This is a genomic window from Pseudomonas sp. AC532, from assembly GCF_979258965.1.
Genome location: NZ_OZ409888.1, coordinates 2,586,466 through 2,643,175, shown reverse-complemented (window position 1 = coordinate 2,643,175; position 56,710 = coordinate 2,586,466). Strand labels below are relative to the sequence as shown.

The window sequence follows — 56,710 nt, the reverse complement described above, 5'->3', positions numbered from 1 at the left end:
CGTGGGGCGGCTACCGTGCAGGTTTTGAAGGCAACACCACGCTGAAGCTGAAAGACTTCAACATCGAAAAGGATCTGGGCCCGGCTTCGCAGGAAGTCGAGCTGATCATCTCCGTGGAAGGCGTACGCAAGTAAGCCCGAGCACGGTATGAAAAACGCCGACCCCAGGGTCGGCGTTTTTTTGCCCATGATTCAGCGTCCTGAGTCTTGCGACACCGAGCCAACACGAAAATGCCGGCACTCGGCCGGCGTTTTCAGGGAGCCACTGCTCAGCTGTCGCGGTTGCGCGTCAGCAGGGCCGGCTTCTCGCCGCGTGGGCGATTGCTCGGCAGTTGGTCGAGTTGCTCGGGGGTCGGCAGGCGATCACTGCGTGAGGGTTTGTGCACGATGAGCGGCTGCTTGTCAGGGCTGCTACGGGCAGCTGATTCCTGACGCGGCAGCTCGTCCCGGTTCAGCGAGGTGGTGGTATCGCGCTGCTGGCCGCGGCCACGGTTGCTCGAACCGCTCCGGCCCTTGCCGGCACCTTGTCCCTGGCCTTGACCCGGACGCTTGCCGGCACCCGTGCCGCTACCACCGCTGCGCGGACCCTTGCCCTGGCCGCGGGGGCCCTGGCCGACGCCGTTGCTGGCGCTCGGACCGCTACCAGCAGCGCCGGGGCGGCGACCGCGGCCCTGACCATTGTTCTGGTTCGGGCTCACGTAGTCGGCACGGTTGCCGAAGTTGTCGATTTCATCATCGCGGAACTCGTCCGGCGCGCGGTCCGGAGGCAGTGCGGGCACGGCAGGCGCTGCAGCGCGGGCGGTGCCGCGTGGTTGCTGCTCACGGGCCGGGCGGGCCTTGCTCTGGGTCTTGGCTTTGCCGGCGTCCTTGCCTTTGTCCTTGCGGCCGCCGCCTTCCGGCTTGGCGCCGCGCGGTGGGCGTGGTTTCTGCGGTTCACGCACTTCAGGGCGCTCGGCCTCTACCTTGCTGGCATCGAAGCCCATCAGATCGCCATCCGCGATCTTCTGCTTGGTCATCCGCTCGATGCCCTTGAGCAGCTTCTCCTCGTCCGGAGCGACCAGGGAGATCGCCTCGCCGCTACGCCCGGCACGGCCAGTACGGCCGATACGGTGCACGTAGTCTTCCTCGACGTTGGGCAGCTCGAAGTTGACCACGTGGGGCAACTGATCGATGTCCAGGCCGCGGGCGGCGATGTCGGTGGCGACCAGGATGCGTACCTTGTTCGCCTTGAAGTCGGCCAGGGCCTTGGTGCGGGCATTCTGGCTCTTGTTGCCATGAATCGCCACGGCAGGCAGGCCGTGCTTGTCCAGGTACTCGGCCAGGCGGTTTGCGCCGTGCTTGGTACGCGTGAACACCAGCACCTGTTCCCAGGCGCCAGCGGTGATCAGGTGAGCGAGCAGGGCGCGCTTGTGGCTGGCCTGCAGGCGGAAGACGCGCTGTTCGATACGCTCGACCGTGGTATTGGGCGGCGTGACCTCGATGCGCTCCGGGTTGTGCAGGAGCTTGCCGGCCAGGTCGGTGATGTCCTTCGAGAAGGTTGCCGAGAACAGCAGGTTCTGGCGCTTGGTCGGCAGGCGGGCAAGGACCTTCTTGACGTCGTGGATGAAGCCCATGTCGAGCATGCGGTCGGCTTCGTCCAGCACGAGGATTTCCACGTGGGACAGGTCGACACTGCCTTGCCCGGCGAGGTCGAGCAGGCGACCCGGGCAGGCAACCAGGACATCGACGCCCTTGGCCAGTGCCTGAACCTGCGGGTTCATGCCGACGCCACCGAAAATGCAGGTGCTGACGAATTTGAGGTCGCGGGCATACAGCTTGAAGCTGTCATGCACCTGAGCGGCCAGCTCGCGGGTGGGCGTGAGTACCAGGACGCGCGGCTGTTTCGGGCCATGGCGCTGTTCTCGATCCGGGTGACCGTTGGGAAACAGTCGCTCCAGAATCGGCAGGGCGAAACCGCCAGTCTTACCTGTACCCGTCTGGGCCGCCACCATCAGGTCGCGACCTTGCAACGCGGCGGGGATGGCCCGCTGTTGCACCGGAGTGGGCTGAGTGTAGCCGGCGGCTTCGACCGCACGGACTAAAGCCTCGGAGAGACCGAGGGAGGCAAAGGACATGTGCAATCCTGTCTGGTGAGGGCGTGGCCCTATAGGTGTAGAGCCTGGCTTGAATCGCACGTGGGGCGCGCAATCCCGTCCGGTACTGCTGGCCTCTGGGGTCAGCATCCGGGCGCAAGCCTGGCAGGAAGGCCCGAGTGTAACAGGATTGCAGCGGATCGGCACAACTTGCCGCCGATCGGCTTCATCGCACCCTGGCGTGGTGGCTCGCGAGCGGTGTGCCCGGGATCAATCTCCGGCTACATCGGCATCTTCGCGCTTGGCGAGCTTGTGCTGGTCTTCGCTGCTGCCGAGCTTCCAGTAGCTGGAAATGTACAGGCTGCGGCGGTCGACCTGGCGTTCTTCGCGGAAGTAGCGACGCAGTGCGCGCATGCCGCTGAATTCGCAGGCCGCCCAGATGCTCGGCTGGCCCGGCAGCCACTCCAGTTGGCGCACCCGGTTGACCAGCACCTCGCTGTCTTCGCCGGGGTGCGGGTTGACCAGCCAGTGCACGTGGACGCCCGGTGGGTGGCGCAGCGGCTGGATGTCTCGCTCGTCGACGATCTCGATCACCGTATGGCCGCGGGCATCGGCCGGCAGTTGCTCCAGGTTGACGCTGATGGCCGGCAGCGCAGTCATGTCGCCAACGATGAGAAACCAGTCGGCGCCATTGTCCACCAGCTTCTTGGGGCCGGGGCCGCCCACCACGATGTGATCGCCGGGCTTGGCGCGTTTCGCCCACTCGGCGGCAGGACCGGCGTCGTGGTGCAGCACGAAGTCGACGTCGAACTCATCGGCGCGCTGCTGGCGCACGGTGTAGGTGCGCACCAGGTCCTTGTCACTGCCGGGGGTCGCGAACATCAGCTTGATGTAGGCGCTTTCCTGATCGGCGGGGAAGCTGGCGATCTCGGCGCCACCCAGGGTTACGCGCAGCATGTGCGGGGTGATGAACGTCGAGGAGATCACCTGCAGGGTACGGGGAGCGGGGCGTGCCATCGTTGACTCCTGAACATGCGGATAGTGAGGTCGCCAGGGTACGGCGAGGGACGTTCGCCCCTCGCGCTGGCTGGCTTAGCTGACTACTCGGTAGCACGGCTCGTAGGCGGTACCGCCGGGCAGCTTCATGCGGTGCTGCTCGACGAAGGCCTGCAGCAGGCGATCGAGCGGTTGCATGATGGTTTTGTCGCCGCGCAGCTCATAGGGGCCGTGCTCTTCGATCAACTGGATGCCGTGGGCTTTGACGTTGCCGGCGACGATGCCGGAGAACGCGCGGCGCAGGTTGGCGGCCAGTTCGTGAACCGGCTGTTCGCGGGTCAGGTTGAGGCTCGCCATTGCTGCGTGGGTGGGTTCGAAAGGGTGTTGGAAGCTCTCGTCGATCTTCAGCAGCCAGTTGAAGTGGAAGGCGTCGTTGCGCTCGCGGCGGAACTGCTTGACCGCCTTGATGCCGGCCGCCATGTGGCGCGCCACTTCGGCCGGGTCGTTGGGAATCAGCACGTAGCGTTGCTGCGCTTCGCGGCCCAGGGTGGCACCGATGAAATCATGCAGCTGTTGCAGGTAGGGTTCGGCGCTTTTCGGGCCGGTCAGCACGAGCGGGAAAGGCAGCTCGGCATTGTCCGGGTGCATGAGAATGCCCAGCAGATAGAGAAACTCTTCGGCGGTGCCCGCGCCGCCCGGGAAGATGATGATGCCATGGCCGATGCGCACGAAGGCTTCCAGGCGCTTTTCGATATCCGGCAGGATCACCAGCTCGTTGACGATCGGATTCGGCGCCTCGGCGGCGATGATGCCCGGCTCGGTCAGGCCCAGGTAGCGGGCGCCGAGGATGCGCTGCTTGGCATGGGAAATGGTCGCGCCCTTCATCGGCCCCTTCATCACGCCCGGGCCGCAGCCGGTGCACACGTCCAGGGCACGCAGGCCCAGCTCGTGGCCGACTTTCTTGGTGTATTTGTATTCTTCGGTGCTGATCGAGTGGCCGCCCCAGCACACCACCATTTTCGGCTCGGCGCCGGCGCGCAGGGTGCGGGCATTGCGCAGTAGGTGGAACACGTAGTCGGTCAGGCCGCTGGAGCTGTCCACGTCGACGCGCTTGTTCTCCAGCTCGCTCTGCGTGTAGACGATGTCGCGCAGGGCGCTGAACAGCATCTCGCGGGTGCTGGCGATCATCTCGCCGTCGACGAAGGCATCGGCGGGGGCGTTGATCAGTTCCAGGCGTATGCCGCGATCCTGCTGGTGAATCTTCACCTCGAAGTCCGGGTAGGCTTCAAGAATGGTCTTGGCGTTGTCGCTGTGCGAGCCGGTGTTGAGGATCGCCAGGGCGCATTGGCGGAACAGCGCGTAGACGCTGCCGGAGCCGGTTTCACGCAACTGCTGGACTTCACGTTGGGAAAGGGTTTCCAGGCTGCCTTTGGGGGAGACCGAGGCGTTGATTTTCTGGCGAGTGAGCATGCAGGCATCCCGTGGTAACGCGACAACTCGAGCCGATCCTGGCCGATCGCGCGGTAAAAAATTCAGTCCCGGCAATCGTGACCCACAATGGGGCGTCCGGGTAATGGCGCTGTACTGTCGACGAGTCGGGCTTCCGGGTCAACGGGTACGCAGGTTGTCGAACACCACTTCGGCGCTGGCACGCCGGATGGTTTCACTACCCGTATCCAGGCGCTTGAGCACCGAGGCTGCCTACCTGAGCATGGCGTAGTCAGGTACGGATGTACCCTGTGTGCCTCTGTCATTGGCAGGGCATCGGCCGCCGCGGCGAGCTTTCGACCCCTGTTAGGAAACAGCAGTGCCGCGAAAGTTCTGACTTTCGCGGCACTGGAGCCTGCCCGGCCCTGACGCGGGCGGCAATCGAACGCACGGCAGGCCGGGTGACGCCAATCAGCCTTGCAGGTTCTTCCACACGGCCAGGCTCGGAGCGGCCTGGTTGAGTGTGTAGAAATGCAGGCCGGGTGCGCCGCCTGCGACCAGGCGTTCGCACATGGCGGTGATCATTTCTTCCCCGAAGCGCTGGATGCTCTGGGTGTCATCCCCGTAGGCTTCCAGCTGCTTGCGCACCCAGCGCGGCAGCTCTGCGCCGCAGGCATCGGAGAAGCGCGCCAGCTTGCTGTAGTTGGTGATCGGCATGATGCCGGGGATCACCGGGATGTCGACGCCCAGCTTGCGTACCCGCTCGACGAAGTAGAAATAGCAGTCGGGATTGAAGAAGTACTGGGTGATCGCGCTGTTCGCGCCGGCTTTGGCCTTGCGCACGAAGTTGGCGACATCATCTTCGAAATTGCGCGCCTGGGGATGCATCTCCGGGTAGGCTGCCACTTCGATATGAAAATGGTCGCCGGTCTCGGCGCGGATCAGCTCGACCAGGTCATTGGCGTGGCGCAGCTCGCCGCTGGACATCCCCATGCCTGAAGGCAGGTCGCCGCGCAGGGCGACGATACGGGTGATGCCCTTGCTCTTGTACAGCTTGAGCAACTCGACCAATTCGGCCTTGCTGTCGCCCACACAGGACAAGTGCGGTGCGGTTGGCACCTTCACTTCGCCATCGAGCTGCAGCACGGTGTTGAGGGTCCGATCACGGGTGGAGCCACCGGCGCCATAGGTGCAGGAGAAGAAGTCCGGGTTGTAGCCGGCCAGCTCTCGCGCGGTATTCAGCAGTTTTTCGTGTCCGGCATCGGTCTTCGTCGGGAAGAACTCGAAACTGACGTTCGCACGTTTCTGAGACATGAGGGTTCCTTGAGGCTGCAAACCGCAGGCAGGGCCTGCGGTTTGCCCTACCAATCAGTAGCGGTAGCTGTCCGGTTTGAACGGACCTTCGACCGGAACGCCGATGTAATCGGCCTGAGGCTTGGTCAGCTGGGTCACCACACCGCCAAAGCCCCTCACCATTTCCAGGGCGACTTCTTCGTCCAGTTTCTTCGGCAGCACTTCGACGGTCAGGCGTTCGGCCTTCTTCTCGGCCGAGAGCTGGGCGAACTTCTGCTCGAACAGGAAAATCTGCGCCAGCACCTGGTTGGCGAACGAGCCGTCCATGATGCGGCTCGGGTGGCCGGTGGCGTTACCCAGGTTCACCAGACGGCCTTCGGCCAGCAGGATCAGGTAATCGTCGTTACGCGGATCGAACTGGCCGGCGCCGGTGCGGTGGATCTTGTGCACCTGCGGTTTGACCTCTTCCCACGCCCAGTTCTTGCGCATGAAGGCGGTGTCGATCTCGTTGTCGAAGTGGCCGATGTTGCAGACCACGGCACGAGCTTTCAGCGCCTTGAGCATGCCGGCGTCACAGACATTGGCGTTGCCGGTGGTGGTGACGATCAGGTCGATCTTGCCCAGCAGGGCCTTGTCGATGCAGGCATCGGTGCCGTCATTGCGGCCGTCGATGTACGGCGAAACCAATTCGTAACCGTCCATGCAGGCCTGCATCGCACAGATCGGGTCGATTTCGGAGACCTTGACGATCATGCCTTCCTGGCGCAGCGAAGCCGCCGAGCCCTTGCCCACGTCACCGTAGCCGATGACCAGTGCCTGCTTGCCCGACAGCAAGTGGTCGGTGCCGCGCTTGATGGCGTCGTTGAGGCTGTGACGGCAGCCGTACTTGTTGTCGTTCTTGCTCTTGGTGACCGCGTCGTTGACGTTGATCGCCGGGACTTTAAGGGTACCCGCCTTGAGCATGTCGAGCAGGCGGTGCACGCCGGTGGTGGTTTCCTCGGTCACGCCGTGGACGTTTTCCAGCACCTGCGGGTACTTGTCATGCAGGATCTGCGTCAGGTCGCCGCCGTCGTCGAGCACCATGTTGGCGTCCCACGGCTGGCCGTCCTTGAGGATGGTCTGCTCGATGCACCACTCGTATTCGGCTTCGGTCTCGCCCTTCCAGGCGAACACCGGAATACCGGCGGCGGCGATGGCGGCAGCGGCCTGATCCTGGGTGGAGAAGATGTTGCACGACGACCAGCGCACTTCAGCGCCCAGCGCGGTCAGCGTCTCGATCAGCACGCCGGTCTGGATGGTCATGTGGATGCAGCCGAGGATTTTCGCGCCTTGCAGCGGCTGGCTGGCCGCGTACTTGCGGCGCAGGCCCATCAGTGCCGGCATCTCGGATTCGGCGATGATCAGCTCGCGGCGGCCCCAGTCGGCCAGGGTAATGTCAGCGACCTTGTAGTCGTTAAAAGCGCTCATGCAAAAGCTCTCCAATCGTTGATCTGTGATCAGATGCTGAAAACTGCTGCGCAGGGCCTGCAGGCCGTGGCTCGTCACGTTTTCACGCAGTCCGATTGGGCGCCGTTGATGCGTTTTGGGTAACGCCCCATCCGAGCCTGACAAGCCTTGGCTTGCTGCAGCGCCCCTCGGACAGGTGGCGGGAACGCTCAGGCGGTGCCGAGCGGTTGAAGCGCAGCGATTATAGCCGCGCTGGCGCGCGAGCCCAAGGCTTTCCGTCGTCCCGGCCGGCTGATGGCGGCGCTGATGCCGAGGCTTTATCGAGGCCATTGAAAACCCGGCCGCGACAAGCGCAGCCGGCCTTTGCGATGATGACCCGCGAACGATAGCGATGGATAAGGAGCGCGCATGAACTTCCACACACGCAAATGGGTGAAGCCCGAAGACCTCAACCCCAACGGCACCCTGTTCGGCGGTAGCCTGTTGAAGTGGATCGACGAGGAGGCGGCGATCTACGCCATCATCCAGCTCGGCAGCCAGCGCGTGGTGACCAAGCTGATCTCGGAGATCAACTTCGTGGCATCGGCCCGGCAGAGCGACATCATCGAGCTGGGCATCACCGCCAGCGAGTTTGGCCGTACCTCGATCACCCTGCGCTGCGAAGTGCGCAACAAGATTACGCGCAAGAGCATCCTGACCATCGACAGAATGGTCTTCGTCAACCTTGGCGAGGACGGCCAGCCGGCACCCCACGGCAAGACCGAAATCACCTATATCAAGGACCAGTTCAAGGACTGAGCCGCGGCCGGGCCGCTGCCATGGCCGCGGAGTCAGAAACCGTCGACGCCTGCTGCGCGCAGGCGTGCAGCCAGGGCAGCGATTTCCTCGTGCTGAAAGAAATCCTGCAGCTGGGAGGCGCGGCCGGGACCGATGCCTGGCAGCTGTTGCCACTCGGCCAGGCTACGTTGCTGCAACTGCTGCCAGTCAGTAGCAGCCAGGCCGGTCGGGTTCACCGGTATACCGAGTGCCCGTAACCAGTCGTGGAACGGACGTTGGCGGGCTTCTGCGAAGCGCGTTGCCAGGGTTGCGGCACTCTGCGTGCCGATGCCTGGTACCTCGAGCAGCTGTTGCTCGCCGAGCGCCAGCCAGTCGAGCAGGCCGTCGACCTGTTGCGCTTCCAGCAGCCGTTGCCAGGTGCCGGCACCAACGCCGGGCAGGTTCAGCGCCTGCTTGCCGCTGAGCCAGGCCAGGCGGGCCTGGAACTGGCTGGCGCAGCCGGGTGCAGCCCGCAGGCAGCTCAGGGCGTGATAATCCTCGCCGCGAGGCACCTGCAGGTGTGGTCGGTCAGTTGCGTGCACCACCACGCTGTCCAGTTGCGGGATGGTCTGCCCGGCAAGGCGGATCGCGACCTGATCGCCCGGGCGAATGTCCAGGTGTTGCCAGCGCTGCAGCGAGCCGACGCTGACCACGCGAATGGTGCGGTCGTCGAGCTTCACGGGGTCGAGGCGTAGTAGCGGGGTGATGCGCCCGGTACGGCCGATGCTGAACTCCACGCCATGGACCCGCGCCAGTGCCTCGCTGACCGGGTACTTCCAGGCGGCGGCCCAGTGCGGCGGTTCTGCCCGCCAGCGCTCCCCGGCGGGGCGCAGCCCCTGGCGCAATACCACGCCATCGGTGGCGAACGGCAGCGGATTGCGGTACCAGTGTTCGCGCCACTGGCTGGCTTCGGCGGGGCTGTCGACTGGCTGGCTGAGCCGGCGGCTGTCAGCGAACCCCAGCTTTTCCAGGCGGTCTAGGCGATCCTGCATCGCCTCCGGGCCGTTGGGCCAGTCCCAGACGAACAGGCCGATGTGCTGTGCGTTGGCTTCGGGCAGGTCGTGGCGCGCCATCAGCCCGGCGACCGTGCTGCGGGCTGCGGCGCCACCGTGGGTGGCCTGGATGTGCGCCGGCCGCTTCAGGTACAGCTCGCCCTGCAGCACGATATCGCTGTAATCGCTCAGCGCGGCGGGAATGGCGTCTATCCGCCTGGCTTGCGCGGTCCAGTCCTGGCCGCTGTTGCCGTCTCCGCGGCTGATCACCTGCTGCAGATATCCGCCCCTGTAAACCAGGGTGACCGCGACACCGTCGACCTTGGGCTGAATCCATACGTCCTGGCGCGACGCCAGCCAGCGGGTCACCGCGCGTTCATTGGCGAGTTTGCGCAGCCCGGTCTGGCTGACCGGGTGCTGCAAGGGGCCGCCAGCGCCCAGCAGAGGATCGATCGCCGGGGTGTCGCCGAGGCAGTCCCGCCAGTGCTGCAGCCGGACGCGGGCCTGATCGTAAAGGTCGTCGCTGACCAGCGAGCGGCCCTGGCGATGGTAGGCGTCGTCCCACTTCGCGACCTGAGCCGCGAGTTCGTCGAGTTGGCGCTTATGGGCGGTGCTGGGTTGCGGGCACTCTTCGGCGAGGGCGACGAGCGGGAAGAACAGCGCGGCAGCGATCCAGGCTTTCATGGTGGAGCATCCTTGCTCGGGTATCGAGTTGTCAGGCTAGCTGCTGATCAGGCAAAAGTGGGGTGTGGCCGACATTTCCGGGCAGTGGATGTTTGTTACCGTAAATGTCCGGTGCTAAAGTCCGCGCCCCCGCACACCAAATGGATTTGCCCGGCGGCGGGGTGTATTGCCGGGCCTCATATTTGCAGGTCTAGAGTCTCATGCGTATTTCTGTTCTGTTGTGCTCCGCTGCCCTGGCCGTCGCCAGCTCTTTCGCTCACGCTGCTGAAGACACTCAGCTCAAGTGCCAGCAGAAGATGTCGGCCAATGCCGAGAAAATTGCCCAGGTCAAACAGCTGGCCGGCTTGCTCGGCAATCAGCAGGCCGACGATGCCATCGCCCAGGTCGAGGGTGGTTGTGATCAGTTGGGTGCCAATGCGGCCACCGCCGATGAAAGCGTTGCGCAGTCGACAGGCGACAGCAAGGCCGAAAATATCGCTGCTGCGGCAGAAACCCTGAAAGGTCTGGGTTCGCTGTTCGGCAAGCAACAGTAAGACGCCTGCCTGGCAGATGTGAAAAAGCCTCCGTGGGCGCTGAGCCCGGGGAGGCTTTTTTGTGGCCCGCCATTGCGGCGGGCCGTGCTGGGTTCAGAGGCCAGCCGCGGCGCGCAGGTCGGCGGCCTTGTCGGTTTTTTCCCAGGTGAAGCTGGTGAAGGTGTCGTCGCCGACGGTCAGTTGCTGCGGCTCGCGGCCGAAGTGGCCGTAGGCAGCGGTCGGCTGGTACATCGGGTGCAGCAGGTCGAGCATCTTGGTGATGGCGTACGGACGCAGGTCGAACACCTCGCGCACCAGCTTGATGATGGTCTCGTCGGCTACCTTGTTGGTGCCGAAGGTGTTGATCGAGATGGAGGTCGGCTGGGCCACGCCGATGGCGTAGGACACCTGGATCTCACAGCGCTCGGCCAGACCGGCGGCGACGATGTTCTTGGCCACGTAACGGCCGGCATAAGCTGCGCTACGGTCGACCTTGGACGGGTCCTTGCCGGAGAACGCGCCGCCACCATGGCGAGCCATGCCGCCGTAGCTGTCGACGATGATTTTGCGGCCAGTCAAACCGCAGTCGCCCACCGGGCCGCCGATCACGAAGTTGCCGGTCGGGTTGATGTGGTACTGGGTGTCCTTGTGCAGCAGCTCGGCAGGCAGGCTGTGCTTGATCACCAGCTCCATCACCGCTTCACGCAGGTCGCTGAGGCTGACATCGGGGTTGTGCTGGGTGGACAGCACCACGGCGTCGATACCGACCACTTTACCGTTCTCGTAGCGACAGGTGACCTGGCTCTTGGCGTCCGGGCGCAGCCACGGCAGCAGACCCGACTTGCGGGCCTCGGCCTGGCGCTCGACCAGCGCGTGGGAGAAGCGGATCGGTGCAGGCATCAGCACGTCGGTTTCGTTGCTGGCGTAGCCGAACATCAGGCCCTGGTCGCCAGCGCCCTGGTCTTCCGGCTTGGCGCGGTCGACGCCCTGGTTGATGTCCGGGGACTGCTTGCCAATGATGTTCATCACGCCGCAGGTGGCGCCGTCGAAGCCGACATCGGAGCTGGTGTAGCCGATGTTGCAGATCACGTCGCGCACGATCTGCTCCAGGTCGACCCAGGCGCTGGTGGTGACTTCGCCGGCGATGATCGCCACGCCGGTCTTGACCAGCGTCTCGACAGCTACGCGGGCGTGCTTGTCTTCGCTGATGATGGCGTCGAGGACGGCATCGGAAATCTGGTCGGCGATCTTGTCCGGATGACCTTCGGACACGGACTCGGAGGTAAACAGGGAGTATTCGCTCATCGATTGATTGTCCTGGCGAGTGAGGGCCTGTCGGCCACATGCGTGAGTGGAGGCGTGCGCTGGAAGTGGCGCACCTGAATCTGAAATCCATTGCGCAGGCCGACGTACAGGCTTTCGCCCGCCGTCAGCCCGGCGGCGACGGCCCAGTGGGCCAGGTCGTCCTGTTCGAAGCCCAGCCACAGATCGCCGCAGGTATCGCGTGCCCAGCTCTGGTCGTGGCTGCACAGTTCTGTGATCAACAGGCTGCCGCCGTCGTTCACACGGCTTGCCAGGGTCTGCAGGGCCTGGGCGGGCGCGGCGAAATGGTGCAGCACCATGTTCAGTACCACGCAGTCGGCGCTGGGGTAATCGTCGAGCAAGGCGTCGGCGAGCTGCAGGTGAACGTTGCCCAGGCCATCCTGCTCACAGCGCAGGCGCGCCAGTTCGAGCATGGCCGGGCTGTTGTCGAGGGCGGTGACCTGGGCAAAGCGGCGCGCCAGTTCGGGCAGGAAGCCGCCATCGCCGGGGCCGATTTCCAGCGCGCTGGCGCTGCTGGTGAACTCCAGCGAGTCGAGCAGCGCCAGCACGCTGTCGCGATACTGCGGCAGCCCGGCAATCAGGTCCTGCTGGGCCTGGAAGCGTTCGGCGCTGCGGGCGAAGAAATCGCGGCTGGCGCTGGCGCGCTGCTGATGCACCTGGTCAATGCGTGCGCGTACGTCGGCGGGCAGGGTCAGCCGCTCGACTTCCTGGAGCAGCGCACCATGCAGGGTGCCGCCAAGGGCGTCCGCGTGAGCCAGGGCGCGGCGGTAGAAGATCGCATTGCCTTCCCGGCGCGTCGCCACCAGGCCGGCCTGGGCCAGCACCTTGAGGTGGTGGCTGATACCGGATTGGCCGATGGCGAAGATCTGCGCCAGCTCCAGCACGCCAAACGAGTCGTTGGCTAGCACGCGCAGAACCTTCAGGCGCAACGGATCGCCCGCGGCCTTGCACAGGGCGGAGAGGGCATCAGCGGGCTCGAAATCGAGTTGAGGGGCGCGCAACGTCATAGTGGGCGCAGTCTAGTCGCTCACTTTTCGTCCAGCAAGACCAATATCAAAAAGTTTTGATATTGGTTGTGCCGGTTGCTCTCAGGCGACTGAGTTCGAGCCTGGACGCCTTGCCAGACCGGTTTTATCCAGTAAATCCGCGGGAATCGTCCGGCCAGCGACCATCTGTGATTGCCCCGCAGGGGGTGGCTGGGCGAAAATGGCCGCCTTTTTCCGACCTAGCTGCCTCGGCAGCCACCCCGCAGGAGATTCAGCGATGCCCAGCCGTCGTGAGCGTGCCAATGCCATTCGTGCCCTCAGCATGGATGCTGTGCAAAAAGCCAACAGCGGCCACCCGGGTGCCCCGATGGGCATGGCGGACATCGCCGAAGTGCTGTGGCGCGACTACCTGAAGCACAACCCGGCCAACCCGAAGTTCGCCGACCGTGACCGCTTCGTGCTGTCCAACGGCCACGGCTCGATGCTGATTTATTCGTTGCTGCACCTGACCGGCTACGACCTGTCCATCGACGACCTGAAGAACTTCCGCCAGCTGCACAGCCGCACCCCGGGCCACCCGGAATATGGCTACGCACCCGGCGTCGAAACCACCACCGGCCCGCTCGGCCAGGGCATCGCCAACGCCGTGGGTTTCGCCCTGGCGGAAAAGATCATGGCGGCGCAGTTCAACCGCGACGGCCACGCCATCGTCGACCATTACACCTACGCCTTCCTGGGCGACGGTTGCATGATGGAAGGCATCAGCCATGAAGTCTGCTCGCTGGCCGGCACCCTGGGCCTGGGCAAACTGATCGCCTTCTACGATGACAACGGCATCTCCATCGATGGCGAAGTGCACGGCTGGTTCACCGACGACACCCCGGCGCGCTTCGAAGCCTACGGCTGGCAGGTGATTCGCAATGTCGACGGCCACGATGCCGAAGAAATCAAGATGGCCATCGACACCGCGCGCAAATCCAGCGACCGTCCGACGCTGATCTGCTGCAAGACCATCATCGGCTTCGGTTCGCCGAACAAGCAGGGCAAGGAAGAATCCCACGGCGCCGCGCTGGGCCATGATGAAATCGCCCTGACCCGTGCCGCGCTGAACTGGAACCATGCGCCGTTCGAAGTGCCTGCCGACATCTATGCCGAGTGGGACGCCAAGGAAGCCGGTCTGGCTGCCGAAGCCGAGTGGGATCAGCGTTTCGCCGCCTATTCCGCCGCTTACCCTGAGCTGGCCAACGAGTTCATCCGCCGCATGGCCGGCGAGCTGCCCGCTGACTTCTCCGCCAAGGCCAGCGAGTTCATCCGCGCCGTGGCCGAGAAGGGCGAAACCATCGCCAGCCGTAAAGCCAGCCAGAACTGCCTGAATGCCTTCGGCCCGCTGCTGCCGGAACTGCTCGGTGGTTCGGCTGACCTGGCCGGCTCCAACCTGACGCTGTGGAAAGGCTGCAAGCCGGTGGTCGCCGAAGACGCTTCAGGCAACTACATGTACTACGGCGTGCGCGAGTTCGGCATGAGCGCGATCATGAACGGCGTTGCCCTGCACGGCGGCCTGGTGCCTTACGGCGCGACCTTCCTGATGTTCATGGAATACGCCCGCAATGCCGTGCGCATGTCCGCGCTGATGAAGCTGCGCGTGCTCTACGTGTTCACCCACGACTCCATCGGCCTGGGCGAAGACGGCCCGACGCACCAGCCGGTCGAGCAACTGACCAGCCTGCGCACCACACCGAACCTGGACACCTGGCGCCCGGCGGACACCGTCGAAGCTGCAGTGGCCTGGAAGCATTCGGTCGAGCGCAAGGACGGCCCGAGCGCGCTGATCTTCTCGCGCCAGAACCTGCCGCATAACCTGCGCGACCATGAAACCGAAGCGGCCATCAGTCGTGGCGGTTACGTGTTGAAAGATTGCGCCGGCGAGCCGGAACTGATCCTGATCTCCACCGGTTCGGAAGTCGGCCTGGCCATTCAGGCGGCCGACAAGCTGACCGAGCAGGGCCGCAAGGTCCGCGTGGTGTCGATGCCGTCGACCAACGTCTTCGACCAGCAGGACGCCGGCTACAAGCAGTCGGTGCTGCCGTTGCAGGTCACTGCGCGGATCGCCATCGAAGCCGCCCATGCTGACTTCTGGTACAAGTACGTCGGCCTCGAAGGTCGTGTCATCGGCATGGAAACCTATGGTGAGTCGGCCCCGGCCGGCGAGCTGTTCGAGCATTTCGGTTTCACCGTCGAGAACATCATCGGCACTGCCGAAGAGCTGCTCGACGCCTGAGTGAGAACGACGCTGTAGGGTGGGTCGGGGCGCGCAGCTGACGCTTTCGATCCACCGTTACAGCGCCCGGTGGATCGATAAAGCGCGATCCACCCTACGGGTTCATCCGAGATCTGCGATGTCCTATCGTCCCTACCGCGTTGCTCTGAACGGCTACGGCCGCATCGGCCGTTGTGTGCTGCGTGCCCTGCACGAACGTGCAGGTGACGCGCGGCTGGAAATCGTCGCGCTCAATGATCTGGCCGATCAGGCCAGCGTCGAATACCTGACCCGCTTCGACTCTACCCACGGGCGCTTTCCCGGCGAGGTGAAGGTGGTCGGCGATTGCTTGCATATCAACGGTGATTCGGTGCGCGTGTTACGTCAGCGCGAACCGGAAGGCGTGGATTGGGCTGCGCTGGATATCGACCTGCTGCTCGAATGCTCCGGGCAATACACCACGCGCGAGCAGGCAGAGCGCTTTCTGCAGGCGGGTGCGCCACGGCTGTTGTTGTCGCAGCCGATGGCCAGCGAGAGCGATGTCGACGCCACGGTGGTGTACGGGGTCAACCAGCAGTGCCTGAGTGGCGCCGAGCGCCTGGTATCGAACGCTTCCTGCACGACCAATTGCGGCGTGCCACTGCTCAAGTTGCTCAATGAGGCGATCGGGCTGGAGTACATCTCGATCACCACCATTCACTCGGCGATGAACGACCAGCCGGTGATCGACGCCTACCACGACGAAGACCTGCGGCGCACGCGCTCGGCCTTCCAGTCGGTGATTCCGGTGTCCACCGGCCTGGCCCGCGGCATCGAACGCCTGCTGCCGGAACTTGCCGGGCGAATTCAGGCCAAAGCCATTCGGGTGCCGACGGTCAACGTGTCCTGCCTGGATATCACCTTGCAGACCGCCCGCGACACCAGTGCCGAAGAGATCAACCGGATCTTGCGGCAGGCTGCCGAACAGGGGCCGCTGCAGGGTCTGCTGGCGTACACCGAGTTGCCGCACGCCAGTTGCGATTTCAACCATGATCCCCACTCGGCCATCGTCGACGGTAGCCAGACACGGGTTTCCGGGCCGCGCCTGGTCAACCTGCTGGCGTGGTTCGACAACGAGTGGGGTTTTGCCAATCGCATGCTCGACATGGCCGTGCATTACCTCGATGCCGCCGCTTCCCTTTCACCAGCCCCTGTTAAGGACTGACTCAATGACTGCAGCTGCCGTAAACATCACGAAAATGGCCGACCTCGACCTGCAAGGTAAGCGCGTGCTGATCCGCGAAGACCTCAACGTGCCGGTCAAGGACGGCGTGGTGAAGAGCGATGCGCGCATCCTGGCCGCATTGCCGACCATCAAGCTGGCCCTGGAAAAAGGCGCTGCGGTGATGGTCTGCTCGCACCTGGGCCGCCCGACCGAAGGCGAATTCAGCGAAGAGAACAGCCTGGCACCGGTAGCTGCTTACCTGAGCAAGGCCTTGGGCCGTGATGTGCCGCTGATCAAGGACTACCTGGGCGGCGTCGAGCTGAATGCCGGTGATTTGGTGCTGTTCGAAAACGTGCGCTTCAACAAGGGTGAGAAGAAGAACGCCGACGAGCTGGCCCAGCAATACGCCGGCCTGTGCGACGTGTTCGTGATGGACGCTTTCGGCACCGCTCACCGCGCCGAGGGCTCGACCCACGGCGTGGCCAAGTTCGCCAAGGTTGCCGCTGCCGGCCCGCTGCTGGCGGCTGAGCTTGATGCACTGGGCAAGGCCCTGGGCGCCCCGGCTCAGCCAATGGCGGCGATCGTCGCCGGTTCCAAGGTGTCGACCAAACTGGACGTGCTGAACAGCCTGAGCAGCATCTGTGATCAGTTGATCGTCGGCGGTGGCATTGCCAACACCTTCCTCGCCGCTGCCGGTTATCCGGTCGGCAAATCGCTGTACGAAACTGATTTGGTCGACACTGCCAAAGCCATCGCCGCCAAGGTCAGCGTGCCGCTGCCGGTGGATGTGGTAGTCGCCAAAGAGTTTTCCGAATCGGCGACTGCGACCGTCAAGGCGGTGGCCGATGTGGCCGACGACGACATGATCCTCGACATCGGCCCGCAGACCGCGGCGCAGTTCGCCGAGCTGCTCAAGGCCTCGAAGACCATCCTGTGGAATGGCCCGGTCGGCGTTTTCGAGTTCGATCAGTTCGGTGAAGGCACCAAGACGTTGGCCCTGGCCATCGCCGAAAGCCCGGCGTTTTCGATTGCAGGCGGTGGCGACACCCTGGCTGCCATCGACAAGTACGATGTGGCTTCGCGTATTTCTTACATTTCTACCGGTGGCGGCGCGTTCCTGGAGTTCGTCGAGGGCAAGGTGTTGCCGGCTGTGGAAGTCCTGCAGCAACGCGCAAAGGGCTAAACCTCTGCGCCTCGCCACGGTCATTACTTGTACGGAAATTAACCAGCAAGGAGTGACCGATGCGTAATGTGGCCGTTGTGTTGACCTTATGTGCTGCCTTGGGCGGTTGTGCCGGGGGCGGTTCACCGCGTGATGAGGCGTGCAGTGTGTTGAGTCCGGCGGCCATCGACCTGCCGACCACGCGCGAAGAACCGCGCATTGAAGGGCAGACGAGCGGCGACCCCGCGGCGCCGGCCAGTGAGCAGAACTGTTAAGTGACAAGGAGAGTGCGATGAACCGTTATACAGGCGCCGCCGCGTTACTCGGTCTGGTCATGCTCGCCGGCTGCGCGGGCAAGGATTACGCCGACAGTCAGGAATGGAACCGCTGGGTGTGCGACAGCCAGGCCGAAGTGTTCTGGCGCTACGGCGACAGCGCCCATGAAAAAGTCGATGTGCGCATGGGCGGCAGTGATGTCGTTCATCGTCTGAGCCTGGAACCCGCCGGTTCCGGCGAGTTGTACAGCGACGGTACGTTGTCCTTTCACACCAAGGGTGAGGAAGGCCTGATCTACCGCACCGCCAATGATGATCTACTCGGGCGTGGCTGCAAGGCGCCTTGAGCGACACGCGCTTTCACGCGCAGAACTTGAATAGCGCCTGCCACTGCGGCAGGCTTGCACGATTAACGAGCCCTATCGGGAGATAGCAAAACATGGCACTTATCAGCATGCGCCAGATGCTCGACCACGCCGCCGAATTCGGCTACGGCGTGCCGGCCTTCAACGTCAACAACCTCGAGCAGATGCGCGCCATCATGGAAGCCGCCGACAAGACCGATTCGCCGGTCATCGTCCAGGCTTCTGCGGGTGCCCGCAAATACGCCGGTGCGCCCTTTCTGCGTCACCTGATCCTCGCTGCTATCGAAGAATTCCCGCATATTCCGGTGTGCATGCACCAGGACCACGGCACCAGCCCGGACATCTGCCAGCGCTCGATCCAGCTGGGCTTCAGCTCGGTGATGATGGATGGCTCGCTGAAAGAAGACGGCAAGACGCCGGCTGACTACGACTACAACGTGCGTGTCACTCAGCAAACCGTTGCCTTCGCCCACGCCTGCGGCGTATCGGTTGAAGGTGAGCTGGGTTGCCTGGGCAGCCTGGAAACCGGCATGGCCGGTGAAGAAGACGGCGTGGGTGCAGAAGGCGTGCTCGATCACAGCCAACTGCTGACCGACCCGGAAGAAGCGGCCGACTTCGTCAAGAAGACTCAGGTCGATGCCCTGGCCATCGCCATCGGTACCAGCCACGGCGCTTACAAGTTCACCAAGCCGCCTACCGGCGACGTGCTGTCGATCGAGCGCATCAAGGAAATCCACAAACGCATCCCCAACACCCACCTGGTGATGCACGGCTCCAGCTCGGTGCCGCAGGATTGGCTGGCGATCATCAACGAGCACGGTGGCGAGATCAAGGAAACCTACGGCGTGCCGGTCGAAGAGATCGTCGAAGGCATCAAGTACGGCGTGCGCAAGGTCAACATCGACACTGACCTGCGCCTGGCCTCGACCGGTGCCATCCGCCGCTTCCTGGCCGAGCACCCGAGCGAGTTCGATCCGCGCAAGTATTTCGCCCACACCATCACCGCCATGCGCGACATCTGCATCGCCCGCTACGAAGCCTTCGGCACCGCCGGCAATGCCTCGAAGATCAAGCCGATCTCTCTCGAAGGCATGTTCCAGCGCTACGCCAAGGGTGAGCTGGCCGCCAAGATCAACTGATCGAGCGCGTTCCTGCTGTCCACAAGCCGCTTGCCCCCCGGCAAGCGGCTTTTTTGTGGCTGTCGTTCGCGGCGGGCACGGCATTCTGCCCTGGCGCAGGGGCTGCAAACCGGACGAGCGCGTGACACCGTGCCCAGGCGTGAGCGGCTGGCACCCCAGGTTTTCCCCGATGAAACGGGTTGATGTAAAACTATGTAAAAAAGCTGCGCCATCCTCGTGCCTGCACTACGCCATACTGCCGCCACCTGTTTCAGGATGTTGGCACCCATGCCTCACAATCCCCGTCTCTGGATGCCGTTCTGCGTGGCCGTGCTGGTTGCCACGCTGCTCGGCAGTGTGGTCCAGACCCAGTTCAATCTCGCCGCTTTGCAACAGCTCGGCGCCACCATTCCCAATGGCGTGCGCGTGCAGGCCACCCTGCATGACTTGCTCAGCTTCAGCCCCACTTTCGCGGCCCTGGTCGTCGCCGCTTTCGTCGTTGCGCTGCCGTTGGCGATGTGGCTGTCTGGCGCGTTGGGTACGCTGCGCTGGCTGGTGTTCGCGCTGGCAGGCGCATTGTCCGTCTGGCTGGCATTGATGGTGGCCAACGCCCTGGCGCCCATGCCGACCCTGATCGGCGCCAACCGTGGCCTGGCCGGAACCCTGGCGCTGATGGCCTGCGGCAGCGTTGGCGGCCTGGCCTTCGCGCGTATCAGTGGCGGCCGTCGCTGATGATCCTCTCTCCAATCAAGGATGTGACCTTGAAGGCTGCCCTGCTGGTTTTGGGTCTTTGCGTCGGTGCCCTGTCTCACGCCGATTACCGTATCGAAACGGTCACCACCGGCCTGTCGCATCCCTGGTCGATGGCCTTCCTGCCCGACGGTCGTATGCTGGTCACCGAGCGCACCGGGCAATTGCGGCTGATCGATGCCCAGGGCAAATTGCAGAGCAAGCCGGTTGGCGGCCTGCCGACACCCTTCATCGCCACCCAGGCAGGGCTGATGGACGTGGTGCTGGACCCAGCCTTCAGCCGCGACCCGTGGATCTACCTGAGTTACGCCCATGGCAGCCTTGACGCCAACAACACCCGGCTGGCGCGAGCACGCCTGATCGATGGCGAGCTGCGTGACGTCGAGGTGCTGTTCACGGCCCAGCCCGCCAAGGCGGGGGCGTCCCACTACGGTGGGCGGATTGCCTTCCTGCCCGACCAGACGCTGGTGCTGACCCTCGGTGATGGCTTCGACTGGCGCGAGGAGGCCCAGAACCCTGGCAATCACCTCGGCAAGACGGTACGACTGAACCGCGATGGCAGCATCCCCGAGGACAACCCGCTACGCGGTCAGCCGGGCGCTGCCCCGGAGATCTACACCCTGGGCCATCGCAACGTGCAGGGCATCGTCTATGACCGCAGGCGCGAGCGGCTGTACAGCCACGAACATGGCCCCAAGGGCGGTGACGAGCTGAACCTGCTGCAGCCCGGCGGCAATTACGGGTGGCCGCTGGCGTCCTTTGGCGTCGACTACACCGGCGCGCTGGTTACGCCATTCACCGAGCTGCCGGGGTACCTGCCGCCGCAATTGCACTGGACTCCTTCCGTGGCGCCGTCCGGGCTGGCGCTGTATACCGGTGATCGCTTCCCGCACTGGAAAGGCGATCTGTTCGTTTCCACCCTGGCGGAAAAGAGCGTGCGTCGGGTGCGGGTCGACAATGGGCGGCTGGCCGGCGAGGACGTGCTGTTCCATGAGCTCGAAGAGCGCATTCGCGGCGTGTACGACGGGCCGGATGGCGCCCTTTACCTGCTCACCGACAGCGCCGAGGGCAAGTTGCTGCGCGTGGTGCCGCTGTAGGTTCAGGCATAATCACCTGTCACTGCCACGGCCACTGTCATGACGCCACTGAAATACCTCCAGGGTTACCCCACCGCGCTGCTGGATCAGGTGCGCCAGATGATTGCCGGCGAACGCCTGGGCGACTATCTGGCGCAGCGCTACGGCGGGCGCCATGCGATCCAGAGCGACAAGGCGCTTTACGCCTACGTGATGGCGCTCAAGCAGGAGCATCTCAGGAACGCGCCGGCCATCGACAAGGTGCTGTTCGACAATCGCCTCGACCTGACCCATCGCGCGCTCGGCCTGCATACCAGCATCTCGCGGGTGCAGGGTGGCAAGCTCAAGGCCAAGAAAGAGATTCGCGTCGCCTCGCTGTTTCGCGAGGCTGCGCCGCAGTTCCTGCAGATGATCGTTGTGCACGAGCTCGCGCACCTGAAGGAAAGCGACCACAACAAGGCGTTCTACAAGCTCTGCGAGTACATGTTGCCGGGCTACGGGCAGCTGGAGTTCGACCTGCGCCTGTACCTGACCTGGCGCGACCTGCAAGCTGCCACGCCAGGCTGAGCTCAGTACGCCTCGATGATCTCGTGGTGGTGCAGCCGACCAGCGATCCTCAGTTCGATTTCATCGCCCGGGCGGCGGCCCAGCAGCCGTTGGCCCAGAGGGGCATGGGGGCTGAGCACGAGGATCTCGCGCTGCTCGAGGGTCATTTTCAGGGCCGCGCCCTCGGGGCCGAGAAACAGCCATTGCGTCTGACCCACGTCATCGCCCAGCAACACCAGGGCGGCGAGGCGAACGCCCAGTGCGTCATCGTAAGGGCGCACCTGCAACTGTCGCCAGGCGCGCAGGCTCAGGCCGATCTCCTCCACGCGCCGGGCCTGCCCTGCGGCCAGATAAGCCGCCTCCAGCCCCAGGGTGTCGTATTTGTTCTCGGCGATGTTTTCCTCGTGGGTCGCCGTTTCGTGGGCGACCCGCGCGGCCTGCTCGGCTGCCAGCAGGTCGGCGCCGAGCTGGGCGATGACCTGCCGGACTATCTGCTGTTTGTCCACGGGCGTTGGGGTCATGCGGGGCGCGCCGCTGCGCTGCGGTTCTTCAGCAGATGCGCAGCCAGGGTGCGCAGCGGGCCGAGTTGCCGGGCGATCAGCGACAACTGGGTCTGCACCAGGCGCTGGGGATCTTCCAGCTCCTCCGGTATCTGCTCGAGGGCGGCCGCCAGGTGCTCCTCGCTGTCGCTCTGAATGGCGATCTGGGTCTGCTCGACCAGGCCGCGGGCGATCTCGTCGAGGCTCTTGGCGATGCGTTCCGCGCTGGCGAGCAAGCCGCTCTGGTCGTCCGCCAACAGGGCTTCACCACGGTGCGCACCAAGGCCGGAGAGGTAGCTGAGCAGGGTGTGGGACAGCACCAGGAAGCGGAAACCGACGTCCGCCTGCTTACGAAAGTGCCCGGGCTCCATGAGCATGTTGCCCAGGGTGGTGGACAACGCCGCATCGGCGTTGTGGGCATTGCGGCGCGCCAGCCGGTAGGCGAGGTCGTCGCGCTTGCCCTCGGCGTACTGGCGGATGATCTGCTGCAGATAGGTGCTGTTGCAGCTCAGGGTGTTGGCCACCACGCGGTTCAGGCGCCGACCCTGCCAATCCGGGAGGATCAGGAACACCGCGAGCCCGGCGATGAGGCTGCCGAGCAGGGTATCGAACAGGCGGGGCAGGATCAGCCCGTAGCCGTCGCCCACCTGGTTGAAGCAGAACAGCACCAGCAGGGTGATCGCTGCGGTTGCCACGGTATAGCGGCTGGAGCGGGTGGCGAAGAACACCACGCCGGCCGCCACGGCGAAGAATGCCTGGATCAGTGGCGCCGGGAACAGGTCGATCAGGGCCCAGCCGAGCAGCAGGCCGAGCACCGTGCCGATGATGCGCTGCACCAGTTTCATGCGCGTGGCGCCGTAATTCGGCTGGCAGACGAACAGGGTGGTGAGCAGGATCCAGTAGCCCTGGGTCGGGTGGATCCAGTGCAGCACGCCATAGCCGGCGGCCAGGGCGATGGACAGACGCAGGGCGTGGCGGAATAACAGCGAGGTTGGGGTGAGCTGCAGGCGGATGCGCTCCCAGACGTCACGCAGCGATTGCGGCTCGCGGTCGAGCAGTGAGCTGTCCTGCTCTTCCGCCAGGGCGTCCGGGTTGCTGGCGCTGCCCAGCAGGCGGTCGAGCGTTCCGAGGTTGCGAGCCAGCGCGCCGAGTGAACGCAGCAGGTGGCGCCAGGCCGGGTTGCTCTGGATGCGCAGGTGCTCCAGGGAGGCCTGCAGGTCGGTGAGCGCCTGGCCGTAGTGCTCGCCATATTCGAATGGCTGGCGCAGCTCGATGGCCTGGGCCAGTGCGTGGCAGGCCTTGCCATGCAGGCGCAACAGGCGCTGGCAGCGGAACATCACGTCGCTGTGGAAGAACGCCTCGGCCAGGTCGTTGTAGGGATAGTGCGAGGAGCTGGCGCGCTCGTGGATGTCCTGGGCAAGAAAATACAGTTTCAGATAGCGGCTGACTTTCGGCCCCGGGCGGCCGTTGCCGACCCGGTGCAGAATGATTTCCTTGGTGGCGTTGAGAGCGGCCACCACGCGCCCGTTCTGCTTGGCCAGGGCCAGGCGACGCGCTTCCACGTCCAGGTGGCGCAGCGGCTCGAACAGCGCGGCCTTGAGCTTGAGGTACAGGCCCAGCTCGCGAAACAGGCGCGCCAGGCTGTGTTGCACCGGTTGATGGGCAAACAGCGCGTGCCACAGTACCGACAGGGCGCCGTACCAGGCGGCGCCCGCCACCAACAGCAAGGGCTCCAGCCACAGCCCGGCGATACCGCCACGTTGCTCCACGCCAATCATGCTGTACACCGCCAGGATCAGCGTGGCTGAACCCAGGGTGGCAAAGCGCTCGCCCAGCGCACCGAGCATGGTCAGGGCAAAGGTCGACAGGGCCAGGGCGCTGACGAACAGCCACGGGTAGGGAAACAGCCATTCGACGGCGTAGGCGGCGGCAGTGAAACAGCCCAGGGTGACCAGCAATGCAGTGAGCCGGCCCTGCCAGCTGTCATCGGTTTCAGCCAGGGCGCTGGCGATCACCCCGAGAAACAGCGGGATCAGGCCGTGCATCCAGCCCTGGTACCAGCACAGCGCCAGGCTTCCACCGAGGGCGATGAACACCCGCAGGCTATAGCTGAACTTGTCCAGCGCCCAGAGACGACGCAGGGAATGGCGCAGGGAGGGGGATGACATCCGGATCGGCAACCTTCTCGGTAAATGGCGGAGCCGCAGCCATGGGCGCGCGGCGCTTCGATTGTGCCTCGCTTGTGACCAGCAGCGCGAGAGGGGGTTTGCGCCAGATGCGGAAAAAAGCGCTCTGCTGCTCCTGGCTCTGGCGAGCACACCGGCCTGAACTCTGCGCCCCCGGCTTCGCTCCAACCTTGTACTCATCGCCAACCGAAAGCCGCAAGCCGGCTGTGCCCGACCGACAGGAGCGCCCCATGATCGACCTCCATTACTGGACGACCCCCAACGGCCACAAGGTCAGCATCTTTCTCGAGGAGAGCGGGCTGGATTACAGCGTCCACCCGGTGAATATCGGCACTGGCCAGCAGTTCGAGCCGGCATTCCTGAAAATCGCGCCGAACAATCGGATCCCCGCCATCGTCGACCACAACCCCAGTGACGGCGGCGAGCCGATTTCCGTGTTCGAATCCGGCGCGATTCTCGAGTACCTGGCCGACAAGGTCGGGCGCTTCCTGCCCCTGCAGCCGCGCCTGCGGGTCGAGGTTCAGCAATGGCTGCACTGGCAGATGGGCGGGCTGGGGCCGATGGCCGGGCAGAACCACCACTTCGTGCGCTTCGCACCGGAGCAGATTCCCTACGCCATCGAGCGCTATGTGAATGAAACCGCGCGCCTTTATGGCGTGCTGGATCGGCGGCTGGAAGGTCGCGAATATGTGGCGGGTGACTATTCGATCGCGGATATCGCCATCTACCCCTGGGCCAAGGGCTGGGAGCTGCAGCGCCAGCGTCTGGAGGACTTCCCCAACATGGCCGCCTGGCTGGCCCGTATGGGCAACCGGCCGGCGGTGCAGCGCGCTTACCAGGTCGCCGAAGCAGTTGCCCAGCGCCCCGAAGAAGTGCTCGGTAGCGAGGCTCGCAAGGCATTGTTCTGATTCACGGGCCGTCCGACAGCGAGCCCGGCTATTGCCGTCGGGCTCGACCGGTACCGAGCGGCTAGTCCAGCTTCAGTGCATCGGCGGGCACTGGCCGGCCGATAAAGTAGCCCTGGGCATAGTCGCAGCCGAGCTCGCGCAGGTAGGTTTGCTGTTCGGCACGCTCCACCCCTTCGGCCAGCACGGTCATTTCCATGCTGTGCGCCAGGGCCATAACTGCTCGAGTGATTGCCCGGTCGTCCTTGTCCGCGGGCAGGCCGGCGACAAAACTCTGGTCCAGCTTGAGCTTCTGCACCGGCAGGCGCTTGAGTCGGGCGAGGGAGCTGTAGCCGGTACCGAAGTCATCGATGGCCAGGCGCACGCCCAGGGCACGTAAGCGTTCGAGCAGCGCCTGGGCCTGATCCGGGTCATCCATCACCGCGCTTTCGGTCACTTCCAGCTCCAGGCACTCAGCTGGCAAGCCGGTGTCGGCCAGCACCCGGGCGACTCGCTGGTCGAGTTCGCCGCGGCTGAACAACCGACTGGAAATGTTCACCGCCACGAATTGCAGCCGGCGGCCGGCCGCACGCCAGGCGACCATCTGCCGGCAGGCGTGTTCGAGCACCCAGGCGTCGATGCCATCGATCATGCCGCTGTCTTCGGCCACCGGAATGAATTCACCGGGCGGCACCAGGCCACGCTGCGGGTGCTGCCAGCGCACCAGCGCCTCGACGCCCACCACCTGACCATCGTCGAGGCGGCACAGCGGCTGGTAGTGCACGCGCAGCTCTTCGTGGTCGAGGGCGTGGCGCATGCCGGCGATCAGTTCCACCCTGTGCCGCGCCTGCTCGGTCTGTGCCTGATCGTAGAAGGCGAATCCTTCGCGGCCGCTGCTTTTGGCCTTGGACAGGGCCGAGTCGACGTTGCGCAATACCTGTTCGACGGTCCGCGCCTCCTGCGGATAGAGGCTGATGCCGATGCTGGCGGACACGAACAGCTCGTGGCCGTCGAGCTCGAACGGCTCCGCCAGGCTATCGAGCAACTGCTGGGCCAGTTGGCCGGCCTGTTCGGCCTGGCCGCAGTCTTCGCAGAGCAGGCCGAACTCGTCGCCGCCCAACCGCGCCAGGGTCATGCCCTTGCCCAACCGGCTGACGAACCGCTCGCCGGCGGCCTTGAGCAGCAGGTCGCCGATGTTGTGGCCGAGGCTTTCGTTGATGTGTTTGAAATGGTCCAGGTCGATGACCATCACCGCGCCGCGATACGCTTCATTCTGCGCGCGTCCCAAGGCATGCTCGACACGCTCGGTGAACAGCAGGCGGTTGGGCAGGTTGCTCAGTGGGTCGTGGTGGGCGAGGTGGTCAAGCTCATCCTGTGAATGCTTGAGGACGCTGATGTCGGAGAGCACCGCCACATAATGGCTGAGCAGGCCGTTGTCGTCGTGAATGGCGCGAATGCATTGCCACTGTGGATAGATTTCACCGTTCTTGCGGCGGTTCCATATCTCGCCGCTCCAGATGCCCTCGGTCTGCAGGGTCTGCCAAAGGTGCTGGTAAAAGGCCGCGTCGTGACGCCCCGACTTGAGCAACGCAGGGTGCTGGCCGAGGATTTCCGCTGCGCTGTAACCGGTAATCCGGCTGAACGCCGGGTTGATGTGCACGATGGTCTGCTGCGCATCGGTGACCAGGACGCCCTCCTGCGTAGCCTCGAATACCGCCGCGGCCTGACGCAGGCTGTCGGCATCGGCGCGATGCTGGGTGATGTCCTTGACCGTACCGATGAAGCGCGCCGGCCGTCCCTCGGGGTTTACCTGTACGCGGCCCCGCGAAAGTACCCAGCGGTAAGAGCCATCCTGATGGCGCAGGCGAAAGGTGTTTTCATAGGGCGTATGGCGGTCGGCCTGGAGAATTTCGGCCAGGGCGCGCTGATAGCGGGGCGCGTCGTCCGGGTGCAGCAGCTGCTCCCACTGCGTGCGGTCATTGCTCAGCGCGCCATCAGGCAGGCCCAGCAGGGCATGGTAGCCGCCCGAATAGAAGACCTTCTGGCGCTGCAGGTCCCAATCCCACAATCCGTCTTCGGTGGCCGACAGGGCAAGGCTGAGGCGCTCCTCACTGGCTGCCAGTGCGCTTCCGGTTCGCGCCTGCCGCCGAAGGTGCCAGCTTATGGTCAGGTACAGCAGCGCGCTGGTCAGGAGAACGAAGGCCAGCCCTTTCCAGATATGAATCTGTTCCGTCTGTCGGACGGACAGGCCCAGCGAAGCCAGCAGCGAATCGCTGCAGAAAACCCACAGGCTGGCGACCACCAGGTAGTTCAAAGTCAGGCGCAATGCGCCCTGGCGAGTGTTCATAACGGACGATCCGGTTCCGTGTGGCGATGCAAGGGCATCGTTGTGGTTACCGTTGTAACATCCTTAGCCAAAAGTCCACGTGGTTTTCCAACGAGTGTCGTTGATAATGGCTTGTCGGCCTCTCGGCCGCCGCTGCGTCTTTCTCTGCAAGAGGTACCCCTGCCCATGTGGTACAACGGCTTTCTCGACCTGCCGGTCTGGCAACTCATCGTCGTCACCCTGTTGATGACCCACGTGACCATCGTTGCCGTCACGGTCTATCTGCATCGTTACTCCGCTCACCGCTCGCTGGAGCTGCACCCTGCGCTCAAGCACTTTTTCCGTTTCTGGCTGTGGTTGACCACGGCCATGAACACCCGCGAATGGACCGCCATCCATCGCAAGCACCACGCCAAATGCGAAACCGCCGAGGACCCCCACAGCCCGGTCGTCAAGGGCCTGGGAACGGTGATGCGCAAGGGCGCCGAGCTGTATGCCGAAGAGGCGAAAAATCAGGACACCCTGCGCATCTATGGCAAGAACTGCCCCGATGACTGGATCGAGCGCAACCTTTACTCGCGCCTGCCACTGGGTGGCATCGCGCTGATGTTGGTCATCGACGTGGCGCTGTTCGGTGTGCTCGGCCTGACCGTATGGGCCGTGCAGATGATGTGGATTCCGTTCTGGGCCGCCGGTGTCATCAATGGCCTTGGTCACGCCGTCGGCTATCGCAACTTCGAATGCCGTGATGCGGCCACCAACCTGGTGCCATGGGGCATCATCGTTGGCGGTGAGGAGCTGCACAACAACCACCACACCTATCCCAACTCGGCCAAACTGTCGGTCAAGCCCTGGGAGTTCGACATGGGCTGGGCCTGGATACGTCTGTTCAGCTTCCTGCGCCTGGCCAAGGTGCAGCGGGTTGCGCCCATTGCGCACCGGGTGCCAGGCAAGGGCATTCTCGACATGGACACCGCCATGGCGATCCTCAACAACCGCTTCCAGATCATGGCCCAGTATCGCAAGCTGGTGATCGGCCCACTGGTCAAGCAGGAACTGGCCAAGGCCGACGAGTCGGTGCGCCATCAGTTCCGCCGCGCCAAGCGCTTGCTCGCCCGTGAGCCGAGCCTGCTGCAGGACAACCAGCAGGTGCATATCGACGCCATGCTGGCGCACAGCCAGGCGCTCAAGGTCATCTATGAGAAGCGCCTGGCATTGCAGCAGATCTGGGTCAAGACCAGCTCCAACGGCCACGACATGCTCGAAGCGATCAAGCACTGGGTGCAGGATGCCGAGGCCAGTGGCATTCAGTCCTTGCGCGACTTCGCCGAGCAGCTGAAAACCTACTCGCTGCGCCCCGCTACTGTGTGAGCTGGTACGCAAACGCGCAGGCTATTGTGAACCGCCCGGAGCGCCAAGGGTCATAGGATGACCCGGTTGCCACGCAAGGCCCGCCATTCGGCGGGCCTTTTCGATTGCGTATGGCAGCCCCCACTGCAATCTACTTGGCGTTCTCTGGATCGGTATATGGATGAACTCGGCACTATCGACCTGGAAGAGTTGACTCTGGCGTTGTTGCACAGCCGCGCGGAAGGCACCCGCCTGCGCGAGCGCGAACAGCTGTTCAGCACCCTGCTGGGCAGCGTCAATGCCGTGTTGTGGGCGTTCGACTGGGAAACCCAACAGATCACCTATGTCAGCCCAGCTTACGAACTGGTGTTCGGGCGCTCAGCGGGACTGCTGCTGGCCGACTACGGCGAGTGGCGCAACAGCATTTATCCCGACGACCTGGAATATGCTGCCGAGAGCATGGCCAAGGTGTTGGAGACCGGTGCTGTCGAAGCCCGTGAGTACCGAATCATCCGGGCTGACGGCGAGATCCGCTGGCTCAGTGACAAATGCTTCATCGGTCGCCACAGCGACAGCCGGGCGACGCCGATCATCTTCGGTATCGCCGAAGACATCACCGAGAAGAAGCAGTTGGAGGGCGAATTGCACCGCCTAGCCACTACCGACGTGCTGACCCAGAGCAGCAATCGTCGACACTTCTTCGAATGCGCCCAGAGCGAGTTCGAGTTGGCGCGCAATCAGGGGCAGCCGTTGGCATTCCTGCTCCTGGACCTGGACGACTTCAAGCACATAAATGACAGTTATGGTCACCAGGTCGGCGATCAGGTGCTGCAGCAACTGGCCAACTGCGCCAGTTCGGTGCTGCGCCGCGGTGATCTATTCGGCCGTATCGGTGGTGAGGAGTTCGCTGCACTGTTTCCCGGCTGTGAGCCGGAGCTCGCGGCGCAGATCGCACAGCGTCTGCAGCGCGAGATCCAGCGTCTGGCCTTCAATCACGAGGGCAAGGCATTCGGCATCACCGTCAGCCAGGGGCTCACCTCGCTGCGCAGCGGCGATCCCGGCCTCGACGTGCTCTATGCCCGGGCGGATGCCGCCATGTATCAGGCCAAGCGGCAGGGCAAAAACCAGATCGTGACCAGCTAAGTATGGCGGAAAGCCGCCTATATCTGCTTTTTGATCGGCGGCTCATTGCTCATTTTTGTTAAGTGAGCATCCGCCTATGCGCGCGCTTTTCTGAGCAACTTATTGAAAAATGGCATGTTATGCGACTTTAGTCGTCCATGGCACGTAACCTGCTGTGCTAAATTCGTTCAATAACGGCCGAGCACGGCCGACAATAACAATGCAGAGAATCGAACGATGCCATTTTTCCTGTCGCTTTCGTCCCTAGTTACGTCCGACTAATCTTCATTCCTGAGCACTTTCGTGCTGCCGTCCAGCTGCCTGTGGCGCCACTTCTGGCTGCCTGGTGCGCGACGGTGGCATCCCGAATTCGGCTGAAGCGAGCCCGCAGAGGCATCCACCATCAGACCGATGTGTTGCACCAATAAAAGAAAAACACACTGGAGAGATCACGATGATGAAAAAAGCTTCCCTGGCGCTGGCCGTAGCCGCTGGCACCATGGGTCTGACCCTGGCCAACGTCGCAAACGCTGCCTTTATCGAAGACACCAAGGCCAAGCTGGATCTGCGCAACTTCTACTTTGATCAAGACAACCGCGAAAGCCAGGGCGAAGTCGGTGTAGGTGCTGCGCGCGGCGGTCAAGTGCGTGAGTGGGGCCAGGCGTTCCAGTTGAACGTGCAGTCGGGCTTCACCGAAGGCACCGTCGGTGTTGGTGTTGACGCGATTGGCCTGCTGGGCGTACGTCTCGATGGCGGCGGCCGTGCTGGCAAAGCCGGGCAAGACCGTAACCCTAGCGCACTGTTCCCGCTGGAAAGCGACGGTAGCGCCCGCGACGAGTTCAGCAGTATGGGCCTGACCGGCAAGATCCGTGTCTCCAAGACCGTGGCGCATGTCGGCACCCTGCAGCCGAAGCTGCCGGTCGTGACCTTCAACGATGGCCGTCTGATCCCGCAGACCTTCGAAGGCGCGCAGATCACGTCCAACGAAATCGAAAACCTGACCCTGATCGCGGGTCAGCTCGAGCATGCCAAAGGCCGTGCTTCCAGCAACAGCGAGTCGCTCGCCATTGCTGGCGCTCGTGTGGGTTCCGACAGCAACAAATTCTATTACGGCGGTGCCGACTACAAGATCAACAAGGATCTGTTGGTTCAGTACTACTACGGCAACCTCGACGATTTCTACAAGCAGCACTTCCTCGGGCTGACCCACACCCTGGCACTGGGTGCCGGCTCGCTGAAATCCGACCTGCGTTACTTCGACACCGGCTCCGATGGCAAGAACAGCAGTGCTGCCGGTCGCGCCGATGGTTACCTCGGCAGTGGCTACTACGGTCGCAATGCCCTTGGTAACGGTATCACCACTGGCGAAGTAGATAACCGTACCTGGAGCGCATTCTTCACCTACAGCCTGGAAGGCCATGCACTGAGCGCTGGTTACCAGCAGGTTTCCGGTGACAGCCAGTTCATCCAGCTCAACCAGGGCACGGCAGTTCCTGGCCAGGGCGGCGCTACCACCTACCTGATCACCGACCGTCAGCTCAGCAACTTCGGTCGTGCCGGTGAGCGTACCTGGATCACCCAGTACGGCTACGATTTCGGCAAGGTTGGTGTTCCCGGTCTGACCGCCAACGTGCTGTACATGAAGGGCGACAATATCAAGTCGGCCAACGGCGACCTGAAAGAGTGGGAACGCGACCTGACCGTCAGCTACGTGCTGCAGGATGGCGCCATGAAAGGCCTGGGTTTCGCCTGGCGTAACGCTTCGCTGCGTTCCGAAGTGGCGAACGCCGACGCCGATCAGAACCGCCTGATCGTCAGCTACAGCATCCCGCTGATGTAAGCTGGACCGCCGAGCCGCTCTACGCGGCGGCTCGTCTCAATGCAAAAGCCCGGACTGGTTCCGGGCTTTTGCTTTTCTGCAGGGCGGGTTGTCAGCCAGCGGTTGTGGCTGGCTGTTGCTGGGTGATGCAGTGGATATTGCCGCCACCGAGGAGGATCTCACGGCCCGGCACCATCACTACCCGGTGCTCGGGGAGCAGCCGTTCAAGAATGGCTCTGGCTTCCTGATCCCTGGGGTCATCGAAACTCGGCGCGACAATGCCGCCGTTGACGATCAGAAAGTTCACGTAGGAGCCCGCCAGGCGTGCCTCCGGGCTGCGCTCCTGGCTGCCGAGTACGCGGTCGACGCCTGCGCATTCCTCTTCGCTCGCATACAGTGGGCCGGGAATCGGCATCTTGTGCACGGTGAGCTTACGGCCCTTGGCGTCGCGGCTGTTTTCCAGGACGCGCAAGGCAGCCTGGCATCGCGCATAGTTGGGATCTTGCGGGTCATCCGTCCAGGCCAGCAGCACTTCGCCGGGGCGGACGTAGCAGCAGAAGTTGTCGACGTGGCCATCGGTCTCGTCATTGAACAGGCCGTCCGGCAGCCAGATGACGGTGTCGATGGCCAGGTGCTCGGCCAGTACGGCCTCGATCTGCTCTCGGCTCAGGTGCGGGTTGCGGTTGTGGTTGAGCAGGCATTCTTCGGTGGTGATCAGCGTGCCCTCGCCATCGACGTGGATCGAGCCACCTTCGAGCACGAAACCTTCCGTGCGGTAACGGTCGCAGCTTTCCAGACCGAGAATCTTCCTGGCTACCTGGTCGTCGCGCAGCCAGGGGAAATACAGGCCGCCTGCGAAGCCGCCCCAGGCGTTGAAGCCCCAGTCCACGCCGCGCAGCTCACCGCTGGTGCTGGTGACGAAGGTCGGACCGGTGTCGCGTACCCAGGCATCGTCGGTAGTCATCTCCACCACACGGATGCGTTCATGCTGCAGGTGCGCAGAGGCATTCTCGTATTGCCCGGCCGATACGCACACCGTCACCGGCTCGAATTCGGCAATGGCGCGGGCTACGGCCGTAAAGGCGTGTTGGGCAGGTTTGCCGCCCAGGCGCCAGTTGTCCGGCCGCTCTGGCCATACCATCCACGTCTGGCTATGCGGCTCCCATTCGGCCGGCATGCGGAAGCCGTCGGCGCGAGGTGTCGAGGTAAGGGTGGTCATGGCGGTGCTCCATAGCGGAATCGGTAAGAAAAGACGGTGGTCAGGAAGCCTGTGTGCCATCCAGGGTTTTCAAGGGAGTGTAGAGGTCGGGTCGGCGGTCGCGGAAGGTGCCCCAGGCGCTGCGAACCTGCTCCAGTTTGTCGAGATCGAAGCTGTGCACCCGCAGGCCTTCCTCGGCCTCGCCCATCTCTTCGACCTTTTCACCAAACTGGTTGGCGATAAAGGACGAACCATAAAACGTGATGCTGTAGCCGTCCTGCTCTTCCGTGCCGATGCGATTGCTGGCAAGCAGTGGCATCAGGTTGGCGCCGGCATGGCCCTGCTGCACGCGCTGCCAATGATCGCGGGAAAGGATGCTGGCGTCGTGGGGCTCGCTGCCGATGGCGGTCGGGTAGAGCAGGACTTCCGCGCCGAGAAGTGCCATGGCGCGTGCGCTTTCTGGAAACCATTGGTCCCAGCAGATGCCCGCGCCGATCCTGGCGTAGCGGGTCTTCCAGACCTTGAAGCCGGTGTCGCCGGGATTGAAGTAGTACTTTTCGTGATACCCGGGGCCGTCCGGGATATGACTTTTTCGGTAGATACCCAGGTTGCTGCCATCGGCGTCGATAATCGCGATGCTGTTGAAGCGTGCCCGCCCTGCCAGTTCATAGAAGCTGATCGGCAGCACTACCTGCAGCTCCCGGGCGATCTTTTGAAAATGCGCGATCGCCGGATTGTCCTCGACCCGCGTGGCCAGTTGCAGGTGATCCGGGTCGGGCTTCTGGCAGAAATACGGGGTTTCGAACAGCTCCTGCAGCAGAATGATCTGCGCGCCTTTGGCTGCAGCCTCGCGTACCTGCCTTTCGGCGTTGGCGATGTTTGCGGCGCTGTCCCATGAGCAGGCCATCTGGGTGACGGCGAGGGTGACGGTACGGGACATGAGGGGCCTCCAGTGGGCACGGCTCGCCAGGGGGTAATCACGGCAGGCGGATTGTGCTAGTGCGGCCGCGTGTAAATTGCCTGGCGAAACTCATCTTTTAATCGATAAAAATCTGTATTAAAAGTATTTTTCATTAATTTAAACGAGTTTTATCACGATATTGCGAATAACTATCTGCATTTTGCGCGAGGGAGACGTTGTCCTCAATAGGCCATATTCCGCTCACGGCGACGGTGTGATGCGCTTTTGCAAGTAGGGCGGCAGATACAGGCCGAGGTAGGCGTCGAACACCCTCAGGCCTTCTTCGCCCAGACGCGGGGTGATGCAGCCATGCTGCTGGATCGAGCGGGCATACACGCGGTCTCCCAACTCCATGGCCAAGGCGAATACATCGATATCCTCCGGTAGCGTCGGCAGGTGGAAATGGCGGTCGAACAGGGTCTGCATCTGCTGACCGAGTTCGGCGTCATGCAGCTGATCTGCCTGACTCACGTCGCTCAGACCATGCTGGGCGAGGATCAGCTGCCGCGCTGCGGCGTCGTTGGCGTAGACGGCCAGCATGCGTTGCTCGACGATTCGCGAAAGGTCACGCCAGGTGCCCAGCGCGCAGTTGTCGAGCGGCGCCTCCAGGCAAGCGCGAAAAGCGCCATGCACATCGGCCGTGAGCGCCTGGAGCAGGGCGGGCACGCTGGGAAAGAAGTGGTAAACCGAGGAGGGGGCCATGGCCGCATGTTCGGCCACGGTATAGATCGACAGCGCGCCGACGCCGTCTTCGGCCAGCAGGGTGCGGGCCGCGGCAAGAATCTGCTCGATGCGCGCCTGGCTGCTGGCGCGGGGTTTGCGGGCGCTCACTCAGGCGCCTTCACGATAGCGCTGCCAGACCTGCTCGCACATGTGGCCTGTTTGCTGGGCTGGGCTTCCAGTCGGGGCAGTGGGCGGATCATTGCAATCTTCCTGGGCGGCGGGTGTACGAATTAGGCGTGGGCCATGTCCTGAGGTCAATGAGCTTCAGCTTTTCGCAGGCTCTGCAATGCGGGCCTTGAGGTGAACGCCGACTTTCGTCGGCGTTTTCACATTACACGGTATGCAGGTACCAGTTGTACTCAAGGTCGGAGATGGTGGTCTCGAACTCCTGCAGCTCGGCTTCCTTGCAGGCCACGAAGATGTCGATGTACTCCGGGCGGATGTACTTGTTCATCACTTCGCTGTCGTCGAGCTGGCGCAGGGCGTCACGCAGGTTGTTCGGCAGGCTCTGCTCAAGCTGTTCGTAGGAGTTGCCCTCGATGGGCTCGCCCGGGTCCAGTTGATTGGTCAGGCCGTGGTGAATGCCGGCGAGGATCGAGGCCATCATCAGGTAGGGGTTGGCATCGGCGCCGGCGACGCGGTGCTCGATGCGGATCGCATCGCTGCTGCCGGTCGGCACGCGTACCGCCACGGTGCGGTTGTCCAGGCCCCAGCTCGGTGCGTTGGGCACGTAGAACTGCGCGCCGAAGCGGCGGTACGAGTTGACGTTCGGGCACAGGAAGGCCATCGAAGCCGGCATGGTTTCCAGGATGCCGGCGATGGCATGGCGCAGCGGCGCGTGCTGCTCCGGGTCATCGGTGGCGAAGATGTTCTGGCCGGTCTTCTTATCGAGCAGCGAGATGTGCACGTGCAGGCCGTTGCCCGCCTGGCCCGGGTAGGGCTTGGCCATGAAGGTGGAGTCCATCTCGTGGTCGTAGGCGATGTTCTTGATCAGGCGCTTGAGCAGCAATGCGTGGTCGCAGGCCTTGATGGCATCCTTGGTGTGATGCAGGTTGACCTCGAACTGCGCCGGGGCGCTTTCCTTGACGATGGCGTCGGCCGGCAGGTCCTGCTCCTTGGCGGCTTCGAGCATGTCCTGCAGGCAGTCGACGTATTCGTCGAGGTCGTCGATCAGGTAGACCTGGGTCGAGTGAGGGCGCTTGCCGGAGATCGGCGAGCGGGGCGGCTGCGGGCGGCCATTCACGTTCTCCTGGTCGATCAGGTAGAACTCGAGTTCGAAGGCCGCGCAGATGGTCAGGCCGAGTTCGTCGAACTTCTGCACCACCTGGCGCAATACCTCGCGCGGGTCGGCAAAGAAGGGGCTGCCGTCCAGCTCGTGCATGGTCATTAGCAGTTGCGCGGTCGGACGCTTCTGCCAGGGTTCCTTGCACAGGGTATTGGGGATGGGGTAGCAGATACGGTCGGCGTCACCGATGTCCAGGCCCAGGCCCGTGCTTTCCACGGTGGCACCATTGATGTCCAGGGCGAACAGCGACGCGGGCAGGTTGATGCCCTTTTCATACACCTTGTGGAGGCTGGCGCGTTCGATGCGCTTGCCGCGCACCACACCATTCATATCTGCAATCAGAAGGTCGACGAACTGAACCTCAGGATGTTCCTTGAGGAACGCGTTCGCTTCATTGAGCTGAACGGCACGCGGGGGTACCGACATGATGCAACACCTATGTTGTTAAAAATATCAATCAATTACTGACACGCCGGGAGTCAATCCCAAACGCTATTGGCTGTCAAGACAGCCGAATGCTGCCCTAAAGATGGGCGCGATGGCCATTTTTAGGGCGTTTCAGGGCATTTCGATGGCAGCATTCAGAACCGCCGGGGTGACACGATGGGTTTGAAAATAAGCCGATCGAGCGATGTTGTATAAAAAAATGAACAAGGCTAAGCTCGGGAAAACCCACATTAATCGAACAATACGGGTGCTCCATGACCAGCATGCCGCTTTCTGGCGACAGTGCCTGTGCCGCGCAATTCGCGGCTTGCTCAGCGTCGACCAGCCTCCGGGGAGCAAGCGCGGGGCGCAACGCCAGCGGTCGCTGCCACCGTGCCAAGGCTGACGAAAAGCCTGCCCAGCCGCTCGAAAATCTGCACACCCCGTCAGCTTTTGCCCGTGCAACCTTCTATTTCTCGCTCGTTCTCCCACGCTGCCGCACCCGGCGTGTGCAGCGGGGCGCGCGCCTCGCACCGCCTGTAGCGAGCAGCGGCCCATGCTTTGCAGAGGCGCCAGGGTCTGTCGAGTGCAACAAAGGTCGGTTACAGTCTCGGGTATCTGCTGCTCAGTGCGCATGCCTGGGTGGCGAGGTGTACGCCGGGGACCGCCTGACAACCCGAATTATCCCGTGCGCTGGCGACTGTCGTGAGCCAGATTTGGTCAGCGTGTGGGGCATGTCGAGCCGGCCGAGGATGCCGGTTTCATAAACTCTGAGGTCTCTATGAGTACCAAATTGGACCAGCTCTCCAGCTGGCTGAAAGAGCGCAAGATTACTGAAGTCGAATGTCTGGTCAGCGACCTGACGGGCATTGCCCGGGGCAAGATCTCGCCGACCAATAAATTCCTCGACGAAAAAGGCATGCGTCTGCCGGAAAGCGTATTGCTGCAGACCGTTACCGGCGATTACGTCGAAGACGATGTCTACTACGACCTGCTCGATCCGGCGGACATCGACATGATTTGCCGGCCCGACGAGAACGCCGTGTTCATCGTGCCCTGGGCCATCGAGCCCACTGCCCAGGTGATCCACGACACCTATGACAAACAGGGCAATCCGATCGAACTGTCGCCACGCAACATCCTCAAGAAAGTGCTGCGGCTCTACGCCGACAAGGGCTGGCAGCCCATCGTGGCGCCGGAGATGGAGTTTTACCTGACCAAGCGCAACAGCGACCCGGACTTTCCGCTGGTTGCGCCGATGGGCCGCTCCGGGCGCCCGGAAACCGGCCGGCAGAGTTTCTCGATCGACGCGGCCAACGAATTCGACCCGCTGTTCGAAGACATGTACGACTGGTGCGAGCTGCAGGGCCTGGACCTGGATACCCTGATCCACGAAGAAGGCCCGGCGCAGATGGAAATCAACTTCCGTCACGGCGAGGCGCTGCACCTGGCCGACCAGATTCTGGTGTTCAAGCGCACCATGCGTGAGGCGGCGCTCAAGCACGACGTGGCGGCGACCTTCATGGCCAAGCCGATCACCGACGAGCCCGGCAGTGCCATGCACCTGCACCAGAGCATCATCGACAAGGCCACGGGCAGGAACATCTTCTCCAATGAAGACGGCTCCATGAGCCAGCTGTTCATGCACCACATCGGCGGCCTGCAAAAATACATCCCGGAACTGCTGCCGCTGTTCGCCCCCAACGTCAATTCTTTCCGCCGCTTCCTGCCGGATACCTCGGCGCCGGTGAACGTCGAATGGGGCGAGGAGAACCGCACCGTGGGCCTGCGCGTGCCGGATGCCACGCCGCAGAATCGGCGGGTCGAGAACCGTCTGGCCGGCGCCGACGCCAACCCGTATCTGGCCCTGGCCGCCAGCCTGCTATGCGGTTACATCGGCATGGTCGAAGGCATCGAACCGAGCGCGCCGGTGGTGGGGCGTGGCTACGAGCGCCGCAACCTGCGCCTGCCGCTGACCCTCGAGGCGGCGCTGGAGCGCATGGAGACCTGCCAGGTGGTCGAGCAGTACCTGGGCCACAAGTTCGTCAGCGGTTACGTGGCGGTCAAGCGCGCCGAGCACGAGAATTTCAAGCGGGTGATCAGTTCGTGGGAGCGCGAGTTCCTGCTGCTGTCGGTCTGATACGCGCGGGGCTGGCGCGCGATCCGCACGGCCCCGTCTATAAAAGAGGTGAACATGACGGTTAAAAATCCGAAGACCCGGCAATGGCAGGCCATGAGCCGCGACCATCATCTGGCGCCTTTCAGTGACTTCAAGCAACTGGCCGAGAAAGGCCCGCGCATCATCACCCGTGGTGAGGGTGTGCATTTGTGGGACAGCGAAGGCCACAAGATTCTCGATGGCATGGCCGGCCTGTGGTGCGTTGCCCTCGGCTACGGACGTGAGGAACTGGTCGAAGCGGCCAGCAAGCAGATGCGCGAATTGCCGTTCTACAACACGTTTTTCCAGACGGCCCACCCGCCGGTACTGGAGCTGGCGAAGGCGCTCTCCGAGATCACTCCGGCCGGCATGAACCACGTGGTGTTCACCGGCTCGGGGTCTGAGGGCAACGACACCATGCTGCGGATGGTGCGCCATTACTGGGCGCTCAAGGGCAAGCCCGGCAAGAAGGTCGTGATCGCTCGCGAGAACGGTTACCACGGCTCTACCGTGGCGGGTGCCAGCCTTGGCGGTATGAAAGGCATGCACGAGCAGGGCGACCTGCCGATTCCGGGCATCGTGCACATCGCGCAGCCGTACTGGTTCGGTGAAGGCGGCGACATGACCCCGGAAGCCTTTGGCATCTGGGCGGCCGATGAGCTGGAGAAGAAGATTCTCGAAGTGGGTGAAGAGCACGTCGCGGCGTTCATTGCCGAGCCGATCCAGGGCGCTGGTGGCGTGATCATCCCGCCGGACAGCTACTGGCCGAAGGTGCGCGAGATCCTTGCCAAATACGAGATACTCTTCGTCGCCGATGAGGTGATCTGCGGCTTTGGCCGTACCGGTGAGTGGTTCGGTAGCGATTACTACGGCAACACGCCGGACATGATGACCATCGCCAAGGGCCTGACCTCCGGTTACGTGCCGATGGGCGGCCTGGTGGTTCGCGACGAGATCGTCCAGGTGCTCAACGAAGGCGGTGATTTCAACCACGGCTTCACCTATTCCGGACATCCGGTGGCCGCCGCCGTGGCGCTGGAGAACATTCGAATTCTGCGCGAAGAAAAGATCATCGACAGGGTCAGAGAGGAAACGGCACCGTATTTGCAGAAACGACTGCGTGAACTGGCGGATCACCCCTTGGTGGGTGAGGTGCGCGGCGTCGGCATGCTGGGCGCCATCGAACTGGTGAAGGACAAGCAGACCCGCGAACGTTATCCGAGCGACAAAGCCGTGGGTATGATCTGCCGCGGCCACTGCTTCGAGAACGGATTGATCATGCGCGCCGTCGGCGACACCATGATCATGTCGCCACCGCTGGTGATCAGCAAGACGGAAATCGACGAGCTGGTGGACAAGGCCCGCACATGCCTGGATCTCACCGCCCGTGCTTTACTGGCCTGAGGCTTGAGTGAAAAGGCAGTTATCGCCAGACTGCGCCGGCCAAAAAACGGGATCATGCGGCGACGCGTGGCAACCCGAATAATCAACACTACACATGGAGCTGAACCGCATGATCAAGACTTTCGGCAAGACTCTGCTGGCCGTGACGCTGGCCGGCAGCATGGCCGGTCTGGCGCAGGCTGATGGCAAGGTACTGAATGTCTACAACTGGTCGGACTACATCGCCGCAGACACCGTGGCCAAGTTCACCAAGGAAACCGGCATCAAGGTCACCTACGACGTCTTCGACTCCAACGAGACCCTGGAAGCCAAGCTGTTCGCCGGCAAATCCGGGTACGACATCGTGGTGCCGTCGAACAACTTCCTGGCCAAGCACATCAAGGCCAAGATCTATCAGCCGCTGGACAAGTCCAAGCTGAGCAACTGGGAAAACCTCGACAAGAACCTGCTGAAGACCGTCGAAGTGAGCGACCCGGGCAACCAGTACGCGTTCCCGTACATGTGGGGTTCGATCGGCATCGGCTTCAACCCGGAGAAGGTCAAGGCCGCGCTGGGCGAAAACGCCCCGGTGGATTCCTGGGACCTGCTGTTCAAACCGGAAAACATCGAGAAACTCAAGGCCTGTGGCGTGTCGTTCCTCGACTCACCCACCGAGATTCTGCCGATCGCCCTGCAGTACCTGGGCTATGAGCCGACCAGCACCGACCCGAAACAGCTGAAGGAAGCCGAAGCGCTGTTCCTGAAGATCCGCCCTTCGGTGACCTACTTCCACTCCTCCAAATACATCTCCGACCTGGCCAACGGCAACCTCTGCGTGGCCGTGGGTTATTCGGGTGACGTGTACCAGGCCAAGTCGCGTGCTGAAGAAGCCGGTGGCAAGGTCAAGGTGGCCTACAACATTCCGAAGGAAGGCGCAGGTACCTTCTTCGACATGGTGGCCATCCCTGCCGATGCGGAAAACGTCGAGTCGGCCTACGCCTTCATGAACTTCCTGATGAAGCCGGAAATCATGGCTGAAATCACCAACGAAGTGCAGTTCCCCAACGGTAACGCCAAGGCCACGCCGCTGGTCGATGAAGCCATTCGTAACGACCCGGGCATCTACCCGACCCAGGAAACCATGGGCAAGCTATATGCCTTCCCGGATCTGCCGCCGGCTGCCCAGCGTGCCATGACCCGCAGCTGGACGAAGATCAAGTCCGGCCGTTGATCGAATCGCAGCCGCGGTGCCACTTGGCAACGCGGCTGGCGCTTCTGCAGGACAGTGGGCGGCTCGCCGTCCGCCGAGCGTTGCGGCTGCGCTGTGACGCTCACTCGAATCGCGATGCGTCACCGCTGGGTGACGAGCCACAAGAAGAGGACGACCTGTGCATTTTTCCCTGGGCAAGATCCTGACAACGACCGCGCTATCGGTTGGCTTGGCAACCCTGGCACATGCGGACGGCACCGTGCATATCTACAACTGGAGCGACTACATCGGCGAAGAGACTCTGGCCGAGTTCCAGAAGGCCACGGGCATCAAGCCGGTATACGACGTCTTCGACTCCAACGAAACCCTGGAAGGCAAACTGCTCGCTGGCCGTAGCGGCTATGACGTGGTGGTGCCGTCCAACCATTTTCTTGGCAAGCAGATCAAGGCGGGCGCATTTCAGAAGCTCGACCGTAGCAAGCTGCCGAACTGGAACAACCTCGACCCGGCGCTGCTCAAGCAGCTCGAAGCCAACGACCCGGGCAATCAATACGCGGTGCCTTACCTGTGGGGTACCAACGGTATTGGCTACAACGTCGCCAAGGTCAAGGAAGTGCTGGGCGTCGACAAGATCGACTCCTGGGCCGTGCTGTTCGAACCACAGAACATGAAGAAGCTCGCCAGTTGTGGCGTGTCCTTCATGGATTCGGCAGACGAGATGATTCCCTCGGTACTCAACTACCTGGGCCTCGACCCGAACAGCCAGAGTGGCGATGATTACGCCAAGGCCGAGGCCAAGCTGCTGGAAGTACGGCCCTACGTGAGCTACTTCCACTCCTCGAAATACATCAGCGATCTGGCCAACGGCAACATCTGCGTGGCGTTCGGTTACTCCGGCGATGTTTTACAGGCCGCAGACCGTGCCGCGGAGGCCGGCAAGGGCGTCGAAATCGCCTATGCGATTCCCAAGGAAGGCGCCAACCTGTGGTTCGACATGCTCGCCATCCCCAAGGATGCCGGTAACGTCGAACAGGCCCATGCGTTCATCAACTACCTGCTCGATCCGCAGGTGATCGCCGGGGTCAGCGACTATGTCGGTTATGCCAACCCCAACACCAAGGCGGGCGAGCTGATGGACCAGGACATCCGTCAGGACGAGTCGGTGTATCCACCACAGGCCGTGCTGGACAAGTTGTACGTCTCAGCCGAACTGCCGCCCACGGCGCAGCGCCTGATGACGCGAAGCTGGACGAAGATCAAGTCCGGAAGATGAACCCATTAGCGCCCGGCCTTTGCCGGGCGCCATTTTTGTTGCGGGAGTTTGGTAATGGCAGTTGCTTCCAGTACCTATAAGAAGGTCATCGAAGGGAGCCAGCAACCCAAAGAGGTGCTGGTCAAGATCGAGCGGGTCACCAAGAAGTTCGACGAGACCATCGCCGTCGACGACGTGTCGCTGACCATCAACAAGGGCGAGATCTTCGCCCTGCTCGGTGGCTCCGGATCCGGCAAGTCGACCCTGTTGCGTATGCTTGCCGGGTTCGAGCGGCCCACCGAGGGGCGCATCTTTCTCGATGGTCAGGACATCACCGACATCCCGCCCTACGAGCGGCCGATCAACATGATGTTCCAGTCCTACGCGCTGTTCCCGCACATGAGCGTGGCCGACAACATCGCCTTCGGCCTCAAGCAGGACAAGCTGCCCAAGGCAGAAATCGAAGCTCGCGTCGCTGAAATGCTCAAGCTGGTGCAGATGAGCCAGTACGCCAAGCGCAAGCCCCATCAGCTTTCCGGTGGCCAGCGTCAGCGTGTGGCCCTGGCCCGCTCCCTGGCCAAGAAACCCAAGCTGCTGCTGCTCGATGAGCCGATGGGCGCGCTGGACAAGAAGCTGCGTTCGCAAATGCAGCTCGAGCTGGTCGAGATCATCGAGCGCGTCGGCGTGACCTGCGTGATGGTCACCCACGACCAGGAAGAGGCCATGACCATGGCCCAGCGCATCGCCATCATGCACCTGGGCTGGATCGCACAGATCGGCAGCCCCATCGATATCTACGAAACGCCGGCCAGCCGCCTGGTCTGCGAGTTCATCGGCAACGTCAACCTGTTCGATGGCGAAATCGTCCACGATGACACCGACCATGCGGTGATCAACTGCCCGCAGCTCGACAAGCCGATCTACATCGGCCATGGCATCAGCACCCGTGCCCAGGAGACCCAGGTCACCTATGCCCTGCGCCCGGAAAAACTGCTGATGGCCACGCAACTGCCGGCTGACCACGAGCACCCGGACTACAACTGGAGCCATGGCAGCGTGCACGACATCGCCTACCTGGGCGGCCATTCGGTGTACTACGTCAAGCTGACCTCCGGGCAGATCGTGCAATGCTTCATTGCCAACGCCGAGCGCCGCGGCAAGCGACCGACCTGGGATGACCCGGTGGTGGTGTTCTGGGAAGACGACAGCGGCGTGGTACTGCAGTCATGAAAATGAGCAGCCTGACCAAGCGCATGCCTACCGGCCGACACCTGGTGATCGGCATCCCGTTCATCTGGCTGTTCCTGTTCTTCCTGCTGCCGTTCATCATCGTCCTGAAGATCAGTTTCGCCGAAGCCGATGTGGCGATCCCGCCCTATACGCAAATCTACACCTGGGCCGACAACACCCTGCAGATCGTCCTGAACCTGGGCAACTACATCTTCCTGACCGAGGATGCGCTCTACCTTGCCGCCTACCTTGGATCGCTGAAGATCGCCTTCTTCAGTACCATCGCCTGCCTGTTGATCGGCTACCCGATGGCCTATGCCATCGCCCGCGCCAACAAGGAAACCCAGATGGTGCTGCTGTTGCTGGTGATGATGCCGACCTGGACGGCGATCCTGATCCGCGTCTACGCGTGGATGGGCATCCTCAGCAACAACGGGTTGCTCAACGGCTTCCTGCAGAGCATCGGCCTGATCGACGCGCCCTTGCAGATCCTCAACACCAACACGGCGGTGTACATCGGCATCGTCTATTCGTACCTGCCGTTCATGATTCTGCCGCTGTTCGCCAACCTGGTGAAGCATGACCAGAGTTTGCTGGAGGCCGCGTCGGATCTGGGGTCGAGCAATTTCAACAGCTTCTGGAAGATCACCGTGCCGCTGTCCAAGAACGGCATCATCGCCGGCTGCATGCTGGTGTTCATTCCGGTAGTGGGCGAGTTCGTGATCCCCGAGCTGCTCGGTGGCCCGGAAACCCTGATGATCGGTAAGGTGTTGTGGCAGGAATTCTTCAATAACCGCGACTGGCCGGTGGCTTCCGCCCTGGCGGTGGTGATGCTGGCGCTGCTGTTGATTCCGATCATCCTGTTCAACAAGAACCAGGCGAAAGAGATGGAGGGCCGGGCATGAAGAACTTCCGTTTCTCCACGATGATGCTCTGGGTCGGCTTCGCCTTCATCTATCTGCCGATGCTCATCCTGGTGATCTATTCGTTCAACGCCTCGCGGTTGGTGACGGTGTGGGGCGGCTGGTCGACCAAGTGGTATGTCAGCCTGCTCGATGACCGACAACTGATGGGGGCGGTGTGGCGCTCGCTGGAGATTGCCTGCTACACGGCGATCGCGGCGGTTGCCCTGGGCACGCTGGCGGCGTTCGTGCTGACCCGGGTCAATCGGTTCAAGGGCCGTACGCTGTTTGGCGGCCTGGTTACCGCGCCACTGGTGATGCCGGAAGTGATCACCGGTCTGTCGCTGCTCCTGCTGTTCGTGGCCATGGCGCAGTTGATCGGCTGGCCGGCGGAGCGCGGCATGATGACCATCTGGATCGCCCACACCACGTTCTGCTCGGCCTACGTGGCCGTGGTGGTGTCGGCGCGCCTGCGCGAGCTGGACCTGTCCATCGAGGAAGCCGCCATGGACCTCGGCGCACGGCCCTGGAAGGTGTTCTTTCTGATCACCATCCCGATGATCGCGCCGTCGCTGGTGGCGGGTGGCATGATGTCCTTCGCCCTGTCCCTGGATGACCTGGTTCTGGCCAGTTTCGTGTCCGGCCCGGGTGCCACGACGCTGCCGATGGAGGTGTTTTCCAAGGTGCGCCTGGGCGTGACCCCGGCGATCAACGCCGTGGCCAGCCTGATCCTGCTGGCGGTGTCCTTCGCGACCTTCCTGGTGTGGTTCTTCGCCCACCGGGCCGAAGAGCGCCGGCGCAAGGCGATTCAGCAGGTCATGGAAGAAAGCCAGGCCGCCATCGCCGCTCGCCCTGAGGCCAATCCCGCGCATTGAGACCCGGTTGCTCGGCAATGCAATGCCCGCCGTCTGCGTCAGCAGGGCGGGCATTTTCTTTCCAGCCCGGTCGCGATGTGAATCGTTGGGCGTGTTGACGGGCTCGCGTTTTTCCAGCGATTAGCCCCAGGCGATCCTTGACGTGGCGGCGGGCAACGGGCTCCTCGCCTGGAGCGCCTGCAGGCTGCAAACACAGGCGCTGCAACGAAAACGCCCGGGCATGAGCCCGGGCGTTTGTGCATCGCGACCGCTAGCGGGTCAGGTGCAGGAAGTGCATGTGGCGCTCGTACTGGTCGAGGATATCGCCGATCACTTCGTCACGGTTCCAGCCCATCACGTCGTAATCCTGACCGCCTTCGTCCAGATGGACCTCGGCACGGAAGTATTTACGCTCTTCGTTGGTGTCGTCGCGCGTATCGCGCATCACGAAGCTCGGCTGGATCAGTGCGCGCGGACGCACCTGGTATTGGAAATCCGCTTCGCTGCCGTGGGCGACCGACAGCGTGACACGACCGTCTTCACCGCTTTCCACCTTAGCGTCACGGCCTTGCTTGCGCAGCTCCTCGGCAACCTGCTCACAGGCGGGAAGAACCGTTTCGCTGATGAAGCGGGTGACGTGCGAACGGCGCGGCAGCATGACCATGCTGCGCAGGCGACGCTGCCAGCCACCAGGGCCGGAACTGCCTCGTGAGCTGAGCGACACCTGTTCACGCAGGTTGCGTTTCGCGGCATCGAGTTGCAGCGCGCGTAGCAGTCCCCACATCGAGGCCATCAGAGCGATCACGAAGGGCAGTGCGCTGGCGATGGTCGCCGTCTGCAGCGCCTTGAGGCCGTCGGCCAACAGCAGCGAGGCGGCTACCACGCCCATCAAGGCAGCCCAGAAGATGCGCTGCCAGACGGGCGTCTTGTCCTGGCCACCAGAAGCGAGCATGTCCACCACCATGGCGCCGGAGTCTGCCGAGGTCACGAAGAACACCACCACCATCAACACCGCGATCTGCGACAGAATCGCTGATAAAGGGAAATGTTCGAGGAAGGCGAACAACGCCAGCGAACTGTCCTTGTCGACCGCGGTAGCGAGGTCAGTGATGCCCTGCACCATAATCATGTGGATTGCCGTGTCACCGAATACGGTCATCCACAGCAGAGTAAAGCCTGCAGGGACGACCAGCACGCCGCCGATGAACTGGCGGATGGTGCGGCCGCGGGAGATGCGCGCGATGAACAGGCCTACGAATGGCGACCAGGACAGCCACCAGCCCCAATAGAACAGCGTCCAGCCGCCGATCCAGTCGGTAGGCTCGTACGCGTAGAGATTGAACGTCTTGCTGACGATCTCCGACAGGTACTGGCCGGTGTTCTGCACGAAGGTCTGCAGGATGAACACTGTCGGCCCAAGCACCAGCACGAACAGCATCAGGCAGACCGCAAGCAGCATGTTCAGCTCGGAGAGCCGCCTGATACCCTTGTCCAGGCCGCTGACGACCGAAATGGTGGCCAGGCCCATGGTGCAGATCAACAGGCCGATCTGTACCGTGGTGGTGGTCGGCAGGCCGTACAGATGGTTGAGGCCGGTGTTGATCTGCATGACCCCATAGCCCAGCGAAGTCGCCACGCCCAGCACCGTGCCGATGACCGCGAAAATATCGACGGCATGGCCGATCGGGCCATGTATGCGATCACCAATCAGTGGGTACAGCGCAGAGCGCAGCGTCAGCGGCAGATTATGGCGAAAGCTGAAGTAGGCCAGGATAAGCGCGACGATGGCGTAGATCGCCCAGGCATGCAGTCCCCAGTGGAAAAAGGTGACATTCATCGCCTGTTTCGCAGCGGCGACCGTATTGGGCTCGCCCACCGGGGGCGCGATGAAATGCATCACCGGTTCGGCAACACCGAAAAACATCAGGCCGATGCCCATGCCGGCGCAGAACAACATCGAGAACCAGGTTCGGTTGTTGTAGTCGGGCTCGCTGTGATCCGGGCCAAGCTTGATGTCGCCATAACGGCTGACGGCAAGGAAAACCACGAAAAGCAGGATGATCGCCACTGACAGTATGTATACCCAGCTGGCATTTTCGATGATCCACGCCTGGGTGGCGCCGAACACGCTCTGGGCGTTGTCCTTGAACACCGTGCTGTAGATCACCAGGCAGGCGATGATCAGCGTGGAGCCAAAAAAAACCGGCGGGTTGAGGGTGGAGCGGGAAGACAGAGGTGCCTCCATTGAGCTAGCTCTCCTTGGTCAGAGTCTGTCCACGACGTACTCGGATACCTGTTCCAGATTAGGCCGGGCAGGCAGGCGGGTGGATGGAGATGCGACTCGGTTTTCGGATGGCCGCCAGAGGCGGAAGGCCCGGCAGTGTACCATTACCGATAGTCAGGTTCTTGAATGTGCCAGCTATCGAGAGGTTCACTCGCCGTTTCGTTCAGCTTATTTCTGTGCTCACAGGTTGGTGCGGTACTGCAGCGCCTCGGCCAGGTGCTGGCGGGTGATGGCTGGCTGTGCCTGCAGGTCGGCAAGTGTGCGCGCCACCTTGAGCACGCGGTGAGCCGAGCGCAACGACAGGGTAAGGCGTTCGCAGGCGTGCTCCAGCCACTGACGGTCGACGTCGCTCAGCGCGCAATGCTCGCGCAGCCCCGGCAGGTCGAGAAAGGCATTGGCGATGCCTTGCCGGCCCAGCTGGATATCACGTGCAGCGGCCACCCGCGCCGCGGCGCTGGCACTGCTTTCGCCGCAATCTTGCGGCACGCCGAGATCGGTGCTTTCCCGGGCGACCGTGATGTGCAGGTCGATGCGATCAAGCAGCGGGCCGGACAGCTTGCCACGGTAGCGCTGGATCTGGTCCGGGCTGCATCGGCACCGCCCGCTGGGGTCGCCGAGAAACCCGCAGGGGCAGGGATTCATGGCCGCGACCAGCTGGAAACGGGCAGGAAAGCTGACCTTGTCGCGGGCGCGGGCAATCACGATCTGTCCGCTTTCCAGGGGCTCTCTCAATACCTCCAGAACGCGGCGGTCGAACTCGGGGAGTTCATCGAGGAAAAGTACGCCGTGATGGGCGAGGGTGATCTCTCCGGGTTGCGGGCGGCTGCCACCACCCACCAGCGCCGGTCCCGAAGCGCTATGGTGCGGGTGGCGAAAGGGCCGCTGCGGCCAGCTTTGCAGGGGCGTGTGGCTGGCCACGGAACGAATCGCGGCCACCTGCAACGCCTCTTCTTCGGTCAGCGGTGGCAGCAGGCCAGGCAGACGGCTGGCCAGCAGCGTCTTGCCGGTACCCGGAGGCCCGCTCAGCAACAGGTTATGGCCCCCAGCCGCTGCTACCAGCAGAGCACGCTTGGCGGCGATCTGACCTTGCACGTCGGCCAGGTCCGGATAGGGCTGCGTGTGGCGCAGCAGGCCCTGGGCCTGATAGGCGGCTAGCGGCATCTGGCCGTTCAGGTGGCCAACCAGTTCCAGCAGGTGACCGACCGCTAGCACCGTCAGGCCTGATGCCAGGCTGGCTTCCTCGGCATTTTCTTTGGGCACCACCAGGGTGCGTCCTGCTTCCCGCGCCGCCAAGGCCGCAGGCAGCACGCCCTGTACCGGGCGGATGGTGCCCGATAGCGCCAGCTCGCCCAGGCATTCCAGTGACGCCAGCGAATCCGCCGGCAACTGGCCGCTGGCGGCCAGGATACCCAGGGCGATGGCGAGGTCGAAGCGGCCGCCGTCCTTGGGCAGATCAGCCGGGGCGAGATTCAGGGTGATACGCCGAGGCGGGAAATCCAGGGCGCAATTGAGGATAGCGCTGCGCACGCGATCCTTGCTCTCCTTGACTGCCGTTTCCGGGAGGCCGACCAGTGCGAGAGAAGGCAGGCCGTTGGCCAGGTGAGCCTCGACGGTGACGGACGGAGCATCGACACCGACCTGGGCGCGGCTGTGGACTATGGCCAATGACATCGATCACTCCTTGATCAGCTGCCGGCCGAGCAGGTTACTCGGCAGGGGCGTGTGGCTGCGCGGGAGGGGTGCGCGCTTCGAGTTCCGCGATTTTCGCTTCGAGCGCCTCGAGGCGTGCACGCGTACGCGCGAGCACTACCATCTGGCTGTCGAATTCCTCGCGGCTGACCAGGTCCAGCTTGCTGAACGTGCCCTGCAGCAACGCCTTGAGCTGGCTCTCGATCTCGCTGCGAGGCAAGGGATTATCACCGCTGAGCAGGCGCGATGCCTGGCTGCTGAGCGCGTCGAGCAGAGCTTTGGGTGGCAGCATGGGGACCTTCCTGAACCGAATGGCGGCAGTGTAGCACGGTGATTTTCATGAGCGCGGCGAGGTGTGCGCACCATAACTGTGCGCTTCGGTGCGCGGTTTGGCGCTGTTGTGGTGCGCTTGCTGTTTGCTGGAAGGGGGCTCGGGCCGCTACGCGCACCTAACGTCCTGAAATGAGGCGCTTTGCCGGTATTGGCAAGCTTTCTGCTTAGTCGCTCATGACCCATGCACCGATGCGGTTCGAATGCATCGTGCGGACGGGACAGTTTTGCCAGGAGCGGTGGTATCGGATCAGCCCGTCATGGCAACCGATGCATACAAAAGCCAGACACTGAGCTTAGACTTGCCACGGGGTAACAATTCCTGGGGCAAGTCCACCTTACACGGGAGAAAGTTTCATGAAACTAGTCACTGCCATCATCAAGCCGTTCAAGCTGGACGACGTCCGTGAGTCGCTGTCGGAAATCGGGGTGCAAGGCATCACCGTGACCGAAGTGAAAGGCTTCGGTCGTCAGAAGGGTCACACCGAGCTCTATCGCGGTGCCGAATACGTCGTCGATTTCCTGCCCAAGGTAAAGATCGACGTGGCCATCGCCGACGATCAGTTGGACCGTGTCATTGAAGCGATCACCAAGGCTGCCAACACCGGCAAGATCGGTGACGGCAAGATTTTCGTCGTAAACCTGGAACAGGCGATCCGCATCCGTACCGGCGAAACCGATACCGACGCGATCTAAAGCTCCGCCCCCACCCCTAATCGTCCCAGGAGTTAAATCATGACTCTGCGAAAAGTCGCAGGGCTCGGAGCCCTTTCGTCCCTGTTTTTCCCGGGCCTGGCCATGGCCCAGGAAGCGACGCTGAATTCCGGTGACACAGCCTGGATGCTGACCGCCACCGCCTTGGTGCTGTTCATGACCATCCCAGGTCTTGCGCTGTTCTATGCCGGCATGGTGCGTTCCAAGAACGTGCTGTCGGTGATGATGCAGTGCTTCGCCATTACTGCACTGATGAGCATCCTGTGGTTCGCCTACGGCTACAGCCTGGCGTTCGACACCACCGGGATGGAAGCCGGCGTGACCAACTTCAGCTCCTTCGTGGGCGGTTTGGGCAACATGTTCCTCGGCAACCTGACCAAGGAATCGCTGGTCGCGGCCTTCCCTGAAAGTGTGTTCGTCACCTTCCAGATGACCTTCGCCATCATCACCCCGGCGCTGATCGTCGGTGCCTTCGCCGAGCGCATGAAGTTCTCGGCGATGCTGGTGTTCATGACCGTATGGTTCACCCTGGTCTACGCCCCTATCGCGCACATGGTCTGGGGCGGCGACGGCGCACTGATGTGGGACTGGGGTGTGCTGGACTTCGCTGGCGGCACCGTGGTGCACATCAACGCCGGTATCGCCGGCCTGGTGGCGTGCATCGTGCTGGGCAAGCGCAAGGGATTCCCAAGCGTGGCCATGGCGCCGCACAACCTGGGCTACACCCTGATCGGCGCGGCCATGCTGTGGGTCGGCTGGTTCGGCTTCAACGCCGGTTCTGCTGTCGCCGCTGACCAGACCGCGGGCATGGCCATGCTGGTGACCCAGATCGCCACCGCTGCCGCAGCACTGGGCTGGATGTTCGCCGAGTGGGTAGCCCACGGCAAGCCAAGCGCGCTGGGTATCGCCTCGGGCGTGGTCGCTGGCCTGGTGGCCGTCACCCCGGCTGCCGGTACTGTCGGGCCAATGGGCGCGATGATCATCGGTCTTGCATCCGGCGTGATCTGCTTCTTCTGCGCCACCAGCCTCAAGCGCAAGCTGGGCTATGACGACTCCCTGGACGTTTTCGGCGTGCACGGCGTGGGCGGCATCGTCGGCGCGCTGCTGACCGGCATCTTCGCAGCACCTGCCCTGGGCGGTTTCGGCGAGGTCGAGAACATTGGCCTGCAGTTGTGGATCCAGTTCAAGGGTGTGGCCTTCACCGTGGTCTATACCGCCGTCGTCACCTTCGTGATCCTCAAGGTCATTGATGTGGTCATGGGCCTGCGCGTCAGCGAAGAAGAAGAGTCGGTCGGCCTCGACCTGGCTCAGCACAACGAGCGCGGTTACATCCTGTAAGTCTCGCCGGCCCGCTGCGTGCAGCGGGTCCAAGCACACGGAGTGCGTCCGGAGCCAACCCGGACGCCTCGACCGCATAGCGCGCCAACACGCGTCACGGCCAGAGGTGAACCAACAATGGACAACACAGCACTGACTGCTTTGCAGTATGGTTTCGATACCTTCTACTTCCTGATTTGCGGCGCCTTGGTGATGTGGATGGCCGCCGGCTTCGCCATGCTCGAGGCAGGCCTGGTGCGTGCCAAGAACACCACCGAGATTCTGACCAAGAACGTCGCCCTGTTTGCCATCGCGTGCGTCATGTACCTGCTGATCGGCTACCACATCATGTATTCCAGCCCCGAGGGCGGCATCCTGCCGAGCCTGGGCTTCCTGATCGGTGATGAACACAGTGTCGAGTCCGTGCTGGCTGGCGGCGAAGACGCGCCTTATTACGCCGCGCGCTCGGATTTCTTCTTCCAGATCGTGTTCGCAGCGACCTGTATGTCGATCGTCTCCGGCGCCGTGGCCGAGCGCATGAAGCTGTGGTCGTTCATCGCCTTCGCGGTGGTGATGACCGCAGTCATCTACCCGGTCCAGGGTTTCTGGAAATGGGGCGGCGGTTTCCTCGATGCAGCGGGTTTCCTCGATTTCGCCGGTTCCAGTGTGGTGCACATGGCCGGTGCTGCGGCTGCGCTGGCCGGGGTTATCCTGCTCGGCGCGCGCAAAGGCAAGTACGGTGCCAATGGGCAGATCAACGCCATTCCGGGTGCCAACCTGCCCCTGGCAGCGCTGGGTATGTTCATCCTGTGGATGGGTTGGTTTGGCTTCAACGGTGGTTCGCAGTTGAAGATGAGCACCATCGAAGACGCCAACGCCGTTGCTCAGGTGTTCGTCAACACCAACATGGCAGCCGCTGGCGGCCTGATCGCTGCATTGATCGTGGCACGTATTCTGTTCGGCAAGGCCGACCTGACCATGGCCATCAACGGTGCGCTGGCCGGCCTGGTGTCGATCACCGCCGAGCCACTGACCCCTACGGCGCTGCAGGCCACCCTGATCGGTGGTGTCGGCGGCGTGCTGGTGGTGTTCTCCATTCTCGCCCTCGACAAGATCAAGATCGACGACCCGGTCGGTGCCATTTCCGTGCATGGCGCTGCCGGCATCTGGGGCACCCTGGCCGTGTGCCTGACCAACGGCGAGGCCAGCCTTGGTGCGCAGCTGCTGGGTATCGCCAGCATCTTCGCCTGGGTATTCATCGCCAGCCTGATCGTCTGGGGCATCATCAAGGCCGTGATTGGCCTGCGGGTGTCCGAGGAAGAGGAATACGACGGTGTCGACCTGGTCGAATGCGGGATGGAGGCTTACCCGGAGTTCACCAGCAAGAAGTGATTCGACCCTGGGAGCTGGTGGGTTTCGACCTGGCAGTTCCCCATCAGCGAAAATGATGGTCGAACAACCGCAAAGGGCGCTCAGGCGCCCTTTGTTTTTTTCTACGGCGCGCTAGAATGCGCGCGTTGAAAAGAGGACGACGAACATGTGGCAGCAACGGCTGATCACCCTGCGTTCAAGGGCACGAGGCTTCCACCTGGTAACCGACGAAGTGCAGGATGCGTTACCGGAACTGGCGAGCTGCAGGGTGGGTCTGTTACACCTGTGGCTGCAGCACACGTCGGCGTCACTGACCGTCAACGAGAATGCCGACCCGGCTGTGCGCCGCGACTTCGAGCGCTTTTTTCGCCGTCTCGTTCCCGAGGTAGCAGAGGGATACGAGCACTGCGAGGAAGGCCCTGATGATTTGCCGGCGCACTTCAAGTCGAGCCTGCTGGGCGTTCAGTTGCAGATTCCGGTGAGTAACGGGCGTCTGGCACTGGGTACCTGGCAAGGGATTTACCTGGGCGAGCACCGTGAGCAGGGGGGTGCACGCCGCGTGCTGGCGACCTTGCAGGGCACGGCAAATTGATTTTTTTCCGGGCGTTCGGTACCGCTGGACGACTGGGCTATAACTAACCTGCTTTTCGCAAGTCATGAGGCTGAACATGAGCGACGAAGAACTGGAACAAGACGAGCTGGAAGGCGCAGACGAGGACGACGGCGAAGAGCTGGCGGCCGCCGATGCCGATGTGGCTGATGATGACGGCGAGTCCGACACCGCGGCACCTGCCAAGGGCAAGGCCAAGAAAGCGGTCGAGGTCGATGAGCTGCCAAGTGTCGAGGCCAAGCAAAAGGAGCGTGATGCGCTGGCTCGCGCCATGGAAGAGTTCCTGTCGCGCGGCGGCAAGGTGCAGGAGGTGGAGCCCAATGTGGTGTCCGATCCGCCCAAGAAGCCTGACAGCAAGTACGGCAGCCGCCCTATCTAGGGAATGCCGAGCTTGAATGAAAAGCCCGCCTTTGTTGGCGGGCTTTTCGTTTTGGGGGCGCTGACCGAGACAGGGACCGCCCTCGCGGCTGCAAGGTGCTCTCTACGACCGTATCGGTACTGGTCTGCGCACGTGAAGGCGCGAGTGGCTGTTTCACCCCATCTATATCGCCGCCTGGACTAGCCGGCAGTTCGCTTGCGAGCTGAGCGAGCGGCTATGTCCACGGCTCGCCAGATGGTTATGCCCAGCGCTTCAGGAGCGCCGGCAGCTCGCCCAGGCTGCGGATCTGCGCGTCGGCCGGCTTCTCGCCGGCCCACGCCTTGCCTTCAGGGTTGAACCATACCGCACGCCAGCCCGCGGCCTGTGCACCTGCGATATCGTCGCCAGGATGGTCGCCAACGTGCACCGCCTGTTCGGCTTGCATGCCGGAGCGGCCGAGCGCTTCCTGGAACGGTTTCGGGTCAGGTTTGCCGATGCCCAGTTCTTCAGCGCTGAGGATGAAACTGAAGTAGTCCGCCAGCCCGAGACGGCGCACATCGGCGTTGCCGTTGGTGATCACGCCCAGGCTGTAATGGTTCGCCAGCCCTTCCAGGGTGGTAACGGTATCGGCAAAGAAGGTAATCGCATGGCGTGCGTCGAGCATCGCCTGAAAAGCGCCTTCGGCCAGCTGCCCGGCTTCTTCGGTGGGGTAATCGACGCCTTCCAGTGCCTGGCGAAGCGTACGGCGGCGCAGCTCGCTCAGGCGATACCTGAGGGTTGGCTCTGCTTCGAGCAGGCGGGCACGAGTCTGCCCCAGATAATCAACCGATTGGCTGGCCAGGCGCGGCGCGTGCAGGCTTATCCAGTCGCGCATGGCGGTCTCGGCGCCGAGAATCACCGGACGATTGTCCCATAGGGTGTCGTCGAGATCGAAGGTGATCAGGCGGATGCTCATCAGTCCTGTTCCTTGCGGCGTTTGGCGCGTGGGTGAGCGCTGTCGTAGACCTTGCTCAGGTGCTGGAAATCCAGGTGGGTATAGATCTGCGTGGTGGCGATGTCGGCATGCCCGAGCAGCTCCTGCACGGCGCGCAGGTCCTGAGACGATTCGAGCATGTGGCTGGCGAAGGAGTGGCGCAGCATGTGCGGATGAATGTGCTGGCCCAGCTCGCTGATGCCGGCCTGACGCACCCGCAGTTGCACGGCGCGGGCACCGATGCGGCGGCCCTGGCGGCTGATGAAAACCGCGCCATCCGCTGGGTTGGCCAGTGCGCGCAGCGGCAGCCAGTGCTCCAGCGCGTCTCTGGCCTTGCTGCCGACCGGCAGTTCGCGCACCTTGTTGCCCTTGCCCACCACCCGAACAAGCCCGGCGGGCAGGTCGAGGCCATCCAGATTCAGCGCAACCAGCTCGGACAGGCGCAGGCCAGAGGAATAGAACAGCTCGAGCATGGCGTGATCGCGGCGGGCGATGAAGTCCTCTTCCTGGGCGCCATCGAGTAACTGCGTGGCGCGATCGACGTCCAGCACCTTGGGCAATCGACGTTCGCCCTTGGGCGGGGTCAGACCGCTGGCGGGGTCATGGCGGCAATGACCCTCACGAATCAGGTAGCGATACAGGCCACGGGTGGCCGATAGCAGGCGCGCCAAACTGCGCGCCGACTGGCCTTCCATGTGCAAGCGTGCGACCTGGCGGCGCAGGCGCGAGGTATCGAGGGCCGCCCAGTCGGCGAGCTGTTCCTTTTCGCTATAGGCGAGCAGCTTGCTCAGGTCGCGTCGGTAACCGTCCAGTGTGTGCACGGAGACCTGGCGCTCGCTGCGCAGGTGTTCGAGGTAGGCCTCAAGGTCAGCGGCAAGCTTCAAGCGCAGGCTCCAGCGTGACGGACGGTAAACGCTCCACCCTATGTGCGCGACTGGCTAGCGAACCGAGCGCAGCGGGGTGGAGAAGCGTGGCAGTATCCGCGATAGAACTTCGGCGATATAGCCGAGAAACAAGGTGCCCAGCGAGCTTTTGTAATGCTGCGAATCGGCGCTGCCGATCGCCAGCACGCCATGCAGGCCCTGATGGGACAGGCCGACGACCGCGGCCGAGCCGACATCCGCGCCAGCTTCGCCGAACAGGAAATTCAGCTCGTGCTCGCGCAGCACTCCGCAGATGGTCTTGCCGCCGGCCAGCAGGCCGCCGATGGCCTGGTGAGCCTCGGCGCTGCTGACACTGCGACCCACCGGCAACGGCGTGTCGCTGAACAGGATCAGCCCCACGAAGGGCACCTGGAACTCGCGGCGCAGGCTGTCTTCCACGCAACTGACCACCTCTTCGAGGCTGCTGGCATCCATCAGGTCGAGGACCAGGCGGCGGGTCTTGTCGAACAGGCGGTCATTGTCACGCGCCACGTCCATCAGGTGTGACAGGCGCTGGCGCATCTCGATGTTGCGCTCGCGCAGCAGTTTGACCTGGCGTTCGACCAGCGACACGGTATCGCCGCGCTGGTGCGGAATACGCAGCTCGGGAATCAGCTCGTCGTGGTCGATAAAGAACTCGGGGTGCAAGCGCAGGTACGCAGCGACCGTTTCCGAGTCCAGGGGCTTGGGCGAATCCTGCTGGTCAGTCATAGGCGAACCTGTCCTTCGTACACGCGCACGGCGGGGCCGGTCATCATAACCGGCTGGCCGGGGCCTGCCCATTCGATAGTCAGCTTGCCGCCTGGCAGCTCCAGTTGTACGGGCGAGTCCATCCAGCCCTGACGAATCGCGGCCACGGCAGCAGCGCAGGCGCCGGTGCCGCAGGCCTGGGTTTCCCCGGCACCGCGCTCCCAGACGCGCAGACGGCCACGCTGGCGATCAACGACCTGCAGGAAGCCGACATTCACCCGCTGCGGGAAACGCGGGTGGTGCTCCAGCTTTGCACCCAGTTCATGCACCGGTGCGCTGTCGA

General features: G+C 63.1%; 49 protein-coding genes and 1 riboswitch (2 of these 50 running past the window's edge). Of the genes, 27 read left to right on the top strand and 22 right to left on the bottom strand.

The window, feature by feature from the left end; translation table 11 throughout:
- On the top strand, window positions 1–134 hold the final stretch of the coding sequence (locus ACZ0AV_RS12485; RefSeq protein WP_499151317.1) for a YceI family protein. 445 nt of this gene lie to the left of the window's left edge; only the last 134 of its 579 coding nucleotides appear in the window; its start codon lies beyond the left edge, outside the window; it ends in the stop codon at window positions 132–134.
- A gap of 134 nt (window positions 135–268) precedes the next feature.
- Here ACZ0AV_RS12485 and rhlE2 read toward each other — a convergent pair whose 3' ends face one another.
- From rhlE2 to ACZ0AV_RS12460, 5 genes are all read right to left on the bottom strand, one after another.
- Window positions 269–2,113, bottom strand: coding sequence for an RNA helicase RhlE2 (rhlE2, locus tag ACZ0AV_RS12480; RefSeq protein ID WP_499151316.1), 1,845 nt, complete (start codon window positions 2,111–2,113; stop codon window positions 269–271).
- Between the two features lie 228 nt (window positions 2,114–2,341).
- Window positions 2,342–3,088: a siderophore-interacting protein gene (locus ACZ0AV_RS12475; protein WP_499151315.1), complete on the bottom strand. Its 747-nt coding sequence runs from the start codon at window positions 3,086–3,088 to the stop codon at window positions 2,342–2,344.
- 75 nt (window positions 3,089–3,163) lie between these two features.
- Window positions 3,164–4,537, bottom strand: a complete 1,374-nt coding sequence (ppnN, locus tag ACZ0AV_RS12470) for a nucleotide 5'-monophosphate nucleosidase PpnN (RefSeq protein ID WP_499151314.1) — start codon at window positions 4,535–4,537, stop codon at window positions 3,164–3,166.
- A 429-nt stretch (window positions 4,538–4,966) separates the two neighbouring features.
- Complete coding sequence (gene metF, locus ACZ0AV_RS12465) at window positions 4,967–5,809, bottom strand: methylenetetrahydrofolate reductase [NAD(P)H] (RefSeq protein ID WP_499151313.1); 843 nt, start codon at window positions 5,807–5,809, stop codon at window positions 4,967–4,969.
- Between the two features lie 54 nt (window positions 5,810–5,863).
- Window positions 5,864–7,255: an adenosylhomocysteinase gene (locus tag ACZ0AV_RS12460; RefSeq protein ID WP_499151312.1), complete on the bottom strand. Its 1,392-nt coding sequence runs from the start codon at window positions 7,253–7,255 to the stop codon at window positions 5,864–5,866.
- A gap of 90 nt (window positions 7,256–7,345) precedes the next feature.
- A riboswitch (S-adenosyl-L-homocysteine riboswitch) is annotated at window positions 7,346–7,430 on the bottom strand.
- Window positions 7,431–7,642: 212 nt separating this feature from the next.
- On the opposite strand from ACZ0AV_RS12460, the gene ACZ0AV_RS12455 reads away from it, so the two are divergent.
- Window positions 7,643–8,032, top strand: coding sequence for an acyl-CoA thioesterase (locus ACZ0AV_RS12455; RefSeq protein WP_499151311.1), 390 nt, complete (start codon window positions 7,643–7,645; stop codon window positions 8,030–8,032).
- A 32-nt stretch (window positions 8,033–8,064) separates the two neighbouring features.
- Here ACZ0AV_RS12455 and ligB read toward each other — a convergent pair whose 3' ends face one another.
- On the bottom strand, window positions 8,065–9,726 hold the full coding sequence (gene ligB / locus ACZ0AV_RS12450; protein WP_499151310.1) for an NAD-dependent DNA ligase LigB: 1,662 nt from the start codon (window positions 9,724–9,726) through the stop codon (window positions 8,065–8,067).
- 200 nt (window positions 9,727–9,926) lie between these two features.
- On the opposite strand from ligB, the gene ACZ0AV_RS12445 reads away from it, so the two are divergent.
- The gene (locus tag ACZ0AV_RS12445) at window positions 9,927–10,259 is read left to right on the top strand and encodes a hypothetical protein (RefSeq protein ID WP_499151309.1); all 333 of its coding nucleotides are present in this window, start codon (window positions 9,927–9,929) and stop codon (window positions 10,257–10,259) included.
- Window positions 10,260–10,352: 93 nt separating this feature from the next.
- Here ACZ0AV_RS12445 and metK read toward each other — a convergent pair whose 3' ends face one another.
- On the bottom strand, window positions 10,353–11,543 hold the full coding sequence (metK, locus tag ACZ0AV_RS12440) for a methionine adenosyltransferase (protein WP_092367209.1): 1,191 nt from the start codon (window positions 11,541–11,543) through the stop codon (window positions 10,353–10,355).
- Complete coding sequence (locus tag ACZ0AV_RS12435) at window positions 11,540–12,568, bottom strand: ArsR/SmtB family transcription factor (RefSeq protein ID WP_499151308.1); 1,029 nt, start codon at window positions 12,566–12,568, stop codon at window positions 11,540–11,542. The genes metK and ACZ0AV_RS12435 overlap by 4 nt, the downstream gene beginning before the upstream one ends.
- A 256-nt stretch (window positions 12,569–12,824) precedes the next feature.
- On the opposite strand from ACZ0AV_RS12435, the gene tkt reads away from it, so the two are divergent.
- From tkt to ACZ0AV_RS12395, 8 genes are all read left to right on the top strand, one after another.
- Window positions 12,825–14,825 carry a transketolase gene (gene tkt / locus ACZ0AV_RS12430; protein WP_499151307.1) on the top strand — a complete coding sequence of 667 codons (2,001 nt, stop codon included), beginning with the start codon at window positions 12,825–12,827 and terminating at the stop codon, window positions 14,823–14,825.
- A 118-nt stretch (window positions 14,826–14,943) separates the two neighbouring features.
- The gene (epd, locus tag ACZ0AV_RS12425; RefSeq protein ID WP_499151306.1) at window positions 14,944–16,008 is read left to right on the top strand and encodes an erythrose-4-phosphate dehydrogenase; all 1,065 of its coding nucleotides are present in this window, start codon (window positions 14,944–14,946) and stop codon (window positions 16,006–16,008) included.
- 4 nt (window positions 16,009–16,012) lie between these two features.
- A complete protein-coding gene (locus tag ACZ0AV_RS12420; RefSeq protein ID WP_499151305.1) occupies window positions 16,013–17,191 on the top strand; it encodes a phosphoglycerate kinase in 1,179 nt (392 codons plus the stop codon).
- Between the two features lie 271 nt (window positions 17,192–17,462).
- On the top strand, window positions 17,463–17,792 hold the full coding sequence (locus ACZ0AV_RS12415; RefSeq protein WP_499151304.1) for an MliC family protein: 330 nt from the start codon (window positions 17,463–17,465) through the stop codon (window positions 17,790–17,792).
- Between the two features lie 92 nt (window positions 17,793–17,884).
- Window positions 17,885–18,949, top strand: coding sequence for a class II fructose-bisphosphate aldolase (fba, locus tag ACZ0AV_RS12410; RefSeq protein WP_499151303.1), 1,065 nt, complete (start codon window positions 17,885–17,887; stop codon window positions 18,947–18,949).
- Between the two features lie 267 nt (window positions 18,950–19,216).
- A complete protein-coding gene (locus ACZ0AV_RS12405) occupies window positions 19,217–19,660 on the top strand; it encodes a hypothetical protein (protein WP_499151302.1) in 444 nt (147 codons plus the stop codon).
- A 29-nt stretch (window positions 19,661–19,689) separates the two neighbouring features.
- Window positions 19,690–20,775 carry a PQQ-dependent sugar dehydrogenase gene (locus tag ACZ0AV_RS12400; RefSeq protein ID WP_499151301.1) on the top strand — a complete coding sequence of 362 codons (1,086 nt, stop codon included), beginning with the start codon at window positions 19,690–19,692 and terminating at the stop codon, window positions 20,773–20,775.
- A gap of 39 nt (window positions 20,776–20,814) precedes the next feature.
- Entirely contained in the window at window positions 20,815–21,321 is a 507-nt protein-coding gene (locus ACZ0AV_RS12395) for a M48 metallopeptidase family protein (protein WP_499151300.1), read from the top strand.
- Between the two features lie 2 nt (window positions 21,322–21,323).
- On the opposite strand, the gene ACZ0AV_RS12390 is transcribed toward ACZ0AV_RS12395, so the two are convergent.
- Together ACZ0AV_RS12390 and yccS are read right to left on the bottom strand one after the other, a co-directional pair.
- The gene (locus tag ACZ0AV_RS12390; protein WP_499153354.1) at window positions 21,324–21,806 is read right to left on the bottom strand and encodes a transcription elongation factor GreAB; all 483 of its coding nucleotides are present in this window, start codon (window positions 21,804–21,806) and stop codon (window positions 21,324–21,326) included.
- 11 nt (window positions 21,807–21,817) lie between these two features.
- Window positions 21,818–24,007: a YccS family putative transporter gene (gene yccS / locus ACZ0AV_RS12385; RefSeq protein WP_499151299.1), complete on the bottom strand. Its 2,190-nt coding sequence runs from the start codon at window positions 24,005–24,007 to the stop codon at window positions 21,818–21,820.
- Between the two features lie 248 nt (window positions 24,008–24,255).
- Between yccS and ACZ0AV_RS12380 the strand changes: the two genes are divergently transcribed.
- Window positions 24,256–24,933: a glutathione S-transferase N-terminal domain-containing protein gene (locus tag ACZ0AV_RS12380; protein WP_499151298.1), complete on the top strand. Its 678-nt coding sequence runs from the start codon at window positions 24,256–24,258 to the stop codon at window positions 24,931–24,933.
- A 61-nt stretch (window positions 24,934–24,994) separates the two neighbouring features.
- Here ACZ0AV_RS12380 and ACZ0AV_RS12375 read toward each other — a convergent pair whose 3' ends face one another.
- Window positions 24,995–27,256, bottom strand: a complete 2,262-nt coding sequence (locus ACZ0AV_RS12375) for a putative bifunctional diguanylate cyclase/phosphodiesterase (protein WP_499151297.1) — start codon at window positions 27,254–27,256, stop codon at window positions 24,995–24,997.
- 165 nt (window positions 27,257–27,421) lie between these two features.
- On the opposite strand from ACZ0AV_RS12375, the gene desA reads away from it, so the two are divergent.
- The 3 genes from desA (at window position 27,422) to ACZ0AV_RS12360 (ending at window position 31,547) form a co-directional block, all read left to right on the top strand.
- On the top strand, window positions 27,422–28,606 hold the full coding sequence (desA, locus tag ACZ0AV_RS12370; protein ID WP_499151296.1) for a delta-9 fatty acid desaturase DesA: 1,185 nt from the start codon (window positions 27,422–27,424) through the stop codon (window positions 28,604–28,606).
- Between the two features lie 156 nt (window positions 28,607–28,762).
- Window positions 28,763–29,728 (top strand): GGDEF domain-containing protein, encoded by a 966-nt coding sequence (locus ACZ0AV_RS12365; protein ID WP_499151295.1) that lies wholly within the window; start codon window positions 28,763–28,765, stop codon window positions 29,726–29,728.
- A 436-nt stretch (window positions 29,729–30,164) separates the two neighbouring features.
- Entirely contained in the window at window positions 30,165–31,547 is a 1,383-nt protein-coding gene (locus ACZ0AV_RS12360) for an OprD family porin (protein WP_499153353.1), read from the top strand.
- Window positions 31,548–31,638: 91 nt separating this feature from the next.
- On the opposite strand, the gene aguA is transcribed toward ACZ0AV_RS12360, so the two are convergent.
- The 4 genes from aguA to ACZ0AV_RS12340 form a co-directional block, all read right to left on the bottom strand.
- Window positions 31,639–32,745 carry an agmatine deiminase gene (gene aguA, locus ACZ0AV_RS12355; RefSeq protein ID WP_499151294.1) on the bottom strand — a complete coding sequence of 369 codons (1,107 nt, stop codon included), beginning with the start codon at window positions 32,743–32,745 and terminating at the stop codon, window positions 31,639–31,641.
- Between the two features lie 40 nt (window positions 32,746–32,785).
- Entirely contained in the window at window positions 32,786–33,664 is an 879-nt protein-coding gene (gene aguB / locus ACZ0AV_RS12350; RefSeq protein WP_499151293.1) for an N-carbamoylputrescine amidase, read from the bottom strand.
- A 222-nt stretch (window positions 33,665–33,886) separates the two neighbouring features.
- The gene (locus tag ACZ0AV_RS12345; RefSeq protein WP_499151292.1) at window positions 33,887–34,516 is read right to left on the bottom strand and encodes a TetR/AcrR family transcriptional regulator; all 630 of its coding nucleotides are present in this window, start codon (window positions 34,514–34,516) and stop codon (window positions 33,887–33,889) included.
- Between the two features lie 223 nt (window positions 34,517–34,739).
- A complete protein-coding gene (locus ACZ0AV_RS12340; protein ID WP_499151291.1) occupies window positions 34,740–36,119 on the bottom strand; it encodes a glutamine synthetase family protein in 1,380 nt (459 codons plus the stop codon).
- A gap of 781 nt (window positions 36,120–36,900) precedes the next feature.
- Here ACZ0AV_RS12340 and ACZ0AV_RS12335 point away from each other — a divergent pair.
- From ACZ0AV_RS12335 to ACZ0AV_RS12305, 7 genes are all read left to right on the top strand, one after another.
- Window positions 36,901–38,259, top strand: a complete 1,359-nt coding sequence (locus ACZ0AV_RS12335; RefSeq protein ID WP_499151290.1) for a glutamine synthetase family protein — start codon at window positions 36,901–36,903, stop codon at window positions 38,257–38,259.
- A 54-nt stretch (window positions 38,260–38,313) separates the two neighbouring features.
- A complete protein-coding gene (locus ACZ0AV_RS12330; protein ID WP_499151289.1) occupies window positions 38,314–39,681 on the top strand; it encodes an aspartate aminotransferase family protein in 1,368 nt (455 codons plus the stop codon).
- Window positions 39,682–39,790: 109 nt separating this feature from the next.
- Entirely contained in the window at window positions 39,791–40,891 is a 1,101-nt protein-coding gene (locus ACZ0AV_RS12325) for a polyamine ABC transporter substrate-binding protein (protein ID WP_499151288.1), read from the top strand.
- Between the two features lie 169 nt (window positions 40,892–41,060).
- Window positions 41,061–42,143 (top strand): polyamine ABC transporter substrate-binding protein, encoded by a 1,083-nt coding sequence (locus tag ACZ0AV_RS12320; protein WP_499153352.1) that lies wholly within the window; start codon window positions 41,061–41,063, stop codon window positions 42,141–42,143.
- Between the two features lie 54 nt (window positions 42,144–42,197).
- Window positions 42,198–43,352: a polyamine ABC transporter ATP-binding protein gene (potA, locus tag ACZ0AV_RS12315; RefSeq protein ID WP_499151287.1), complete on the top strand. Its 1,155-nt coding sequence runs from the start codon at window positions 42,198–42,200 to the stop codon at window positions 43,350–43,352.
- Between the two features lie 23 nt (window positions 43,353–43,375).
- Complete coding sequence (locus tag ACZ0AV_RS12310; protein WP_499153351.1) at window positions 43,376–44,257, top strand: ABC transporter permease subunit; 882 nt, start codon at window positions 43,376–43,378, stop codon at window positions 44,255–44,257.
- Window positions 44,254–45,129 carry an ABC transporter permease subunit gene (locus tag ACZ0AV_RS12305; RefSeq protein ID WP_499151286.1) on the top strand — a complete coding sequence of 292 codons (876 nt, stop codon included), beginning with the start codon at window positions 44,254–44,256 and terminating at the stop codon, window positions 45,127–45,129. The genes ACZ0AV_RS12310 and ACZ0AV_RS12305 overlap by 4 nt, the downstream gene beginning before the upstream one ends.
- Window positions 45,130–45,379: 250 nt before the next feature.
- On the opposite strand, the gene ACZ0AV_RS12300 is transcribed toward ACZ0AV_RS12305, so the two are convergent.
- From ACZ0AV_RS12300 to ACZ0AV_RS12290, 3 genes are all read right to left on the bottom strand, one after another.
- Window positions 45,380–47,353 (bottom strand): BCCT family transporter, encoded by a 1,974-nt coding sequence (locus tag ACZ0AV_RS12300; protein WP_499151285.1) that lies wholly within the window; start codon window positions 47,351–47,353, stop codon window positions 45,380–45,382.
- Window positions 47,354–47,572: 219 nt separating this feature from the next.
- Window positions 47,573–49,063: a YifB family Mg chelatase-like AAA ATPase gene (locus ACZ0AV_RS12295; RefSeq protein WP_499151284.1), complete on the bottom strand. Its 1,491-nt coding sequence runs from the start codon at window positions 49,061–49,063 to the stop codon at window positions 47,573–47,575.
- A 34-nt stretch (window positions 49,064–49,097) separates the two neighbouring features.
- Window positions 49,098–49,373, bottom strand: a complete 276-nt coding sequence (locus ACZ0AV_RS12290) for an accessory factor UbiK family protein (RefSeq protein ID WP_499151283.1) — start codon at window positions 49,371–49,373, stop codon at window positions 49,098–49,100.
- Window positions 49,374–49,768: 395 nt separating this feature from the next.
- Between ACZ0AV_RS12290 and glnK the strand changes: the two genes are divergently transcribed.
- The 5 genes from glnK to sutA all read left to right on the top strand — a co-directional run bounded on the left by glnK (window position 49,769) and on the right by sutA (window position 53,802).
- Window positions 49,769–50,107 carry a P-II family nitrogen regulator gene (gene glnK, locus ACZ0AV_RS12285; RefSeq protein ID WP_003096476.1) on the top strand — a complete coding sequence of 113 codons (339 nt, stop codon included), beginning with the start codon at window positions 49,769–49,771 and terminating at the stop codon, window positions 50,105–50,107.
- Between the two features lie 39 nt (window positions 50,108–50,146).
- Window positions 50,147–51,463: an ammonium transporter gene (locus tag ACZ0AV_RS12280; protein WP_499151282.1), complete on the top strand. Its 1,317-nt coding sequence runs from the start codon at window positions 50,147–50,149 to the stop codon at window positions 51,461–51,463.
- 117 nt (window positions 51,464–51,580) lie between these two features.
- Window positions 51,581–52,834: an ammonium transporter gene (locus ACZ0AV_RS12275; RefSeq protein ID WP_499151281.1), complete on the top strand. Its 1,254-nt coding sequence runs from the start codon at window positions 51,581–51,583 to the stop codon at window positions 52,832–52,834.
- A gap of 145 nt (window positions 52,835–52,979) precedes the next feature.
- Complete coding sequence (locus ACZ0AV_RS12270) at window positions 52,980–53,405, top strand: secondary thiamine-phosphate synthase enzyme YjbQ (RefSeq protein ID WP_499151280.1); 426 nt, start codon at window positions 52,980–52,982, stop codon at window positions 53,403–53,405.
- Window positions 53,406–53,481: 76 nt separating this feature from the next.
- Window positions 53,482–53,802, top strand: coding sequence for a dormancy-specific transcriptional regulator SutA (sutA, locus tag ACZ0AV_RS12265; protein ID WP_499151279.1), 321 nt, complete (start codon window positions 53,482–53,484; stop codon window positions 53,800–53,802).
- A 238-nt stretch (window positions 53,803–54,040) separates the two neighbouring features.
- Here the strand turns inward: sutA and ACZ0AV_RS12260 are convergent, their stop codons facing one another.
- The 4 genes in view from ACZ0AV_RS12260 to dapF are tightly spaced (at most 54 nt apart) and all read right to left on the bottom strand, a layout consistent with a single transcriptional unit that may run on beyond the window.
- Window positions 54,041–54,736, bottom strand: a complete 696-nt coding sequence (locus ACZ0AV_RS12260; protein WP_499151278.1) for an HAD family hydrolase — start codon at window positions 54,734–54,736, stop codon at window positions 54,041–54,043.
- Window positions 54,736–55,638, bottom strand: a complete 903-nt coding sequence (gene xerC, locus ACZ0AV_RS12255; RefSeq protein WP_499151277.1) for a tyrosine recombinase XerC — start codon at window positions 55,636–55,638, stop codon at window positions 54,736–54,738. Before xerC ends, ACZ0AV_RS12260 begins: the two co-directional genes overlap by 1 nt.
- Before the next feature lie 54 nt (window positions 55,639–55,692).
- Window positions 55,693–56,388 (bottom strand): DUF484 family protein, encoded by a 696-nt coding sequence (locus tag ACZ0AV_RS12250; RefSeq protein ID WP_499151276.1) that lies wholly within the window; start codon window positions 56,386–56,388, stop codon window positions 55,693–55,695.
- Window positions 56,385–56,710, bottom strand: the final stretch of a protein-coding gene (dapF, locus tag ACZ0AV_RS12245; RefSeq protein WP_499151275.1) for a diaminopimelate epimerase. 505 nt of this gene lie beyond the right edge of the window; only the last 326 of its 831 coding nucleotides appear in the window; its start codon lies off the right edge, out of view; its stop codon occupies window positions 56,385–56,387. The genes ACZ0AV_RS12250 and dapF overlap by 4 nt, the downstream gene beginning before the upstream one ends.

What these genes read in the sequence shown, in the direction of transcription:
- rhlE2 (WP_499151316.1), bottom strand. Translation starts at nt 2,113, where the DNA reads ATGTCCTTTGCCTCCCTCGGTCTCTCCGAGGCTTTAGTCCGTGCGGTC.
- ACZ0AV_RS12475 (WP_499151315.1), bottom strand. Translation starts at nt 3,088, where the DNA reads ATGGCACGCCCCGCTCCCCGTACCCTGCAGGTGATCTCCTCGACGTTC.
- ppnN (WP_499151314.1), bottom strand. Translation starts at nt 4,537, where the DNA reads ATGCTCACTCGCCAGAAAATCAACGCCTCGGTCTCCCCCAAAGGCAGC.
- metF (WP_499151313.1), bottom strand. Translation starts at nt 5,809, where the DNA reads ATGTCTCAGAAACGTGCGAACGTCAGTTTCGAGTTCTTCCCGACGAAG.
- ACZ0AV_RS12460 (WP_499151312.1), bottom strand. Translation starts at nt 7,255, where the DNA reads ATGAGCGCTTTTAACGACTACAAGGTCGCTGACATTACCCTGGCCGAC.
- ACZ0AV_RS12455 (WP_499151311.1), top strand. Translation starts at nt 7,643, where the DNA reads ATGAACTTCCACACACGCAAATGGGTGAAGCCCGAAGACCTCAACCCC.
- ligB (WP_499151310.1), bottom strand. Translation starts at nt 9,726, where the DNA reads ATGAAAGCCTGGATCGCTGCCGCGCTGTTCTTCCCGCTCGTCGCCCTC.
- ACZ0AV_RS12445 (WP_499151309.1), top strand. Translation starts at nt 9,927, where the DNA reads ATGCGTATTTCTGTTCTGTTGTGCTCCGCTGCCCTGGCCGTCGCCAGC.
- metK (WP_092367209.1), bottom strand. Translation starts at nt 11,543, where the DNA reads ATGAGCGAATACTCCCTGTTTACCTCCGAGTCCGTGTCCGAAGGTCAT.
- ACZ0AV_RS12435 (WP_499151308.1), bottom strand. Translation starts at nt 12,568, where the DNA reads ATGACGTTGCGCGCCCCTCAACTCGATTTCGAGCCCGCTGATGCCCTC.
- tkt (WP_499151307.1), top strand. Translation starts at nt 12,825, where the DNA reads ATGCCCAGCCGTCGTGAGCGTGCCAATGCCATTCGTGCCCTCAGCATG.
- epd (WP_499151306.1), top strand. Translation starts at nt 14,944, where the DNA reads ATGTCCTATCGTCCCTACCGCGTTGCTCTGAACGGCTACGGCCGCATC.
- ACZ0AV_RS12420 (WP_499151305.1), top strand. Translation starts at nt 16,013, where the DNA reads ATGACTGCAGCTGCCGTAAACATCACGAAAATGGCCGACCTCGACCTG.
- ACZ0AV_RS12415 (WP_499151304.1), top strand. Translation starts at nt 17,463, where the DNA reads ATGAACCGTTATACAGGCGCCGCCGCGTTACTCGGTCTGGTCATGCTC.
- fba (WP_499151303.1), top strand. Translation starts at nt 17,885, where the DNA reads ATGGCACTTATCAGCATGCGCCAGATGCTCGACCACGCCGCCGAATTC.
- ACZ0AV_RS12405 (WP_499151302.1), top strand. Translation starts at nt 19,217, where the DNA reads ATGCCTCACAATCCCCGTCTCTGGATGCCGTTCTGCGTGGCCGTGCTG.
- ACZ0AV_RS12395 (WP_499151300.1), top strand. Translation starts at nt 20,815, where the DNA reads ATGACGCCACTGAAATACCTCCAGGGTTACCCCACCGCGCTGCTGGAT.
- yccS (WP_499151299.1), bottom strand. Translation starts at nt 24,007, where the DNA reads ATGTCATCCCCCTCCCTGCGCCATTCCCTGCGTCGTCTCTGGGCGCTG.
- ACZ0AV_RS12380 (WP_499151298.1), top strand. Translation starts at nt 24,256, where the DNA reads ATGATCGACCTCCATTACTGGACGACCCCCAACGGCCACAAGGTCAGC.
- ACZ0AV_RS12375 (WP_499151297.1), bottom strand. Translation starts at nt 27,256, where the DNA reads ATGAACACTCGCCAGGGCGCATTGCGCCTGACTTTGAACTACCTGGTG.
- desA (WP_499151296.1), top strand. Translation starts at nt 27,422, where the DNA reads ATGTGGTACAACGGCTTTCTCGACCTGCCGGTCTGGCAACTCATCGTC.
- ACZ0AV_RS12365 (WP_499151295.1), top strand. Translation starts at nt 28,763, where the DNA reads ATGGATGAACTCGGCACTATCGACCTGGAAGAGTTGACTCTGGCGTTG.
- ACZ0AV_RS12360 (WP_499153353.1), top strand. Translation starts at nt 30,165, where the DNA reads ATGAAAAAAGCTTCCCTGGCGCTGGCCGTAGCCGCTGGCACCATGGGT.
- aguA (WP_499151294.1), bottom strand. Translation starts at nt 32,745, where the DNA reads ATGACCACCCTTACCTCGACACCTCGCGCCGACGGCTTCCGCATGCCG.
- aguB (WP_499151293.1), bottom strand. Translation starts at nt 33,664, where the DNA reads ATGTCCCGTACCGTCACCCTCGCCGTCACCCAGATGGCCTGCTCATGG.
- ACZ0AV_RS12340 (WP_499151291.1), bottom strand. Translation starts at nt 36,119, where the DNA reads ATGTCGGTACCCCCGCGTGCCGTTCAGCTCAATGAAGCGAACGCGTTC.
- ACZ0AV_RS12335 (WP_499151290.1), top strand. Translation starts at nt 36,901, where the DNA reads ATGAGTACCAAATTGGACCAGCTCTCCAGCTGGCTGAAAGAGCGCAAG.
- ACZ0AV_RS12330 (WP_499151289.1), top strand. Translation starts at nt 38,314, where the DNA reads ATGACGGTTAAAAATCCGAAGACCCGGCAATGGCAGGCCATGAGCCGC.
- ACZ0AV_RS12325 (WP_499151288.1), top strand. Translation starts at nt 39,791, where the DNA reads ATGATCAAGACTTTCGGCAAGACTCTGCTGGCCGTGACGCTGGCCGGC.
- potA (WP_499151287.1), top strand. Translation starts at nt 42,198, where the DNA reads ATGGCAGTTGCTTCCAGTACCTATAAGAAGGTCATCGAAGGGAGCCAG.
- ACZ0AV_RS12310 (WP_499153351.1), top strand. Translation starts at nt 43,376, where the DNA reads ATGCCTACCGGCCGACACCTGGTGATCGGCATCCCGTTCATCTGGCTG.
- ACZ0AV_RS12305 (WP_499151286.1), top strand. Translation starts at nt 44,254, where the DNA reads ATGAAGAACTTCCGTTTCTCCACGATGATGCTCTGGGTCGGCTTCGCC.
- ACZ0AV_RS12300 (WP_499151285.1), bottom strand. Translation starts at nt 47,353, where the DNA reads ATGGAGGCACCTCTGTCTTCCCGCTCCACCCTCAACCCGCCGGTTTTT.
- ACZ0AV_RS12295 (WP_499151284.1), bottom strand. Translation starts at nt 49,063, where the DNA reads ATGTCATTGGCCATAGTCCACAGCCGCGCCCAGGTCGGTGTCGATGCT.
- ACZ0AV_RS12290 (WP_499151283.1), bottom strand. Translation starts at nt 49,373, where the DNA reads ATGCTGCCACCCAAAGCTCTGCTCGACGCGCTCAGCAGCCAGGCATCG.
- glnK (WP_003096476.1), top strand. Translation starts at nt 49,769, where the DNA reads ATGAAACTAGTCACTGCCATCATCAAGCCGTTCAAGCTGGACGACGTC.
- ACZ0AV_RS12280 (WP_499151282.1), top strand. Translation starts at nt 50,147, where the DNA reads ATGACTCTGCGAAAAGTCGCAGGGCTCGGAGCCCTTTCGTCCCTGTTT.
- ACZ0AV_RS12275 (WP_499151281.1), top strand. Translation starts at nt 51,581, where the DNA reads ATGGACAACACAGCACTGACTGCTTTGCAGTATGGTTTCGATACCTTC.
- ACZ0AV_RS12270 (WP_499151280.1), top strand. Translation starts at nt 52,980, where the DNA reads ATGTGGCAGCAACGGCTGATCACCCTGCGTTCAAGGGCACGAGGCTTC.
- sutA (WP_499151279.1), top strand. Translation starts at nt 53,482, where the DNA reads ATGAGCGACGAAGAACTGGAACAAGACGAGCTGGAAGGCGCAGACGAG.
- ACZ0AV_RS12260 (WP_499151278.1), bottom strand. Translation starts at nt 54,736, where the DNA reads ATGAGCATCCGCCTGATCACCTTCGATCTCGACGACACCCTATGGGAC.
- ACZ0AV_RS12250 (WP_499151276.1), bottom strand. Translation starts at nt 56,388, where the DNA reads ATGACTGACCAGCAGGATTCGCCCAAGCCCCTGGACTCGGAAACGGTC.